The organism is Neoluteolibacter marinus (genome assembly GCF_014904755.1).
Taxonomy (GTDB): domain Bacteria; phylum Verrucomicrobiota; class Verrucomicrobiia; order Verrucomicrobiales; family Akkermansiaceae; genus Haloferula; species Haloferula marina.
Genome location: NZ_JACZFQ010000071.1, coordinates 1 through 44878, shown reverse-complemented (window position 1 = coordinate 44878; position 44878 = coordinate 1). Strand labels below are relative to the sequence as shown.

23 protein-coding genes are annotated in these 44878 nt (G+C 66.1%); 15 read left to right on the top strand and 8 right to left on the bottom strand.

Translation table 11 applies throughout. The features are described from left to right. Positions 1-240: transglutaminase family protein (locus IG178_RS13850; protein WP_193213156.1), on the top strand; the 240-nt coding region annotated here is incomplete at its 5' end. Between the two features lie 47 nt (positions 241-287). On the opposite strand, the gene IG178_RS13845 is transcribed toward IG178_RS13850, so the two are convergent. From IG178_RS13845 to IG178_RS13835, 3 genes are all read right to left on the bottom strand, one after another. Beyond that, the gene (locus IG178_RS13845; protein WP_193213155.1) at positions 288-656 is read right to left on the bottom strand and encodes a hypothetical protein; all 369 of its coding nucleotides are present in this window, start codon (positions 654-656) and stop codon (positions 288-290) included. Between the two features lie 115 nt (positions 657-771). Continuing rightward, the gene (locus IG178_RS13840; protein ID WP_193213154.1) at positions 772-1719 is read right to left on the bottom strand and encodes a hypothetical protein; all 948 of its coding nucleotides are present in this window, start codon (positions 1717-1719) and stop codon (positions 772-774) included. Positions 1720-1733: 14 nt separating this feature from the next. Continuing rightward, positions 1734-5168 (bottom strand): pilus assembly PilX family protein, encoded by a 3435-nt coding sequence (locus IG178_RS13835; protein WP_193213153.1) that lies wholly within the window; start codon positions 5166-5168, stop codon positions 1734-1736. A gap of 431 nt (positions 5169-5599) precedes the next feature. Between IG178_RS13835 and IG178_RS13830 the strand changes: the two genes are divergently transcribed. Beyond that, positions 5600-6982: an ATP-grasp domain-containing protein gene (locus IG178_RS13830; RefSeq protein WP_193213152.1), complete on the top strand. Its 1383-nt coding sequence runs from the start codon at positions 5600-5602 to the stop codon at positions 6980-6982. A 17-nt stretch (positions 6983-6999) separates the two neighbouring features. Further along, positions 7000-8112, top strand: a complete 1113-nt coding sequence (locus tag IG178_RS13825; protein WP_193213151.1) for a M20 family metallopeptidase — start codon at positions 7000-7002, stop codon at positions 8110-8112. Between the two features lie 11 nt (positions 8113-8123). On the opposite strand, the gene IG178_RS13820 is transcribed toward IG178_RS13825, so the two are convergent. After that, positions 8124-9371 carry a nucleoside/nucleotide kinase family protein gene (locus IG178_RS13820; protein WP_226895429.1) on the bottom strand — a complete coding sequence of 416 codons (1248 nt, stop codon included), beginning with the start codon at positions 9369-9371 and terminating at the stop codon, positions 8124-8126. Between the two features lie 99 nt (positions 9372-9470). On the opposite strand from IG178_RS13820, the gene IG178_RS13815 reads away from it, so the two are divergent. Continuing rightward, positions 9471-10502 (top strand): protein-tyrosine phosphatase family protein, encoded by a 1032-nt coding sequence (locus tag IG178_RS13815; protein WP_193213150.1) that lies wholly within the window; start codon positions 9471-9473, stop codon positions 10500-10502. Positions 10503-10550: 48 nt separating this feature from the next. Here IG178_RS13815 and IG178_RS13810 read toward each other — a convergent pair whose 3' ends face one another. After that, on the bottom strand, positions 10551-12530 hold the full coding sequence (locus IG178_RS13810) for a DNA gyrase/topoisomerase IV subunit A (RefSeq protein ID WP_193213149.1): 1980 nt from the start codon (positions 12528-12530) through the stop codon (positions 10551-10553). A 157-nt stretch (positions 12531-12687) separates the two neighbouring features. On the opposite strand from IG178_RS13810, the gene IG178_RS13805 reads away from it, so the two are divergent. Next, positions 12688-14565 carry a polysaccharide lyase family protein gene (locus IG178_RS13805; protein WP_193213148.1) on the top strand — a complete coding sequence of 626 codons (1878 nt, stop codon included), beginning with the start codon at positions 12688-12690 and terminating at the stop codon, positions 14563-14565. 66 nt (positions 14566-14631) lie between these two features. Beyond that, positions 14632-17253 (top strand): glycosyl hydrolase, encoded by a 2622-nt coding sequence (locus IG178_RS13800; RefSeq protein ID WP_193213147.1) that lies wholly within the window; start codon positions 14632-14634, stop codon positions 17251-17253. A 6-nt stretch (positions 17254-17259) separates the two neighbouring features. On the opposite strand, the gene IG178_RS13795 is transcribed toward IG178_RS13800, so the two are convergent. Further along, positions 17260-18744, bottom strand: coding sequence for a hypothetical protein (locus IG178_RS13795; protein ID WP_193213146.1), 1485 nt, complete (start codon positions 18742-18744; stop codon positions 17260-17262). A 124-nt stretch (positions 18745-18868) separates the two neighbouring features. Between IG178_RS13795 and IG178_RS13790 the strand changes: the two genes are divergently transcribed. Together IG178_RS13790 and IG178_RS13785 are read left to right on the top strand one after the other, a co-directional pair. Continuing rightward, a complete protein-coding gene (locus IG178_RS13790; RefSeq protein WP_193213145.1) occupies positions 18869-21070 on the top strand; it encodes a sialate O-acetylesterase in 2202 nt (733 codons plus the stop codon). Further along, positions 21067-25863, top strand: coding sequence for an autotransporter-associated beta strand repeat-containing protein (locus IG178_RS13785; RefSeq protein WP_193213144.1), 4797 nt, complete (start codon positions 21067-21069; stop codon positions 25861-25863). The genes IG178_RS13790 and IG178_RS13785 overlap by 4 nt, the downstream gene beginning before the upstream one ends. A gap of 349 nt (positions 25864-26212) precedes the next feature. Here IG178_RS13785 and IG178_RS13780 read toward each other — a convergent pair whose 3' ends face one another. Continuing rightward, the gene (locus tag IG178_RS13780; protein ID WP_193213143.1) at positions 26213-30007 is read right to left on the bottom strand and encodes a serine/threonine-protein kinase; all 3795 of its coding nucleotides are present in this window, start codon (positions 30005-30007) and stop codon (positions 26213-26215) included. Between the two features lie 45 nt (positions 30008-30052). Continuing rightward, positions 30053-30595, bottom strand: coding sequence for an ECF-type sigma factor (locus IG178_RS13775; protein WP_193213142.1), 543 nt, complete (start codon positions 30593-30595; stop codon positions 30053-30055). A gap of 169 nt (positions 30596-30764) precedes the next feature. Between IG178_RS13775 and IG178_RS13770 the strand changes: the two genes are divergently transcribed. The 7 genes from IG178_RS13770 to IG178_RS13740 form a co-directional block, all read left to right on the top strand. Next, a complete protein-coding gene (locus tag IG178_RS13770) occupies positions 30765-31334 on the top strand; it encodes a hypothetical protein (protein WP_193213141.1) in 570 nt (189 codons plus the stop codon). Continuing rightward, the gene (locus tag IG178_RS13765) at positions 31331-37327 is read left to right on the top strand and encodes a rhamnogalacturonan lyase family protein (RefSeq protein WP_193213140.1); all 5997 of its coding nucleotides are present in this window, start codon (positions 31331-31333) and stop codon (positions 37325-37327) included. The genes IG178_RS13770 and IG178_RS13765 overlap by 4 nt, the downstream gene beginning before the upstream one ends. A 10-nt stretch (positions 37328-37337) precedes the next feature. Next, positions 37338-38351, top strand: coding sequence for a pectate lyase (pelA, locus tag IG178_RS13760; RefSeq protein WP_193213139.1), 1014 nt, complete (start codon positions 37338-37340; stop codon positions 38349-38351). An 80-nt stretch (positions 38352-38431) separates the two neighbouring features. Continuing rightward, positions 38432-39355 (top strand): pectinesterase family protein, encoded by a 924-nt coding sequence (locus tag IG178_RS13755; RefSeq protein ID WP_193213138.1) that lies wholly within the window; start codon positions 38432-38434, stop codon positions 39353-39355. Positions 39356-39412: 57 nt separating this feature from the next. Continuing rightward, the gene (locus tag IG178_RS13750; RefSeq protein WP_193213137.1) at positions 39413-42187 is read left to right on the top strand and encodes a two-component regulator propeller domain-containing protein; all 2775 of its coding nucleotides are present in this window, start codon (positions 39413-39415) and stop codon (positions 42185-42187) included. Between the two features lie 9 nt (positions 42188-42196). Further along, positions 42197-42871: a response regulator gene (locus IG178_RS13745; protein ID WP_193213136.1), complete on the top strand. Its 675-nt coding sequence runs from the start codon at positions 42197-42199 to the stop codon at positions 42869-42871. A 131-nt stretch (positions 42872-43002) separates the two neighbouring features. Beyond that, a partial coding sequence (locus IG178_RS13740; protein ID WP_193213135.1) for an autotransporter-associated beta strand repeat-containing protein occupies positions 43003-44878 on the top strand: 1876 nt, incomplete at its 3' end.

Sequence of the window (44878 nt, the reverse complement as noted above, 5' to 3'; positions counted from 1 at the left end):
CTCACCTTCGATCTCGTCGACACCTGGAACCAGCGCTCGATCGGCGGCTGCCAGTACCATGTCGTCCACCCCGGAGGCCGCGCCTACGACGACTTCCCGCTGAATGCCTTCGTCGCCGAAAGCCGCCGCCGCTCGCGTTTCTTTACCATCAACAAGTCGCCCGGCCGCCTCGACGTCGCCGAGCCGGTGATCGACCGCGAGTATCCGATGACCCTCGACTTGCAGCGCTTCCGGGCGTAAAAAAGCTCCATGCCCGGGGTTGCGGCAGGTCCTGGAGACAAAGCCGCTCAGTTGCTCGCGTAGATCCTCACTTTGGAGGCGGAGATGAAGGCTCGCTTCGAGGCACCGTAGAGCGCCTTGCTGTGCTTGCCGACGAACGACAACTCCTCGTCCTCGATCACGCTTCCGGCGGTAGCAGCCTGAGGTCGGGTCGTCGCACCAATTTCACGGAGCTCCCAACCCAGTTCTCCGATACCCATGCCGACTTTCGACAGCCCGAGCAGCACCTTGTTGAAGGCCGTGCCGAGATGGACCGAGAGCGGACCGTGGTGACCGGTGACCATTTCCTTCGCCGTGAATGCGGCGGTGATTCCAAAGACGACGGCAAGCAGTCTGTAAGCAGGTCGCTTACCACGGGGGGAGTGGTTTTTGCTCATGGGGGGTGGGGGGGAACGCCACTTCGGGGATAAAATGGCTCCCGTTTGATATCCCGGTCGCCCCGAGAATCAAGAACTGTTTACCTACGCGATCGCGTAGGTGATCCGGATACACTCACGGCCGGGGCTGCTCGAACGGCTTGGCCTCGGCCAAGCGCTTGGTCACGGCGCTGAAGGCAACCCCCGCGGGCTGGGCCGGTCCAACGGGAGCCGGCCAGGCGACGACGAAGACCCGCTCGTCCTTCCGTGGTCCGATCACGGTTTTCGAAAGCTGGTGCCAATCCGCGCCGTCGGCCGAGGCCAGGACCATCGGCATCTGGCCCTTCTCATTCATGGCCAGTTCGACCTTGCCCATGAAGCCCGACTTGATGCGGTACGGCGAATCACCCCGATGGAGCGCGAGGTCCCGTCCGGAAACGTTCACAACGACCGCCTCGTTCTTTTTCACCGCGGTCGGCGAGACATTGATCACCTTGTAGTTCGGGTTGTTCCACTTCTTCGCGCCCGGGTCCTTCCAAAGCACGACCACCAGATGGGTGGCGGCCGGCGGGACCGCGAAGGTGCCGATCGACTTGAGGGGCAGCGACGCCTTGGCCTTGCCGGGAGCCGGTGCCACGTCGTTGTCCCCCATCGGAACCTCATAGGACAGGGAGATCTGGGCAACCCGGGGCACCCGGGTCGCAGGCCCGACCTGGTTCTGGCCGCCGAGGACGCGGATGGTCCCGGACTCGGTCTTCACGTGGTAAACCGCGGGCGGATACTCCAAAGGGTCGCGGTACTTCTCCTTGGGCATGCCGTTTTCGTCCAGATAGATGATGGGGGCCGGCACATAGCCGACCGGAACCACGGAGATCTGGATCGGCAGGCCCTTGCGCTCGGCGGCGCTCAGGGTCGGCTCGTTCGCCTTGCGATCGGCTTCCGGGACCGGCACGTCGCTGAGGTCTAGGTTGCCATCCATGCCTCCACTTCCCCCACCCTCCTCCGGTGGCGGCGGCGGTGGCGGGGTCTGGGCGAGTGCGCCTGTCACCAGGCAAGCGAACAGCAGAACACGGGAAATCATCATGACGAGACGGGCGGTTAGATTTCGGAAGGCGAGAGCCAGCGGAACGACACGGTGCTGAAGCGGCGGCCGAAGCGCAGGCTGGCGGACGACAGTGCCGGGTTCGCGGAACCGTCGCTGGCAAAGGGCGGTGTCTCGGGGGCATCCGCCGGATTCACATAATCGGGCAGGCGCTGGACGACCGCTTCGCACCACGCCTTCGCGGTGACCTGCTTGCCGTCTTTCGAGCGGGCTTCACCATAAGCCCGAACCGTGAAGGTGTCGCCCCGCGCGACCAGGGTCGATCCGAGCGGTTGCAGGAGATCCCCCTGCTGGAGATAGGTCGGCATCCCGGCGGCCTTGGACGTGCGGAGGTGCTCCGGCAGCCCCCATTCCGCGGCGCTCGAGCCCGGCTCGTAGCTCGCCTGGCCGTATCCCGACGAGGTGAGGGCAACGTCTCCTCCTTCGAGGGCATCGTTGATCCCGGAATCGAGAATCGCCTTCTGCAGGGGTCCCATCAAGCCGAGTTCACCGTTCCTGCGATCCCGGTCGGTCACCAGGCGGCGGTTGACGAAGTCGCTGACCGAGAGGAAGGGGCCGCGCAGCTTGACCTGTTCGACAATCGCCTCCGCGAGGGCCGCGATTTGATCGTCCTCGAGGGAACGGAATCCGCCCCACGAGCCCGACTCATAGGGTGAACCCGGATCATGGGCTCCGCCTTCGGGTGACTGGAAGCGCGAGAAAGACGAGCCCTCGGCGCCCAGACGCCCGTTCAGCGACGACAACAATGCGTGCCATGCCTCCGGATCGGTCGAGTTCACGTTGAACGCACCGGCGAGCAGCAATTCCGACGCTGCCTCGTAGAAACCGGCCAAGCGGTCGGGATCGGCATTGCGGCCGGCCACCGGCACCAGGCGGCTGTTGGCCAGCGGGGCACCCGCCGGATCCTCGGCAAAGCGCTTCTTCTCCGACTCCAGCGCGCCGCTGAGGAAGTAGCGGTCCCAGAGCTCGTGGTTGGCCTCGTAGGCCAGGTCGTAGATCACCACATCGTCGCCCCGGCTCTGCTTGAGCCAGGTGGGAAGATAGGGCAGAAATTCGCTCCAGGCGCTCTTCAGGGTGCGCGCGCGGTCGGCCGTGGCCTCGCGCTTCTTGAGGTTCGGCGGAACCCACGAGTTGCCGATCGGATAGCTGGCGTGCCAGATGAACGGCGTCAACTGGGCGTGCTCGAAGCGGCCGAGCGACACGATCCGCTCGTCGCTACGAGGAAGGTCGTAGACGGGATAAACGGTTCCGGGCTCGGTCGAGCTGCCGGCGTAGAAGACGTTGCCTCGGAACTTGTCGTCGAACGGGTGCGCCGCCTTTTCCGGCGAGAGGTAGGGCAGGCCCTGCTGCCGGTCGCAGGTGTACGGCCCCCACATGTACCAGTGGTGTTCCTCGCCGTTGTCGGTGACGCCGTCGTAGGGGCTGCGATGACAGAAAGCCGCGCGCACGTTGTAGTCGGCGGTCACCGCGGCACCCCAGTAGCGGTTCACCGCGCCGCCGGAGTAGTTGAAGGGATTCTTCTCGACCCACCACTTGTAGCGGAAGCCGTAGCAGCCGCGAGCCCACGGCTCGAAATCGGCGGTGGCCTCGAAGTCGTAGATCGGCTCGACCCCGCCGACACGCCACCTGCCGTTGTTGTAGCGGCCCTGGTAACCGCGGCGCCAGTTGTCGGAATCGAGCAACTGAAGCAAGGGCAGCCGCATCCTGGAATCGTAACGCGACGCACTGCCGAGCATCAGGCTCACCTTCAGCCCGTTGTCCGGGTTGCCTTCATACCAGTCCATCATGTCGACCCAGTAGTAGGCACCCTTGTTGTGGTTGGCGTAGAGCGGGAGGTCGCTTGCACTCACCCCCACCGACTTCAGGTTCGTCAGCGTGAGGTAGAAGTTGGTCAACGAGTTCGGGTTGACCGAAGCGCTCATCAGGTTGGTTCCGCCGCCGTCGCGGGTCGCCAGCGGGGTCGCCAGGCCGGAAATCGCATTGGTCTGCGGCTTCGGCGTGAAGACCAGCGCTTCACCCGGTTCGAACGAGGTGGCCTCGAGGGTCAGGCTCATCCGGTTCTCCTTCTTGTTGCGGGTGTCGTAGGCGGTCGACACCAGCTCCTCCGTGGTCGTGCCTCTTCGCTCGACGACCAGCGAATCGTTGATGCAGTGGTTGAAATCCACCGTGTAGTCCTGGGACGCCAGCTTGGCGTTGTAGGGATTCCAGAGGACGATCCGCGGGTAAAGGTGCACGGTCAGGTAGCCCCGGACGTAGCAGAAACGGGTGTAGACTTCGGCCGAGGCGATCACCGGGTGAATCGGCTGGCTGGTGAATTCCTCGAGGTCGGGCACCTTCGCAAACTTGTCCGCGCGGGCCGATTCGACGGCCGCGGTCACCTCCACTTCGTCGCTCCCCGAGCGCGAGGCCAGCATGGCATACGAGCGCAAGGCTCCCATCTTCGGTCCCTGGTTCTTGCGCAGGCTGCCTTCCAACAGCGGGGTGTTTTCCGTCAACGCCGGCAACAGGTCGCCGGCGGAATCCACCGAACCGTTCTCGAGGAACACCGAGAGGTCGCGCTTCAAGCCGCCGCGCAGGGTGTCGGCAAGCACCGACGAAGCCCGCGTCCCGATGCTGTGGTAGTGCTCCTTGAGCGCGTCGCGGTCGCCGATCTCGGCCAGCTCCGCCTGCGGATAGTCGATCACCTTTGCAAGGTCCTCGTCATCGACCCCGTCGTACCCTTCCAACCCGGGGAGACTGGCAACCCCGAAGCGGTCCGGCGGCGCCACGCCCGTCGCCTCATCGCCCGAGGCCGGTGCCGGCACGTTGAGGCTGGCCTTCATCGACTCGTCGGCGCACCAGAAGGCATAGCCCCCGGGCAAGCCGCTGCCATTGTCGACCTCGACCAGGGGAACCTTCACGTGATCGGCTCCGTCCGCGACCGTGCCCGGCCCGACCAGGCGAACCAGTTCCCCCGAGGTTTGTTCCGGGTCCTTGCCCGGATCACCGCTGACCAGCCAGTGCTCGAACTGGTTCGGCGAGTTCTGCCCCCCCGAGGTCCGGGTGTCGGTCAGGTACGAATCTCGCTTGTCCCAGGAAACCACCGGCAGGCCGCCGTCTTCGTCCTGGGTGCTGCGCCAGACCCCGACCCACCGCGGATGCGACTTGCTGCCGACGATCTCGGCGGTCGCGGTGACCCGCTGGTCCGGCCCGAGGTCGGATTGCAGGCGGGCGATCGCCAGCTGCAAGGCGAGGCGCGCATTGGCCTGCGCCCGGAAGCGGTCGTTCATCACGCTCGAGGTGCGGGTCTGGATCGACGCGAGCGAGAGCAAGCCCACGGCGAGGATCGAAAGCATCACCATCATCATCAGGGTGATGACCAGCGAGAAGCCGTTTTCGAAACCTTGCCGCAGCCGCTTCAGACGGGGGCTCGTTTGGATGGAAAGGAGCATGTTTTGAGTCAGTCGATTGGCGTGACCAAGGCCTTCCTCCCGGGGATCGGGAAGCGGCTGCAGTCCCAAAAAACGTCGCAAGCGGCAAGCCAGAGTGACCCGCACGACGATAATTTTCGCATTCCCTGACCATCGCTTCGCATTTCCGCAAAGCGGACGCGCCAGCCCGGCCCGAGCCGAGCAAAAGCCGTCACACAAATCTGTGCATCGCAATGATCCAGATTCATGAGAGGCGTTGAATTCAAGATGGACATCGATCGCCCGATCCGAAGGCACGTAATTCCACGCACTTCGCAAATCCACAATTATCGCACCCAAAACCATCATCAATTTGCTCCTGCACCGGTTCATTTTGGCCGTGTTTCGACCGGGTCTTCTGGGGCGCAAAACCGCCTCCTTGCCCTCGCTCCGGAGCCGGTCTAACATCAAGGATGGATCTCTTCCCGGAACCGGGTGCGCCCCTGGTGATCCCCACCCAGGGCTACACGCCGAACTGTTGGGAAAACCGCAGTGTGATCTTCGTCGCCAACCTGCTTTCCATGTTCTTCGGCAACCGGGAGGAGGCGGAGATCCTCGAGGATGAGATCTCCTGCGTCGACTCCTACGGGGGCCGCCTGCTGCCGGTGCTCGGCTTGATTTTCGGCGGTGGCGACAACGTCCTGGTGCTGGAAAGGAAGCCGGATCCCGCGCTCAGCGACTACTTTTCCGGCTTGGGACTCGACCTCCCGGAGATCGAAATCCTTCCCCGCCGCGACTTCCTGGCCCTGGGACAGCACCTGGCGAACGGAACCGCCGCGGGGCATCCGCTGCTCGACCGCTTGCTGGTCCAGCCGGCCGGCATTATCGACGGCTTCGTCACCGATGAGACCATCGACCGGCTCGCCACCACCCTTGGCAAGCGCACCTTGTCGAGCCCCACCGGCAGTCACCGGGGGAACAACAAGTTGCTCCTCCACCGTCACCTCGAATCCTCCGGCCTGCCGGTCTTCCCTACAATTTACGCCGGTTCCCGCCGTGAGATCCCCGGCGCTCTCGGGCGCTTCCGTGCGATGGGTTACCAGTCCGCCGTGATCAAGGCCCAGGTCGGCGCATCGGGGATCGGCCTGATCAAGCTCCCGACCGACAAACCGGTCGCGGCGATCCCTTCATCCTTCTGGTACGAGGGCCCGGTCATGGTGCAGGCCTGGTTGCAAGCCGGCGAACACGGGATCACTTCCGCCCTCAGCCCGAGCGTGCAGGTTTTCGTTCACGACGACGCCGTCTACCTCTACGACCTCACCGAGCAGATCCTCGACGACAGCATCCACCAGGGCAACGAGTCGCCCCCACCCTATCTCGACGACTTCCCGGGACTCCTGCGCGAACTGCTGCGCCAGGCCGGCGTGGCCGCAAGCTGGCTCCACCAACAGGGCTACCGCGGCGCCGCCAGCGTCGATTTCCTCCTCGCCTGCCATGCCGAACGGCCACCCGTCGTATATGTCTGCGAGATCAACGCTCGGGTCACCGGCGCGACCTACCCGTCGGTTCTCGCCCGTCATTTTCACCCCCGCGGTGCCTGGCGAATGCGCAACCTCGAGCTGGTCGAGTCTCTCCCCGGCGAAACCTTGTTAGAAAAACTCGGCCGCCATTCCGAACTCTTTTCGACCGGCCGTCGCGCGGGAATCCTGCCGGTGAACTTCAACCTCGATCCCGATGGCCGCGTCCGCAAAGGCCAGTTCCTCGCGATCGCCGACACCATCGCCGAGTGCCGACAGCTGATGGACACCGCCCGCCACGACCTGCCCGTCGAGTGGGATTACACCAAGGACCGTTGATCGAACCGCTCCACGCCATGTCTACAGAACTCACCGACCGGTTGGTTGCCCTGACCCGCGACTTGATCCTGATTCCGAGCACCGACAGCGCGCCGCAGGAACGGGCGCGGGCTTTCTCCTACTTCCGCAATCACCTCGAGTCGGTTCCGGGGATCCGCCTCGAGCGCCACGAGTCCGGAGGCTACGAGTCGCTGGTCGCCCTTCCTGCGGGAAAGGAAAACGCCGGAGTGCTCATGATCGGGCACCTTGACGTCATCGAACACCCGGACCTCGACCTCTACCGCTCCCACATCGACGGCGGCCGCCTCTACGGACCCGGCGCCGGCGACATGAAAGGCGCGCTCGCCATCATGCTGAAGCTGTTCTCCGACCTCCACCGTTCGGACCCCGGCTTGCCCCTCGGCATGGTGGTGACGTCGGACGAGGAACGCGGCGGTGAGCACGGGGTGGGATTTCTCGTCCGCGAAGCCGGACTTCGCGCGGCCCACGCCATCGTTCCCGACGGGGGCTCCATTCACGACGTCACGGTCGAGGAAAAGGGCATCGCGCACCTGCGCATCCATACCCGCGGCCGCGCCGCTCACGCCGCCCGTCCATGGCTGGCCCACAATGCGGCCACCACCCTCACCGACGCGCTGTCGCGGCTTGCCGGCCGCTTCCCGGTCCCGCCGGACGCAGCCGGCGAGCACTGGCAGCCAACCTGCGCGCTGACCACGCTGCACACGCCCAACCGCACGCTCAACTGCATCCCGGACGCGGCCGAGGCGACGCTCGATGTCCGGTTTCCCCCGCCCCACACCCTCGACGAAATCCTCGCCTGCCTGCACGAGACCCTCGGACCGGAGGTCTCCATCGAAACCCTGGTGGCCGCCGAACCGTCGGTGCTCAATCCCGACCCGTTGTGGTTCGAGATCACCGAGGACTTTACCGGGCAGGCGGTCAACCGCGTCCGAGCCTCGGGCGGCAGTGATGCGCGTTTCCTCTGCCAAGCCGGAATCCAGACCATCGTCGCCCGCCCGCGGGTCGGCAATCTCCATGCCGCCGACGAATGGATCGACATCGCCAGCATGGGCGAGTTCTACGAAATCACCCGCCGCTACCTGACCCGGCGCCTGGCAGGCGGCGGTTGACGCCCCGCCGCTCAGCCGCGGCGGATCTTCGAGCCTGCGAAGAGCACGGTGATGCGATACACCTTCTTCTCCCGGGTATGGATCTTTCCGGTGCTTAAATCGACCCGCTCCGGGATCTCCTGGCGGTGGATGTCCACGCTGGCGCGGAACCCGCGCTCCGAAAAGATGTCGATCAGCATCGCCAGCGCGACCGGCTGCTGGAACAGCTCCTCCTCGGTGTTGATCATCGCCCGTCCGCTGACCGCGTAGCGCTCGATGATCGGCATCGTGCGCTCCTGGATGAAATCCACCACCGCTTTGAGCAACTGCGGGTGCTCCACCTGGTAGCCGTCGAGCCGCCGCACCAGTTCCTGGCGGGCGTGTTGGACGATCTCGTCCGCCAGCGGGATGTGGCGCAGCGTGTCGTAGGTTTGCGGATCGAGTTCCAGCGAGCTTTGATACTCCAGCTCACGGATGATGTTCTGTTGCACCACCTCGATCGGCGCCTGGGCATTGATGAAGTGATAGTGGAAGATCTGCTTCAGCGAGACCAGCGCGTCGTAGGTCTTCTCCTTGAAGGTCCGATAGCGGTTGCGTGCGAGTTCGGGATCGAAGTCGGTGTTGCGTTCTTCCCATAACTCCCCGACCCCGGACTGCCGGACCTCCGCATTGTGTGCGAGCGTCTCACGCCCGCGCTTCAGCTGGCGCTCGATGCTTTCCGCCTCATCGACGAACAGCACCATGATATGGAACGTCGGCTGGCGGAAGCGGTGGGCGAGCCGGGTGCCCGCGAACTCCCGGCGCAGCAGGATCATCTGGTCGTAGAGCATCTTCAGGCACTCCACCTGCACCGTCGTCCGCGGGAATCCGTCGAGCACGGTGCTGTCGCGGAAGCGCGGTTCCAGCAATTCCCGGAGCAGCAACTTGAGGACCTCCTCGTCGCCCACCATGCCGCCGCTTGCCTTGATCTTGCGGGCTTCCGGCGAATCGAGCAGCTGGCTGATCACGATCGGCTGCGCCGTGATCCCGCGCAGCTCGCGGATGAAATCGGTGTTGGTGCCTTTTCCCGAACCCGGCGCACCGCCGAGCAGGATGAGCTCCTTCGGGAACTGCAAGCCCTCCCGGCCGACCTCGGCTTCCAGGCTCTTCCAGACCCGGTTGAAGATGAGCTGGGCGTCCTTGATCTCAAGATCGGGCGACGGGCTCGCGTCGGGAGTCGGGCTGGCATTCATCACCCGGCGAGCCCACACCATCATCCCCCCGGCGTCGAGCAAAGCCATCGCCGGTCGCAAAACCTCCGGCCGGCAGGAATCGGATTGCCCCTGCCATTCTCCGCCCCCAGTTTGGAGATCAACACCATACCGACCACCTGCTAGATCATGTTCTTTCGCATCGAAGACCTTCAACTCCGTCACAACCATGCGGGATTCAAGCGGTGCCACGTCACCCACGTGGACACGCGCAATCTCGCTCCTTTCGGCACCGCCTACCCGGCGGAAGCACACGGGGAAGCCGAAGTGATCGTCGTCTGCGGGCGATGGAAGGGGCCGAACGAAGAAGTGCTCGGGCCAAGCGGGGGCGACCTCGATATGCTGAACACCTGGGTCGGCTACGGATTCGGCGACTACCAGAGCAAGGTCCGTCCAGACACCTTCCTGACCCGCATTCCCCAAACCACCGCTGAATTCGAGAGGATTCCCGGATTCGAGGACTGGAGCAAGGAACGGGTCGAAATGGAACTGAAGGCGAAGGGATTCCTCGCTTTCCTGATGCCCAGACGACTGATCTTCAACCAAGCCAAGGGCCAGTGGGACTTCGACTTCATTTGCAGCCTGGACACACAGCTTCCGGACAAGCTTTTCAGCGTCAGCAGTGACAAGGACCTGGGAATCAAGTTCGCATCTCCCCGGCCACCGGGACCCGGGGTGCTCTCACCCGACGAGATCCCGATCAGCCGCCCTGCCCCAGTTTCGGCAACGTCCAGGCATTGGTGGGTGAAGGACGGCCGGCTCGCCGGCATGCCGGTTCCCGGGACTGGTGAGATCCCTGGCTTGAAGGCAGCCGGGCTGCAGGCCGTAGTCGGGATCGGGGTGGACATCGACGAGGCCGCGCTGGCAGCGGAAGGGATCGGTTATCTTTCCCTCGATCTGCCAGACGAATGGACGCCGGATGGCGACCAGATCCAGCGCTTTGCCGAATTCTACAAGAACACGCAGGGCGCCGTCGCCGTGTGTTCATTGAACATGATGGCCACTGGCACCATGCTCGGCGTGGCGTTGGTCTCCGAGGGCCTTCCCGTCGAAGAAGCGCTCGAATGCATCGAATCCGTTCAGCCCGCCGCCCTGGAATCCTCGGGGCAAGTCGAGTTCCTTTACGTGGCGGCAGCGATGCTGGGATTTGATCCGGTCTAGCCTGCTGGCCGTGATGTCCAGACACCACGACCAGCCGAACCTGCCCATCTACGCGCCGGCTTCCTGATCGAAGTCCTTCGGCGCGCGCACGATGCGGTCGATCGGCAGCTTGGTGACGATGTTGCCGCCGCTGCCGCGGCCCTTGATCGCGACCTCGCCGAAGTTGAACGGCCGGCTCACGTTGCGCAGGCGCAGGGCGGGCTTGATGTGGACGATCAGCAGCTGATCGGCGCTCTCGGCCTCGCTCTTGTGCACGGCGAAGTAAAAAATGCGGCTGCCCTTGGTGCCCTTGGTCAAGTCGTATTCCTTGTCGCGGGTGATCCCGCCGACCCGGAAACGCTTGGCCAGAACGGCGCCGTCCTTGCCGTCGCGGTAGATCAGCGAATAGATCAGATCCTCGTCCTTGCGGAAAACGGCCACCCGCAGCGGCCGCGGCCCGACGAAGAACTTGTCCGCCACCTTGACGATCCGCATCTTGCCGTCCTGGCCGAAGATGATCACGTCATCGAGGGTCGAGCACTTCTCGATCGGCGTCTCCTTCTTGAGCGAATAGCCGGCGAAGCCGTTCTTGTCGTCGAGGTAGAGCGTCTCGGTCGCGAGGATGACCTGGGTGCGGTCGACGCGCTCGAAGGAGGAGATTTCGGTCTTCCGCTCGCGGCCCTTGCTGTATTTTTTCTTCAGTTCCTCGAACCAGCGGACCGAGTAGCGGGTCAGGTTGCGGAGGTTCTTCTCGGTCTCGGCGATGTCGTCCTCAAGCTTCTTGATCTCCTCGTCGGCCTTGAAGGAGTCGAACTTCGAGATCCGCTTGATCTTGATCTCGGTCAAGCGGACCAGATCCTCCTCGGTGACCTCGCGCTTGAGCAGCTTCTTGAACGGCTTCAAGCCGTCGTCGATGGCCTTCAGCACGGCCTCCCAGGTGGTGCATTCCTCGATGTCTCGGTAGATCCGGTTCTCGATGAAGATCTTCTCCAGCGAGCTGAAATGCCACTTCTCCGCAAGTTCGCCGAGGCGGATCTCGAGCTCCATCCTGAGCAGCTCCTTGGTCTGCTCGGCGTTGCGCTTGAGGATCTCCGAGACCCCGAGGAACTGCGGCTTGTCATCGGCGATGACGCAGGCGTTCGGCGAAAGGCTGAGCTCGCAGTCGGTGAAGGCGTAGAGCGCGTCGCGCAAGTTCTCCGCGTCCACGCCGGACGGCAGGTGAACCAGAATGTCGACGTCGGCGGCAGTGTTGTCCTCGATCTTGGCGATCTTGATCTTTCCCTTGTCCGCCGCCGCGACGATCGAATCCATCAACCCGCCGGTGGTGGTCCCGAAGGGAATCTCGGTGATCCGCAGCAAGTTCTTCTTCTCCGCGGTGATGCGGGCACGGACGCGGACCCGGCCGCCGCGCAGGCCGTCCTTGTAGTCGCTGGCGTCCATGATCCCGCCGGTCGGGAAGTCAGGCACCAGCTCGAAGGGCTCCTTGCGGAGGGCGCAGATCGAGGCGTCGATCAGCTCGATGAAATTGTGCGGCAGCATCTTGCACGCGAGGCCGACGGCGATGCCCTCGACCCCCTGCGCCAGCAGCAGCGGGAATTTGACCGGCAGCGTGACCGGCTCCTTGTTGCGGCCGTCGTAGGACGGCGTCCACTCCGTCGTCTTCGGGTTGAAGGTGATATCCAGCGCGAACTTGGTCAGCCGGGCCTCGATGTAGCGCGGGGCGGCGGCGCCGTCGCCGGTCAGGGTGTTGCCCCAGTTTCCCTGGCAGTCGATGAGCAGGTCCTTTTGCCCCAGCTGCACCATCGCGTCGCCGATCGACTGGTCGCCGTGCGGGTGGTACTTCATCGTGTTGCCGACGACGTTGGCGACCTTGTTGTAGCGGCCGTCGTCGAGCTCCTTGAGGGAATGGAGGATCCGCCGCTGGACCGGCTTGAGGCCGTCATTCAGGTGCGGCACCGCGCGTTCGAGGATGACGTAGGAGGCGTAGTCGAGGAAGTAGTCGGAATACATCGCCCCGAGGGAGGCGTGTTGGTCCGGGTCGTGGGTCATGCGCGCGGATGCTTGGGCCTCAGGCCGGACCGTGCAAGTGCGGAGCTGCGGAGAACCGAAACTCGATGCCGCCGGCATTTAACCCCATCGGGGGGCTCGCCTAGCCTCCGAATCGCCGCCAGTTTGGCGTGTCGCCACCGTTTACACCCGGATTTCCATGCCGAACCCATTCCAAGCCCTTCTCGCCACCGCCCTTCTCGCGACGGCTTCCGCCGAAGTCCGGGTTCGCGACGAGGGCCGCACCTACCTGCTGGAGAACGACCGGATTTCGGCCCGGATCGACAAATCGAGGGCCACCGTGGTGTCTCTCAGTCGGGACGGGCAGGAGCTGATCCGCGGCGGAACCGGCTACTGGTCGCTATCCGGAGGTTCGGAAAACGGCCGGGCACAGGGCTTTCCCCGGCCTGCCACCACCGAAATCTCGATCGCCGGCGGCAAGCTCGGCGAGGTGGTCCTGAACTGTCCTTATCAAGGGGCTGCCGGGACCTTGCCGGTGAACGCGTCCTTTCACTACACGCTTCTGGACGGCGCAGAAGGGCTGCATATCCGCGGTCGCTTCGAACACGCCCCCGGGATGCCGGGCTTCTCGGTCGGCGAGGCGCGCTTCGTGGTGAAGCCGGATCCCCGGGTGTTCGATTGGTTGACCATCGACGCCGATCGCTCGCGGAAAATGCCCACCGGGGACGATTGGGACAACGCCAGCCCCCTGAATCTCAAGGAAGCGCGCCGGCTCACCACGGGCATCCACAAAGGCCAGCCCGAGCACAAGTACGGCTACTCCGCCCTGTTTTCGGAGTCGCCGGCCTATGGCTGGTCCTCATCGGAAAAGCAGATCGGCCTGTGGATGGTGAATCCTTCCCTCGAATACATCGCAGGAGGTCCCACCAAGCCCGAGCTAACCGGCCACCTCGACGTCAATCCCGGCGGCCGGCCGGTGCTGCTGAACATGTGGCATGGCAGCCACTACGGTGGTAGCTCGCTGGCGGTGAAGACCGACGAAGCCTGGGCGAAGGTCATCGGACCCTTCCTGCTTCACACCAACCAGGGCGGCGATGCCCTGGAACTGTGGAACAAGGCGATGAAGACCGCCGCCGCCGAGAACCTCAAATGGCCGTATGCCTGGGTCGAGGACCCGCTCTACGCGGCTGGATCCCGGCTTCCGGTCACCGGCCGGATCACCGTCAAAGACCTGCCTGGCAGCCCAAGCCCCGGCACGCTGTGGATCGGCCTCACATCGCCCGACTACGAAAGCCGCTCGCGGCGCGGCGGCGAGACGGTCGGATGGCAACGCGACGGGAAGCACTACCAGTACTGGGCGAAAGCCGGGGCCGACGGCCGCTTCCGCCTCGGCTCCGTCCGCCCGGGCACCTATGTCCTGAGGGCATTTGCCAAGGGGGTGCTCGGCGAATTCCAGCGCAGCGAAATCGTCGTCTCCCGAGGTCATCCGCTGGATCTCGGGAAAGTCGAGTGGCAACCCGCCCGCAGTGGCCCGACGGTCTGGGAAATCGGAGTGCCCGATCGCGACTCGCGGGAGTTCCGCAACGGCGGCTACTACTGGCAATGGGGCCAGTATTTCAAATACCAGAAGGAGTTCCCCGACGGGGTCGATTTCACCGTCGGCAGCAGCGATTGGCGGAAGGACTGGAACTTCTGCCAGCCCCTTCGCCTCGACGACAAGGGCCGGGTCCTCGGCGACTCGATCTGGAAACTTCGTTTCAACCTCGAAGAGCCCGCCGACCACGTCCTCAGGATCGCGCTCTGCGGCCACCGCGAGGGCGACCGGCTCCACGTGTCGATCAACGGCAACAACCTCGGCGATAGCGGCAGGCTCCGTGAGAACGGCGTGATGCACCGCGACGGCCATCGCGGCCTGCTCACCGAGCTCGGATTCCCGATCCCCGCCGGCGACCTGCAGGAGGGAGAGAACGTCCTCGAACTGCGCCTCAGCGGTCGGGTTTGGCATCAAGGGCTGCTTTACGACTACCTGCGGCTGGAGCGGGTGGACAACTCGCGGGCACAGGCCGACCGGTCGTGACTGCCGCCATCATAACCCGATTCGGGTGATTGAACCCGCCGGAGTTCCCGTCCTTGATGGGGTTCCATGAAACCCCTGCTGCTGCTCACCTTCCTCGCCCCGCTGGCACTTGCGGCCGACACCGACTGGCCCGAGGTCACCGCGGAAGCGAAGCCGTGGACCCGCTGGTGGTGGCTGGGTAGCGGCGTGGACGAGGCCAACCTGATCCGCCAGCTCGAGGGCTTTTCGAAGGCCGGGATCGGCGGGGTCGAGATCTGCCCGATCTACGGTGCCAAGGGCTACGAGGACCGCGACCTTGCCTTCTTGTCGAAACCGTGGACCGACGCCTACGCCCAAACCGCCCGGGAAGCAGCAAGGCTCGGCATGGGCCTCGATCTGACCACCGGCACCGGCTGGCCCTTTGGCGGTCCATGGGTCGAGAGCAAGGATGCCTCCGCGTCCCTCGAAAGCGTGATCGCCAAGGCGAGCGGCGGACGGGAACTGATTCTCAAGCTGCCGCAAGGCAAGCTGGAAGCCCTGTCCGCCTGGCCGGAACAAGGCGACGCCATCGATCTGACCAGCAAGGTCCAGGATGGCCGGCTGGCGTGGACACCACCCGCCGGCGAGTGGAGGGTACATGGACTGGTCTCGAAGCACGGCATCCAGAAGGTGAAGCGCGCCGCTCCGGGCGGCGCGGGCTGGGTGCTCGATCCCTTCTCGGCACAGGCGATCGGCGGCTACCTCGAGCACTTCGACGAGGCACTCGACCACCCCGGCGTGCCCGAACCCCGCGCCCACTTCCACGATTCCTTTGAATACTACGGTGCCGCCTGGACCGACGGTTTGTTCGAGCGCTTCGCCGAACTCCGCGGCTACGACCTGCGCGATCAGCTCCCCGCTTTCCACGGCGAAGGCGATGCGGAAACGGTGGCACGCGTCCGCGCCGACTACCGGGCGACCTTGAGCGACCTGCACCGCGGGTATCTCGCCAAGTGGCACGACTGGGCGAAGCAGCGCGGCAGCCTGACCCGCAACCAGGCCCACGGTTCGCCCGGCAATCTGTTGGACCACTACGCCGTCGCCGACATCCCGGAGACCGAGATTTTCCGCCACGTCGATGAGGCGCAGATCCCGATGCTGCAGTTCGCCTCGTCCGCCGCCCACGTGACCGGAAAGAAGCTGGTCTCGGCCGAAACCTTCACCTGGCTCGACGAACACTTCCAGGTCACGCCGAAGGAGCTGAAGGAGGCCGCGGATTTCGTCTGGCTCGGCGGCGTGAACCACCTTTTCTTCCACGGCATCCCCTACACTCCGGAGGACGCCGGCTGGCCGGGTTGGCTGTTCTACGCTTCCACCCACATGGGCGAGAACGGCGGACTGTGGAGAGACCTGCCGGCCTTCAATGCCTACATGACCCGGGTCCAGTCGGTGTTGCAGTCCGGGAAGCCCGATCCCGAAGTCCTGCTCTATTTCCCGGTTCAGGACATCTGGCACGACGGCGAAAAGGGTCTGCCGCTCTTCACCATGCACAACCAGGAGAAGTGGCTCCAACCCACCACCTTCTATCGCGCCGCCATGGAGTTGTGGGAAAGCGGCGTCCCCTGCGACTTCGTCTCCGACCGCTTGCTCGACGGCACGAGAGTCCGCGATGGCAAGGTTGAACTCGGTGGCCAGCAGCACAAGTTGCTGGTCGTCCCCGCCACCGAACACCTGCCCGTGGCGACGGCCCGCAAGCTGGTCGAGTTGGCCAAGCAAGGGGCCAAGATCGCTTTCCTCGGACCACTCCCCGATGATGTCCCCGGATTCGGTCGGCTGGAGGAGCGCCGGGCCGCCCTGTCAGAGGCTTTCGGAGCCATGCCCCGCGACAAGGGATCCCTCCTCGTCGACACGAAGCTACCCGCAGCCCTGGCAGCCGCGGGCATCGAGGGCGAAGCGATGGCCGAACACGGCCTGCGCTTCGTCCGTCGTCGCCAACCGGATGGATGGAGCTACTTCATCGTCAACCGCTCGGGCAAAGCCATCGACGTGCGGGTCAAGTTCGCCACCCCGATGAAGTCCGCAGTGCTTTTCGATCCGATGCACGACCGCCGCGGCGTCGTCGCCACGACTAATGGCATCCGCCTCGTCCTCGCGCCCGGCGAGTCCCGCATCATTCGCACTTTCCGTGACAAGCAGGCCGAGGGAGCCACTTGGAACGAACCCGAAGCCGCGGGCGCCCCCATCACCCTCACAGGCACCTGGAACGTCCGCTTCCTCGAGGGAGGTCCGGAGCGACCCGAAACCTTCGAGACGACGCAGCTCGGTTCGTGGACCGAGCGACCCGACGCCAGCTACCGCAATTTCTCCGGCACCGCGCTTTACCGGCTGGAATTCGACCTGCCCGCAGCCGCCCCCGCCCTGCTCGATCTCGGCGAAGTCGCACACACCGCGAGTGTGAAACTTAACGGCAAGGACGCCGGCACCTGCTGGGCTCCGCCTCACCGGCTTGAGGTCAGCCGCTTGCTTCAAGCCGGCAAGAACGTCCTCGAAATCGAGGTCACCAACCTCGCCGCCAACCGCATCGCCGAGCTCGACCGCCGCAAGGTCCCCTGGAAGTCCTTCCACGAGATCAACTTCGTCAACATCGACTACAAGCCCTTCGACGCCTCCGGCTGGAAACCCCTGCCCTCCGGCCTGCTCGGCCCGGTGGCGCTAATCCCGATCCGCTAGACACCTTCAGTTGCCCCAAGGTTCGCGGAAAGGATCGCTTCGCTCCGCCCGGAATCCGCGGAGAAGCTGTGGGTCGGGGTGCTCCGCGCAAAGCACCTGCCACGAGGCTTCGACCATCACATCGGGGAACTCCGACGCAATGCTCAATCGATGGACTTCCCCGCTTTCGCCATCGGCCACCTGCAGGGTGACCGTGGTCTTGCCACCGACGCTTTTCGGGAAGTCCTCATAGACCAGCAGCAAGCGGCCATCGCCGGAAAGCGCGCATTTCCGGCCCTCTTCCAATTTCAATGAACGATCGCCGGCGAAGCGGATCGTCCGCGTCTCCCCTTCCCATTGGAACCGTGAGGCCCGCTCCTTCGGTGGAACAGGCCCGGCTGGCTCGTAGCCCGGAGCCCACCACTCGCCGGGGATCTCCAACGGCGGGTTGTGGTTGTAGACCACGGGTGCTGACTCGGCGATCCGTTCACCACTGCGGCCGTCGATCAGCATCGTGACCGCCTCCGCCGCCCCGAAGACCTGCTCGTCCTCGGCGAAGTCGTCGGGAACCGGCACCTCATCACGGGTAGTCCTGGCCACCGCGAAGCGCCCGTTTCCAAGGTAGCGGACCGGCAATTGAGGCGCCACGCCGCCGAAGGTTTTGACGATGTGGACATCCTTGGCCACCCGATGCCACTCCCCGCCCTCCGGCAAAAACCACAGGCCGAATCCGCTGATCGCGTAAACACCGTCGGCGGTCTTGCCTCCCGCCGGATAAACTCCCGTGGCACCGTCATAACCGGCCTTTGACGGGGTGTCGAACCCCTCGGGCAAGCCCCCGATTACCTCGGCACGGGAGCGGCCCACATGGAGACGAACGATCTTCAATGAGCCATCGATCCGGGCGACGCCCATCACTTCTTCGTGATCGAGCCAGCGGGAATAGGCGAGTGGCATCTCGGTGGTGCGCATCGTCCCGTCAAGCGGATCGAGGCGCACGACGCGCGACGCGGAAAGCGCAGTGCCCTCCAGGCTACCATGGCGCTCGTAGGTGAGACCTTGCTCATCGAGCCGTGCCTGCGAAGGGTGGCCACCGACCTTCTCCCCCACCCTTCCATTGACGAGATCAAACCAAAACATCGAGTTACCGTCCGCCGGTTCCTTCCCTGAGTCCAGGCGGCCGCAGGCCAGGCCCCAGCCGCCGAAAAGCGGGGTGATGAAGCGCAGATACTGGTCATTCCCCGGCCCGCTGAATTTCTTCCGCAGGCCCTCGCCGGGACTGGCCGGATCGAAGGTCCAGTAGGAAGTGACCATCGGATCGTCGAAGGTCTCCCCGCGCTCCTCGACACGCACCATCAGCAGGGGCCGCGGCACAGGTTCCTCGAGCGCGCGGCCGGCAGGCCGGGCGATCTTGAGGGTCGTCACCGGCACCTCGATCGTCTCCCCGGCCACGCTCAGCCACGATAGGCAGAAGGCGAGAAAAGATCGAGCGGTGATGGGGTGGAGAGCCATTGCCAATGGTCCGCAGGATGCGCCTTGTCCCCCACAGGGCAAGCACGATGCAACATTCCAGCGCTCCGGAACCTACCCATAGAGGGGACGCGACAGGCTGCCGGATCCCGGCCATCGTTGCCCCATGCGAAACCCAATCCGCCTCCTCGCCGCGTGCCTGCTGATGGTGCCGGCATGGGCGAAGCCCACGCTTTTCATCATCGGCGACTCCACGGTGCGCAACCAGACTTCCGGCCAGCAGGGCTGGGGGGACCCGCTCGTGGCGCACTTCGATCCCGCGAAGATCGACGTCGTCAACCGCGCCATCGGCGGCCGCAGCAGCCGGACCTTCCTGACGGAGGGCCGATGGGACGCGGTGATGGCGAACCTGAAAGCCGGCGATTTCGTGGTGATGCAGTTCGGCCACAACGACGGCGGCAAGCTCAACGACGAGCGCTGCCGGGCTTCGATCAAGGGCACCGGCGACGAAAGCGAGGACATCACCCGCCAGACCGACGGCAAGCCGGAAACCGTGCACAGCTACGGCTGGTACCTGCGGAAATACATTTCTGACACCAAGTCGAAAGGCGCCACCCCGATCGTCGCCTCGTTGATCCCGCGCAACCTCTGGACCGATGGCAAGATCGGCCGCGCCGGCGACAGCTACGCGGGATGGGCCCGGGAGTCCGCCAAGCAAGGCGGTGCCGCCTTCATCCCGTTCAATGCCCTGCTCGCCGACCGCTACGAGGAACTCGGCCGGGAGAAAACCGGGCTGCTCTTCGCGGGAAGCGACCACACCCACACCGGCCCGCCGGGTGCCGAATTCAATGCCTCGGTCCTCGCCGGCGCCTTGCGTTCGACCGCCATCGGTCCCTACCTGCTGCCCGCCGACCTCTGGTTGCCCCGCATCTTCTCGGACCACATGGTGCTGCAGCGCGACCGCGGCAATCCGCTCTGGGGAACCACCGTTCCCGGCACCGGGGTGACCGCCAGCATCGCCGGCAAGACCGCCGTCACCCGGGCCGACGACAACGGTCACTTCCGCCTCGATCTCCCCGCTTTGCCCGCCGGCGGGCCGCATGAGCTGGTGGTCAAAGCCGCCACTAACAGGACCTTCAAGGACGTGCTCGTCGGGGAAGTCTGGCTCTGTTCCGGCCAATCGAACATGGATTTCACGGTTGCCAGGACGGAGAAGCGCTACTTCTCCGGCACCACGGATTGGGAACGGGAAGTCGCCGATGCGAATCATCCCCGGCTCCGCATGTTCACCGCCGCATGGACCCTGCGCGAAGACCCGCAGCGCGATGTCGAGGGCGAATGGCAGGTCTGCTCCCCGGCCACCGCCGGCGACTTCTCCGCGGTCGCCTACTTCTTCGGCCGCGACCTGAAGCAGCAGCTCGACGTCCCCGTGGGTCTCGTCACCTGTGCCTACGGCGCCAGCACCGCGGAGGCATGGATCAGCAAGGAGAAGCTGGCTTCGGTTCCCGAACTCAAGCCCTTGCGCGACGCCTTCTGGAAGAAATTCATCACCTACCGCGATCACCCGAAGTCCTTCGAGGACTATGGCAAGGCCCTCGCGAAATGGACCGCCCGCGGCAACAAGGGCCGCGCCCCGCGGCATCCCGATCCGATGCAGGACCAGCACAACCCGTCGGTCCTTTACAACGGCATGATCGCCCCGGTCGCTCCCTATGGCATCCGCGGGGCCATCTGGTATCAGGGGGAGTCGAACGGGGGCAGCCGCCAGCTTTACCCGGCCCTGCAGAAGGCCCTGATCGAAGACTGGCGGGAACGTTGGTCCGGTGAGGCATTCCCTTTCTACTTTGTCCAGCTCGCAGCGCACCACGACCCCAAGCCGGAGCCGGGCAACAGCAGCCTGGCGAGCATGCGCGAAGCCCAGGCGACTTCGCTCGAACTGCCGGCCACCGGCATGGCGGTGACGATCGACATCGGTGACGCCAAGGATGTCCACCCCCGCAACAAGCAGGATGTGGGAGCCCGCCTCGCCCGCCTCGCCTTGCACGGGACCTACCGCAGGGATCTCGTGCCCTGCGGCCCCATGATCAAGATGTCGGAGATCGAGGACGGCATGATCCTCCTCCACTTCGACCACGTGGGCGGAGGCCTCGTCGCCAAGGACGGTCCCCTCCAGCAATTCGCGATCGCCGGTGAAGACCGGAAGTTCGTGTGGGCCGACGCCACCATCGAAGGCGACACCATCGTCGTCTCCAGCCCCGCGGTCCAACGCCCCGCCTATGTCCGCTACGCCTGGGCCGACAACCCGGTGGGCGCCAACCTTTTCAATGCCGAAGGCCTTCCCGCCGCTCCGTTCCGCACCGATCCATGATTCGCCTTGTTCTCCCCTTCCTTGCCGCAGCCCTTCCCCTGACCGCCCAGATTCCCGCCTTCCCCGGAGCCCAGGGCTTCGGCGCCTACGCCACCGGCGGCCGCGGCGGTGACGTCTACTACGTCACCACCCTCAACAACAACGGCGCGGGTTCTTTGCGGGTGGGGCTCAGCACCGCTCCCCCGGAAGGCCGCACCATCGTGTTCGCGGTCAGCGGCTACATCCCGGTGGTTTCCGACACCAATTTCAACGTCCCGTCCAAGGTCACCATCGCCGGCCAGACCGCGCCGGGCGACGGCGTCGGCCTGCGCGGCGGCCGGATGCTCATCAGCGGCAGCGACACGGTCATGCGCCACTTCCGTATCCGCCACGGCAAGAACGGCACCGGCGGCGACTGCCTCAACATCGCGAGCACGGCGCAGCGGACGATGCTCGACCACATCTCGATGATGTTCAGCACCGACGAGAACTTCTCGTTCTTCAACAGCTCGGTGAACCACTTCACGATGCAATACTCCAACTCCACTTGGGGCATGGAGCGGCACAACGCCGGCGGCCTGTGGGACCTGCAAAACGGCTCCTGCCACCACACCCTCTGGGCCCATCACCGGACCCGCAATCCAAAGGCCCGGCCGTCGATGCTGGAGTGGATCAACAACGTCACCTTCCACTGGCGCAACGAGGGCTTCATCATGGGCGACTCGCAGACGCCCGCGAACTGGAAGGCCAACGTCCGCGGCTGCTACTACATCTCCATCGACGACGCGGACGACGGCAGCACGCTGAAAAGCACCGGCCTGACCAAGGCGACCGTCGCTTCGAATGGATTACCGAACTTCAGCCTCCATCTCGACGACACCCTCTACGACAACAACGACAACGGCGTCCTCGACGGGACCGACCGCGGTTACGGCATCGTCTCGGGCGCCGAGTTCACCCCGGGCGACGCGGTCGGCGCCAACCGCTACTACAAGTCCGCCGTTCCCTACACCGGCGCGACCGGGACCGCCACGGTTGCCGTCGATGATCCGCTGACGGCTTACAAGAAGGTCCTGTCCTCCGCCGCCCCGCTGCGCCTCGATGCGAACTACCCCGGCGATCTCCGCGACGAACTCGACGACCTGCTGGTCGACAGCGTGGTCAACCAGTACAGCATCCTGGTCCAGAAGGACGGCAAGGTCGCCGGCGAGGATCCGGCCCGCACCAACAACGGCGAACAGCTTCTCGCCGATCAATACGGTATCACCAACAACGGCTTCGGCACGCTCAACGGCACCACGCCGCCGACCGACTCGGACCTCGACGGCATGCCCGATTACTGGGAGCTCGCCCTCAACGGCCAGAACGGGATCGCCTACAACGTCGTCGGCGACGACCACAACAGCGCCTTCACCGCCGGCCAACTCCCGAACACCTTCTTCCCGGCCGGAACTCCGGTGGGATACACGCTTCTCGAGGAGTATCTCCACTTCAAGGCGATCCCCCATGCCACGGTGGCGAAGAACACGGCCGGTGCGCCGTCGGTGCAGGTGATCGACCTCGCGAAATACACCGACGCCTTCACCGCCGCGCCGGTCATCAACATTTCCGGTATCGCCAACGGCAGCGTCCAGCAGTTCCTCGCCAACGGCACCACGCCTGCCGCCGGCGGTCCGGTCGTCAAGTTCACCCCGACCCAGAACTTCACCGGCCGCGCCGGATTCAACTTCACCGTGACCGATGCCGACGGCAGCCAGTGGAGCCAGCAGTTCGCGCTGCTCGTCACCAGCAATGCCGCCCCCCGCGACCTGGTGTGGATCGGCGACGGCATCGGCAACCTCTGGGACCAGGCCAGCGTCAACTGGCAGACCGGCTCGGGCACAGGAACGGTCTTCTCCGCCGGCGACACCGCGCTCTTCGACGACCGCGGGTCGGCAGCCCCGGCGGTCAATGTCGACGGCTCCCAGTTCACCGGCTCGCTGCTGGTGACCGGCACCAAGGCCTACACTTTCGCCGGCACCGGCAACATCGCGTCGACCGGCGCGCTCACAAAGGCCAGCGACAGCAACCTGACCCTCGTCACTCCGGCGAGCTTCGCCTCCGGCACTTTCCTCAACGGCGGCAACACGATCCTGAACAACGGCGGCAACCTGGCCGGCGGTGCGATCCAGTTCACCGGCGGCAGCACGCTCACCGACAACACCGGCTCGAATTACCTGACCTTGACCCCCGACATCAAGGTCTCCGCCGGCGCGACCGGCAACCTCAACCTCTCCCCGCGCATCGAGCTCGACGGATCCCTCTCCGGCGGCGGGACCTTCAACATCCATTCTCCCTCGACCCTCGGCACCGAGGGCCGCGCCTACCTCGACGGTGCCTCCTCCGGCTGCACGGGCACCGTCAACCTCACCGGCGGCGCCACCGCCCCGGGCAACGGCGGCCGCATCGCGATGCGGGCGCTGAGCGGATCCTTCAACGGCTTCCTCAACGCCCGCATCCATCTGTCCGGCATCGACCTGTTCACGCAGAACTACTCGACCGGCAACACCTACGAGTTCGGGCAGCTTTCCGGCGACGCCAACTCGCGGATCCGCGGGGCCTACAACTCCAGCGGCGTCACCACCTTGTCCGTGGGTCAACTCGGCACCGACTCCGAGTTCGCCGGCGTCATCACCGACGGTGCGCCCAGCGCCACCGGCCTCTCCAAATACGGCGCGGGCAAGCTCACGCTCTCCGGAAACCACAGCTACACCGGCACCACCGCGATCTACGGTGGCACCCTTGAAGTGCTCGGATCCCTGGGCGCAACCAACGTCTTCGTCGGCGGCGGCTCGAAGCTCAGCGGCAGCGGTCCGGTCGGCAATGTCCTGACCGTCCAGACCGACGGCCGTGTTTCCCCGGGCAACAGCCCCGGCAACGCCGGCACCATGACCGCCGCCGGCGGACTCGTCCTCAATTCCGGCTCCCACCTCGACTTCGATCTCACCTCGAACGCCGGCGGGACCAACGACCGGATCCTCGTGTCTGCTGGAACCCTCGCCCAAACCGGCACCATCAACTTCCACTTCAACCTCCTCGACGGCTACCTGAATGCCGGCACCTACACCCTCGTCAGCGGAGCACCTAACAGCAGCGCGTCGTCGGTGAACCTCACCCACGACTTCCCCGCAAGTACCCGCCAGGGGTACGCGATGGGCCGGTCATCGACGGTGGCCGCCGGCCCGAAGAGCATCTGGCTGACGGTGTCCGGCACCGCGGCTGACTTGACCTGGACCGGAGCCGGCGGCGGCGCCTGGGATCTCAACGGCACCGCCAACTTCAGCAACGGCCCGGGCGGCGACAACAAGTTCTACAACCTCGACCGGGTCAGCTTCACCGGTCCGGCAGCGACCGGAACGGTGGCACTGAACGGCACCCTCCAACCGCGCGAGGTGCTGGTGGACAACACGACCGGTGCCAACCTCGGATTCGACGGCACGTCCGGAACCCTCGCCGGCACCGGCTCGCTGATGAAAGCCGGCGCGGGGACCCTGACCGTCACCCCGAACCCGTCGGGCAACACCTATTCCGGCGGCACCTACCTCTCCGGCGGCGTCCTGGCGGTGTCCGGCAATGCCCCGCTCGGCAGCGGGCCCATCCACCTCGGCGGCGGCACCTTGAACATCCTCTCCGGCAACCTCAACAACCCGATGGTTTTCAGCGGGACCAGCGCCATCGCCACCGGCGGCAACAGCGCCATCGTGGGTTCCAATGCCAACACCATGACCAGCACCGGCGACGCCAGGGTGAACCTTTCCGCGGTCGCCGGCATTCTCACCGTCAACGGCGACATGGCCGGATTCAGCGGCAGCCTGGACTTCGGCAGCGGATCCGGAACCCTGCGCCTCAACTGGAACGGCACACCGCTGGACGACCGCAACTTCGGCAGTGCCGCCACCCTCATCGACCTTGGAACCGCGGGCGCGCGACTGAACAACCGCAACGGCGACAAGACGATCCATCTGGGTGGTCTCGAGGGCGGCCCGGGAACCCGCCTCGAAGGCCGCCAAACCGGCAGCGGCCCGACCACTTCGACTTACGTGGTCGGAGCCCTGGGCACGAACCAGAGCTTCGCCGGGACCATCGACGACGGCGGCGATGAGGCCGGCCTGTTCCTCGTCAAGACCGGCGCCGGGACTTGGACCCTGGGCGGCACTTCGAACTTCATCGGCGGGGTCACCGTCAACCAGGGCACCCTCGCCCTCTCCGGCACCCTCGCTTGCAGCGGCGGCACGAGCGTCGAGCCGGGCGCGGTCTTCCATCTGCTCGGCGGCACCCTGGCCACAGCCAGCCTCGACATTGCCGCCGGCGCGACCCTCCGCGGCGCGGGCACCATCGACGGCGAGCTGCTGAACAACGGCAGCGTCGAGGTCGACAGCGGCGACCTGACCGTCACCGGTTCGGTGGTCAACAACGGCACCATGCGCATCAAGGGCGGCGCCAGTCTTTCCGCCAGCCAGACCGTCCAGAACTACGGGATCCTCGACCTGCTCACCGCCGGCGCGGGCCTGCCGCCGAATTTGGAAAACTACGGCGTCGTGATCGACTCGAGCGGCGTGACCACGACCGATCCGAGGATCGACGGCGACGACTTCAAACTGAGCGTCCAGACCTATGTCGGGCACAGCTACCAGTTTGAATGCTCCGACGACCCGGCGCTCGGTTCATGGGATCCGGTCGGTGCACCGATCGCCGGCGACGGGTCCGCGAAAACCTTCGTCCACCCCGATGGAGCCACCGGGACCAAGCGCTTCTACCGTGTCGCCGTCGATTGATGGGTCCGGACGCAAACAGGCCCCGCGTCGTCATGAGCTGATAACGCGGGGCCCTTTTCCATCGGGGAGGGAGGGAGATCCCGATTTCGTTTCGCCCCACTCAGGGGAAATCCGGCCTCCCGCCGGGGGGCTGTGGTTTCGAATCCCGGGGAAGGAAAGCGTTTGAAGCTCCTGCCCCCGATGCGGGACAGGAGAGCTGGAAGAGTCGAATCAGCAGGAGGCCGGAATGCATCGTGAGGATCTGCCAGGGGCGTCGGCCATCCCTCCACCCGAAGGTCCGGCCATTCACACACGCGCAAAGCGGCGACAAAAGCGGACACACCCGCGAAATTTTTTCGCGGAATCCGGATCACCGACCCAACGCCCCGGCGGCCTCACGCTGGGCCAGCCAACAAAGGAGGTGATCCTGGGTGACCACGCGAGGCAACGATTCCTCGCCCCCCGGAGGCACGGTTTCCATCGGCGAGCGGGCTTGCTCGAAGTAAATCCGCGCGCCCTCCGCATCTCCCTGGCGGGACAGGATCATCGCTTGGAAAAAGCCGGCCGGGACCTGGATCAGCGGCCGAAGTTCGGGATGCCAGCCATCGGCTTCCGCCACCCGCACCGATTCCGTGAAGGCGGCTTTTGCGGCGGCCAGGTTGCCGGCCCGGAACTCGGCCATGCCGAGCGTCTGCAGGGTCCACGGCCTCTGCTTGGGACTTTCTCCGCCACTCGCCGCTTCCCTTGCCAGGGCCAGCACGACCTCGAGCCTCCGGGGATCCGCCCCCGCCCGGAAGCACCACGCCTTTGCGGCACGCTCCTTGAAGTCCGGGTCTTGCGATTTCCCGGCCATCGCGAGCAAGCGACCGGCCGTTTCGTTGTGATCGGCATCCAGCCCGAACCACGCCTGGAGGGCGGCAACCCGCAGCGCGAACAAGCTGTCGTCCGGCCGCTGCGAGGACTCGCGGGCCAAGCCCGCGATGTCGGCAGCCTTGAGCCCCCCTTGATCGAACTCGTCCCAGAATTCCGCGACGGTCTGGCTTGGAAATCCGCCGTCGGCCTCGACATACGACAATCGCGTCAGCGCAGGCAACGCGCGCAAGGAGGCCAGGTCCCGCGAACCGAGTGAGAGGGTTAGATCAGATAGCGAGCCGGCTCCCGACAGCGCCCCGAGATCCGTGACCGGCGTGCGGCTGAAGCTCAAGCGCTCGAGAGGCATCCCGGCAAGGGGGGAAAGGTCGGACACCCGGGTGCCCGACAGCAGGAGCACGCGCATCCGCCGTTCCGCCAACACGGAGAGATCCGCCAGGGGCGTGTCGGCGGCATCGAGGAACTCGAGGTTCCGGCAAGCGGACAGCGGGCTGAAATCATTCACATCGATCCTCCAGATCCCCAGCTTCCGCAGCGCCGCGGACAGCACTGGCGACCGCAAGGCACTGAGATCGGTGACCCGGGTCCGGCTGACATCGAGCTCGGCAAGCGGCTGTCCCCCGAGCGGCCGGAGGTCTTCCACCGCCGTCCCCAGCAGCACCAGTTCTTCGACCGGTGTTCCCGCCACGATCGCCACGTCCTTGAAGTCCCGGCCGGTCACCACCAGCCGGCTGCTCCCCCTTGGCAGCGTCGTCAGGCTGAAGTCGAAGCCGCCCTTGCTCAGGGCCGCGGTCATCGATCGCTCGCGGTCCCATGCTTTCCAAAAGCCCTCCTTCGCCGGGCCGTCCCGGACATCCCGGGCGCCGGCCTTGCCACCGATCCGGATCTCCGTCAGGCCCGGAAGGTCGCGAAGTGCTCCCAAGGCCGCCAGTTCCGCCGCGGGAAGTTCCCGGAAACTCCCCGGCAACTCCAACTCCTGCAGCGATTCCATGGTCGCCAGCACCCGGTAGCCCCGCGCCTCGCGGCAACCTGCCAAGCCCAACACCCGCAACGGCGCACCTTCCAAAAAGGACAGGTCCCGCAAGGCCACGTTCTCCAGCTGGCAGATTTCCAGCGGTGCACCGGCCAGCCGCGAGAAATCGGTGGCGGGAATTCCCGACGCATCCAGCACGCGCAATGGCATCGCCGCAATTGGCACAAGGTCGGACACGCGGGTTCCCCGGATTGACAGCTGCTCCAGACGACAGTCCTTGAGCGGGGAAAGGTCGGCAACCGGCGTATCGCTCAGGTCGAGATCCTCAAGCGGCAGCGATTGCAATGCCGCCAGGTCACCCGGCTTGGTCCCTTGGAGATCGAGTGACTTCAGCAAGGGAAACCCTGCCAGGGCGGCAAAATTGGCAATCTCGCCGCACCCCGACAAATCCAGGGCCCCGAGCGGCATGCCCGCGAGCCGCGAGAGATCGACGACCTTGGTGTCGCTCAGGTCCAGCGCGAGCAGACCGTCGTCGCGCACCTCCAGCCGCTCCGCCAGCGGACGATCGGGAGCAAGTGCCACCTCCGTGAGGCGACCCGACCAATAGTCCACCAACAGCTTCCTTTCCTCACCTAACAGCCGCGCCACCGGCATGATCTCGGCCGCAGGCCGCTGACCTTGGAGCAACGCGACGTGGAGGCGCGAAAGGCTTTCCCGGCTGAGTCCCCCGTCGCTTGCCGGCGGAGCGGAGAGCAGTTCCTCGCACAGCGACGCCGACCGGCCCGCCGCCTCCAGGGACGGGTCCATCCGCTGCGCTTCGCGGTAGGCGGCCGCGGCTTCACCGAGCTTCAGCTGGCTCTGCAACAGGTCCGCCTTGGCCAGCTGATAGTCCGCCTGGTCCGGCTGGAGCTTGAGCGCGTAATCCAGCTTCTCGATCGCCTCGCCGAAGCGCTCCTGTGCGGCGAGCGTGCGGGCCTGTACCGCGAATGCCGGAGCCGTCGCACGCAACTCGGCCAAGGCCTCGCCCGAGGCATTCTCCGCCCGGGTCGCCCGGATCGCCCACCCGCTGCTCAAGATCGTGGCGACCGTCATCATGGCGGCGAGCAGGGCGCCCACCCGGAACGCGGTCTTGTGACGGCGCGCGAATTTGCGGAGCTGATAGCCGGTGCTCGGCGGCCGTGCGCTGACCGGCTCGTCCGCGAGGAATCGCTGGATGTCCCCGGCGAAGGCGTCCACCGATTCATAGCGGCGGCCCCGATCTTTCTCGATGGCCTTCATCACGATCCAGTCGAGGTCAGGCTCGATGTCGCGCCGTCGCGGCGTCTCCCCCACTTCTCCCGACCGGGCCCGCGGCCCCGCGATGGTCGCCGACCTTGCCGACGGCCGCACGGGATCGACCTCGCGGATCATCCGGCACACCTCGTCGTCCCCGGCGGATTCCAACAATCCCTTCTCGTATGGAGGCACCCCGGCGAGCAGCTCATAGAGCAAGATGCCGAGCGAATAGATGTCGCTGCGGGTGTCGATGTCCTGCCCGCCGCGATCCGCCTGCTCGGGACTCATGTAAACCGGGGTGCCAAGGAACTGCCCGGAGCGGGTGACCAGGCTGCGGTCCGCGAGCTTGCCCTGGATCGCCTTGGCGATGCCGAAGTCGATCACCTTCACCACCGGTCGACCGTGCCGGCCGGAAACGAGCACGTTCGACGGCTTGATATCACGGTGGATGATCCCCTTCTGATGGGCGTGCTGGATGGCGGCGCAGACTTCAAGGAAGAGCGCCAAGCAGCCCGGGATTTCCATGTCCGCCTGTTTACAAAAGCGGGTGATGGGAACTCCCTGCACCAGCTCCATCGCGAAGTAGGGTCGCCCGGCCCGTGTCGCCCCGGCATCGAGCACCATGGCGATGTTCGGGTGATCCATCATCGCCAGCACCTGCCGTTCGGCCTCGAATCGGGCCAACACCTCGCGGGTGTCCATCCCCGCCTTGATCACTTTCAGCGCCACGTTCCTCGTGATCGGCACCCGTTGTTCAGCCCGCCAGACCACGCCGAAGCCCCCTTCGCCGATGCGTTCGCACAGCAGGTAGGGGCCGATCGACTCGCCCTCGCCTTCTCCCTCGATACCCCGGAACTCCTCCGCGCCGAGCGTTGTCCCGTCGATGTCGCCGAAGAACTCGTCCGCCTTCAGCAAATCGGCCAGCATCGCCTCGACCTCGCGGCGCAGCCCGTCGTCGCCGCCGCAGGCTTGCTCCAGAAACCGCTCGCGCCGGGATGCCGGCAGCTCAAGGGCTTCGGCGAACAGTTCTCTGGCCTGCGGTTTCATGAGTCCGGGACACCCGGGGTTCGTCGGGGCAGTTCCACCGTGGGTTCAGGGGTTCAAGGCCCGGTAGAGCCACAATTTCGCCTCCGCCCAGTGGCGGCGGACCGTCCGTTCGTTCATCTCCAACAGCGAGGCGATCTCGTCGTGGTTCATCCCGCTGAAGAACCTGAGTTTGACGATCCGGGCGTTGAGCTCGTCGTGCTTCTCAAGTTCATCGAGCACCTCGTGCACCCCCACCAGCCGCTCGTCCGCCACGGGCGCGGGCAGGTCGAGTTCGTCGAGCGGCACATTGGCATGCCCCCCACCCCGCTTGGCGGCGATCCTCCGCCGGGCCGACTCGACCAGGATGCGCCGCATCGCCTCCGCCGCCGCGCCGTAGAACTGCTTCCGGTCGCGCCACTTCCCGGGCGCCGATTTCTGCAATCGCAGCCAGGCTTCATTGACCAGCGCCGTGGCGCCCAGCGACCGCTCGTCCCGTTCCGCCGCCACCTTCGCCGCGGCGATCTTCTTCAGCTCGGAATACAGGCCGCCGAAGAGTTCTTCACCGTTGGATCCGGGCAAATCGTTCAACCAGCGTGTGTAGTCGGGCACGTCGCGACGATATACCCGGATCCGCCGGCGGCAGAAGGCAAAGATCGGGCGTTCAGCCGCCTCGGGCTCCCCCCAAGCCGGCCTGTCATCGGGCGAATTGCCACCTTCGGGTTATAGGCATCACCGGGAACCAAGGCGTTCAATGCAATCGACGGCCCTGCTCCCTGCCATGTTCCACCCAAGCACACCCACGCCGCGCCGCCCCGTTTGGCCGCGCAAGCTCGTGGCGTGGCTGCTGGCCGTCCCGATGCTGCTGGCGACCGCCCGCGCCCACCACGGCTTCGACAGCAGCACCAGCGTCCGTTTGCTGGAGAACCAGACGGTGGTCATCGTCCGCATGTCTCCCGCCCTGCTCTCCGTCCTGCTCGGTCCCGAGGCGCCGGCGGACTGGACCGACGCGGCATTCCAGGATCTCCGACCGCGGCTCATCGAACGCTCGAAGACATTCTTTACCCTCCGCTCGGCGGACGCCCCCCTTGCCGCGACCTCCGCCAAGGCGAGCCTGGAGCTCCAGGGGGAAATCGCCTTCATCCTGAAATACCCCGCCGTCTCCTTCCCGGCGACGGTCACCGCCGACTTCTGCAAGGACTTCGGGCCCGCCTTCCAAGGCACCCTGACGGTGCGCGGCCGGCCGCTCCGGGCCATCGACCGCGAGGGACCGGTGCTCGCCACCCTCGACCTCTCCCCGACGCGTCACACCCTCGAGGTTCCGGCCCCGGGGAACTCCCCAGCCGAATGAAACGACTGCTCCTGTTCCTGCTCCTCCTCGCACTGCCTGCCGCCGGCCAGCGCCAGATGGAAAACCTCAACCGCGGCCTCGTCGCGGTGCGCAAGAGTTCGTCCCAAGTCTACCTCAGCTGGCGCTTGTTCGGCGACGATCCTTCCGGCATCGCCTTCAACCTCTACCGCTCAGCCAATGGCGGTGCGGCGATCAAGCTCAATGGCACACCGCTCACCGCGACCACCGACTTCACCGACACCCCGGGGTCGTCCAACCTCAACGCCAACGCCTACAGCTACTTCGTCCGCCCGGTCATCGACGGCGTCGAACAGCCGGCCTCGGAAACCCGGGCCCTGCCCGCCAACCCGGACCAAAAACAATTCCAGACCCTGCCCCTGCGCGGCGACACCGGCCCGGCCGGACCCTACACGGTGAAGTTCTGCTGGGTCGGCGACCTCGATGGCGACGGCGACTACGACTACGTCGTCGACCGCCTCTCGACCCTCGGCGAGAACGAGCAGTTCCTCGAAGCCTACCTCGACGACGGCACCTTCCTGTGGCGGATGGCCATGGGTCCCAACAGCCTGAACCAATACGCCCATGAACCGGGAGCATCCACCGTCAGCGTCGGCCAGACCGACAACGTCACCGTCTACGATCTCGACGGCGACGGCCGCGCCGAAGTGCTGGTGCGCACTGCCAACGGGGTCTCGGTCACCGATGCCGGCGGGAGCCTTGTCGCCTCTATCAGCGCGCCGGACAACAGCAGCCAGTTCCTGTCGGTGATCGACGGCCTCAGCGGTGGCGAACTTGCCCGCGCCCCCATGCCGAACGCCTGGGCAGCCCACGGCACCCTGACCAACAAGGCGATGATCGCCTACCTGGACGGCAAGCGCCCGAGCGTCGTCTTCCATGGCCACAACCGCGCCGACTCGCTGGAATTCTACTACCAGTTCAGCGCCTTCGATTATCGCAACGGGGTTCTCTCCCAGCGCTGGACCCTTCCCCAGGACCCGCGGATCCTGCCCGGAGCCGAAGGCCACCAGATCCGCGTCGCCGATGTCGACAACGACGGCAAGGACGAGATCTGCGACCTCGGTCATGTCGTCGACGACGACGGCACCCAGCTCTTCCACAACGAACTGACCCACGGCGACCGCTTCCACATCGCCGACATCGACCCCGGCCGCCCCGGACTCGAGACCTTCGCGATCCAGCAGTACAACCCGACCAGCCTCGCCACCTGTCTCTACGAGTCCGGCACCGGCGCGATGATCCGGAAATGGTACTCGCCCAGCTCCGTCGACGTCGGCCGCGGCATCGCCCTCGACATCTCGTCCGCCCACACCGGTTACGAAATGTATAGTACGCAGCCCGGCATCTTCAACGCCCGGGGCGAACAGATCTACGCCAACAATGTCTGGGCACCCGAGGGTCTGTGGTGGGACGGCGACCTCGGCCGCGAGTTCATCGACGGCGCCGGCTCCGGCGCCCTGAACCCGGTGATCAACAAGTTCAACGCCGCCACCGGCTACACCGACCGCGTCTGGTCGCTCTACAGCGATTGGGGTGCCTACAGCCTGCGGCAGGCCTACGGCGGGCGTCCCGCCTTCTGGGGCGACATCCTCGGCGACTGGCGCGAGGAACTGGTGCTGGTGCAGAGCGACAACACCGCGCTGCGGATCTACACCACCACCACCCCGGCGACCAACCGGCTCTACACCCTGATGCACAACCCGCAGTATCGTTGCCAGACGACCACCAAGGGCTATGTGCAAGCGAGCTACGTCGACTACTACCTCGGCTATGGCATGGACCAGGACGTCCCGCCGCCGCCCATGGTGCCGGCGGACCTGACCTGGAACACCGGGGTCTGGGACAACGGCAGCTCCGCGTCGTGGACCGACGGCGAGGGCAATCCCGCGGTCTTCGCCGCCGGCGCTGCCGTGCTCTTCGACCTGTCGGGAAACACCGCCTCCCCGGTGACGCTGGACGGATCCCTTTCTCCCTCGGCCGTGACCTTCTTCAATCCCGATAACGTCACGCTGGACGGCACCGCCGGCGCCCTCAACGGGTCGATGACCTTGTCAAAATCCGGAGCCGGCACTGTGACCCTGACCGGATCCCACGGCTACAGCGGCGGCACCACGGTCTGGGACGGAGCCTTGCGGATCGACGGCACGCTGACCCAGAGCCCGGTCACCCTGTGGGGCGGCACCTGGGGGGGCGCGCTTGCCGCGGGTGAAACCGGTGGCCGCCTCGCGGGATCCGGCACCGTCGGCCAGGCGGTGACGCTGAATCATCGCGCCGCTATCACACCCGGTGCCGGAATGGGCGCCCCCGGGACCCTGACCCTCGGTTCCCACCTCACCGCCGCGGACGGATCCGTGCTCGCCCTCGACCTCTCCGACGACCCGACGGGGATCGCCAAGGCCAACGACCGCATCGAAGTGGCCGGGGATCTCGTCCTCTCCGGAACCGCGGTCATCTCCATCCACGCGATGGACAGCCAGCTCGCGGCGGGCACCTACACCTTGCTCACCTATGGAGGCAGCCTGACCGGCTCGACCGCAAATTTCGCCGTCACGGTGCCAGAGGGCACGCCCTACCAGCTCTCCCTCGGAGCAGGGTCGCTCGACCTCGTCATCCCCGAAACCCGCGAACCGGGGGCGATCACCTGGAGCGGCGGGGCGGGCGGCGACGACTGGGATCTCGCCACCACCCCGAACTGGTCGTCGGCCGGCACGCCCGAGATTTTTGTAGCCGGGGACAGCGTGACCTTCGACGCGACGGGCGCCGGTCACCCGAATATCAACCTTGCGGCGATCCTGCCCACCGCCGGCGTGACGGTGACCGCGGACAGCGACTACCACTTCGCCGGCGACGGCGCCCTCTCCGGCCCCGGCGGACTCACCAAATCGGGCACAGGCACGCTGACCCTGGCCACCGAAAACACCTACACCGGCCCGACCACCGTCAGCGGCGGAACCCTCGCCGTGCAGAGCCTCGGCGACGCGGGCAATCCGGGCTCCATCGGCGCGGCGACGGCCGACCCGTCCAACCTCACCCTCGACGGCGCCACTCTGGCGCTGGTCGGTCTCCAGACCAGCACCAACCGGGGCATGACCCTCGGTCCCGCGGGCGGCACCATCTCGATTCCCGCCACCAGCCTGCAGGTGTCAGGCACCATCACCGGCAGCGGCACCCTGACCAAGACCGGCCCCGGAACCCTCATCCTCGCAGCACCTAACAGCCACGTCGGCGGCACCGTCATCCGCGAGGGCACCGTCTCGCTGGCTTCCGACGCGGTCAATGTCGCCGGTCTCGGCACCGGCGCGCTGATCCTCGACGGCGGAACCCTGACAATGACCAACAGCCTCTCGGGCAACTCCCCGGACAGCATCTGGCCCATCCATGTTCCGGAAGGCGCGGCGGGACGGATCAACGCCGACGGCCGCTGCACCCTGTCCGGAGCGCTGACCGGCAGCGGGGAGTTCACCTTCCTGACGCCCTATGTCCGCACCGACCTCAAGGGCGATTGGTCCGCCTTCTCCGGCAACATCCACGTCATCGCGGACGCGGATGGCGGGGACCTCCGCATCATGAATCCCGCCGGTTACCCGGCCGCCGGGCTCGACCTCGGCGACGACGTGTATGCCTACTACAACAGCAGTATGGGGAGCAGCTTCGCGATCGCCGTCGGCAGGCTCTCCGGCAGTCCCGCCGCCACCCTGCTCGGCGGTCCGACCAGCGGCCGGACCCTGACCTGGCAAGTGGGTGGCAGAAACGAGGACAGCACCTTCTCGGGGACCATCAAGAACAGCACCGGCGCGGTCGCCCTGACCAAGGTCGGCACCGGCACCCTGACCCTCGACGGCGATTGCACCTACACCGGCACCACCACGGTCAGCGGCGGCCGGCTCCGGATCGACGGCAGCACCACGGGCAGCAACTTCGTGGTCCAGAACGGCGCCACCCTCGGCGGCACCGGCAGCATCACCGGGAACGTGAGCATCGACAGCGGCGGCGCGATCGAACACCTGCAGGCGGGAGATCCCCCGCTGGCGATCGCCGGCGATCTCGCCTTCGGCGCCTCGGCGGTGATTCGTCCGGCTCCCGGCATCTCCCTGGCGGAAGGCACCTTCACGGTTCTCACCTACAGCGGTTCGCTCACTGGCACCCCGGCGATCAGCTGGGAAGCGCCGCCCGGATCGTCTCTCACCGCTTCCTTCGATACTACCACCCCCGGGGTGATCTCGATGGCCCTCACTCAACCCGCCCGCGAGCCGGGCCCGATCCTGTGGACCGGCGACCTCTCGAACGACTGGGACACCGTCACCGGCAACTGGACCGCGGGAGGCGATGCCGCCACCTATCAGACCGGCGACTCGCCATCGTTCACCGACACCGGCAGCGGCGAGGTCATCAATCTCCCCGCCGATGTCCAACCGCTTGCCGTGACGGTTGCGGCCGACAAGGACTACACCTTCACCGGCAACGGGGTCATCTCCGGCCAAGCCAGCATCGCCAAGTCGGGCAACGGCACCCTCTACCTCCCGGGCATCCACCCCTACGACGGCGGAACCACGGTATCGGGCGGCGTGCTCGCCATCACCCAGACCGGTGGCGGCAGCGGAGCCATCGGCGGCCAGGCAGGCACCGGCACCCTCAGCCTGAGCAACGGCGGAAGCTTCCGGATGGGTTCGAACAACGGCAAGAACTTCCCCGCCAACCCGATCGCGATCGCTCCCGGCTCTTCCGGCGGGTTATCATCGGTGAGCCTCACCAACGGCTACGGCGGCGCGATTTCGGGTGATTCAGGCAGCACGTTCACCCTTTCGGGTCCCATCAGCATGGGCGGTTCCGGCTTTGCCCAGTTCGGCGGCTTCACGGGGACCGCCATCCTGAGTGCGGGCAGCCAGCTGCGATTCTCCTCCACCGGCGGTGCCAACGGCAATGGCGGGGCATCGACGACGTTCCAGGTCGACGGCCTGATGAACACCCGCAACAACGCCGGTGCCGGCGGTGTCGTACTGGGGGCGTTGACCGGCAGCGGTCGGTTGGAAGGCCAGACCAACACCCCGGCCGGCAACGTCAACTACATCGTCGGCGGAAACGGCACCGATTCGATTTTCAACGGGGTGATCGCCAATGGAGGCAACGGCACCGCGTCCCTGACCAAGGTCGGCACCGGGGTCCTCACCCTCACCGGTGCCCACACCTACACCGGCCCCACCCTGGTTTCCGGCGGCACTCTGCGGATCAACGGATCGCTGGCAGCTACGACGCTTACCGTGGATAGCGCGCTCGCCGGCATCGGCACGATCGCCGGGGCGGTCACTTGCCCCGGCAACCTCGCCCCCGGCGACGACGGTGCGGGCAGGCTGACCCTCCAGTCCGGACTTTCCCTCGCCGCGAGCTCCACCCTCGCTTTCGAACTCGGCCCGGACTCCGACAAGATCATCGTCGAAGGTCCGCTGGTGCTCGACGGCACCCTCGACATCGCAGTGCTCCCCGGTTTCGGCCCCGGCAATTACACGCTCATCACCTACAGCGACTCGCTCACCGACAACGCCCTGCTTCCTGGTAGTCTTCCCACCGGCTACACCGCCTCCATCGAGGCCTCGGCCGGCACGGTCCGGCTCCTTGTTGCCGCCACGATCACGCCCTTTGAACAATGGCAGATCGACCACTTCGGCAACACCGGCAACCCCGACGCCGCAGCGGATGCGGACCCCGACCACGACGGCACCGACAACGCCACCGAGTTCCGGCTCGGGCTCGATCCCAAGGACGGCCGTTCCGCCTTCAGGGCCTCCGGCATCTCCGGTCCCGACGGCTTCACCCTCGGCTGGCCCTTCGCCCCGGGGCTCGATTTCGAAATCCGTCGTTCGACCGTGCTCGACGCCGCCGAATGGGAACTCATCGGCACGGTTTCCGGCGCAGGCACCTTCACCGATGCAAGCCCGCCGGCCGGCACGGCGTTCTACCGCATCCACCTGCTCGATTGATCCCGCCACCGTGAACGTCCTGCGACTGCTTGCCATCGCTCTCGCCACCCTCTCGTTGGCGACGGCTTCACCCGACGAACTCCTAAAGAAGCCCGACGCCTGGTTCCGTTCCGGCGAAGGCCGTGAGACCGCCGCCATCGTGCTTTCCTGGCAGTCTCCCGAGGGCAGCTGGCCGAAAAACAAGGACACCTGCCGGAAGCCCTACCCCGGCCCGCCGGAAGACCTGCACGGAACCTTCGACAACAAGGCCACCACCGGGGAACTCCGCCTGCTCGCCCGGGCCTGGAGAATCACCGGCGAAGACCGGTGCCGCGATGCCGTCTTGAAAGGCTTCGATCACATCCTCGAGGCCCAGTATCACAACGGCGGCTGGCCCCAGTACTTCCCTCCGGGCAAGAAATACCCCCGCCACATCACCTACAACGACGGCAGCATGGTCCGTCTGCTGGAGTTCCTGCGCGACTCACTCCGTTCCGATGACTTCGCCTTCCTCGACAGCAAGCGCCGCCGGGCAGCGGGGCAAGCCTACCAGCGGGGCATCGCCTGCATCGTCGACTGCCAGGTGAAGGTGAACGGCAAGGCCACGGTCTGGTGCGCGCAGCACGACGAGATCACCCTCGCCCCGGCCGACGCCCGCAGCTACGAACTCGCCTCCCTCAGCGGCTCCGAAAGTGCCGGCATCCTGCGCTTCCTGATGCGCGTCGAGAAGCCTTCGCGCGAGGTGATCCGCTGCATCGAGGCCGGGGTCGCCTGGTTCGAGGAAGCCGCGATCCACGGCATCCGGATCGACCGCTCCGGGGGCGACTGCCGGGTGGTGCCGGATCGCAAGGCCAAGCCGGTCTGGGCGCGCTTCTATGACCTTGGCACCGGCAAGCCCTACTTCTGCGATCGCGATGGCATCAAGAAAGACAAGCTGTCAGATATCGGCAAAGAGCGCCGGACCGGATACGCTTGGTACGGCAACTGGGGCGAAAGCGTCGCAAGCGACCACGCGAAATGGAAGAAACGCCACGAACTCCGCTGATACTCCCATCGGGTGAGTTGATCCCGGTGAAACGGCGACCGGATTCTCCCCGTTCACCCTGCTGAAATCCCCATCACCCCGTGATCCGACTGCTCGCCCTGCTCCTGATCCTTCCCGCCCATGCCGGCCGCATCATCGAGGTGAAGCCTGACCGGCAGGGACCGCTGCAGTCGGCGATCGACTCGATCCCCAAGGGCCGGAAGTCAACTTACACGATCCGTCTCGCCGCCGGCACCTACCGGGAGAAAATCGCGATCCCCGCGGGCATGCCCCCGATCGCGCTGGAAGGCAGCGGTGCCACGACCACGGTCATCTCCTGGGCGGATTCCGCCCGCACCACCGACGCCTCCGGCCAGGAACTCGGAACCTTCCGCAGTGCCACGATGACGGTGGAAGCCGACGACCTTTCCGCGACCGGCTTGACGATCGAGAACGCGTTCGGAACCGGATCACAGGCGGTGGCCCTGCGGGTTTCCGGCGACCGTTGCCGTTTCCGCGGCGTCACCCTACGAAGCTGGCAGGATACCCTTCTGGTCGAAAAGAAGCGCCAGTACTTCGAGGGTTGCACGATCCTCGGCCACGTTGACTTCATCTTCGGCGGTTCCGCTGCATGGTTCGAGCAATGCACCCTCGTCAGCCGCGGCAACGGATACCTGACCGCGGCATCCACCCCGGGAACCGCGGAGTTCGGCCTCGTCTTCCACCGCTGCGTCATCCAAGCGGAAGCGGCGGCCAAGCGCGTGTTTCTCGGCCGCCCGTGGCAGAACCACCCCTCGACCTGCTTCCTCGAGTGCCGGCTGCCGGAGGAGATCGACCCGGCGGGATGGGACAACTGGCGCGACGAGGAGAAGGAAAAGACCGCGCGATACGGGGAGTATCGTAGCTCCGGTCCGGGCGCCAATCCCGACGCCCGCGTCAGCTGGGCCACCCGGCTGACGGACCAGGACGCCGCAAAGGTCACCATCGATACCGTCTTGAGCGGTTGGAATCCGGTGAAGCGCTGACCCCGGTGCAGCGACCGCCCCTCGACAAGCCACGCCACATCCCTTCAGACTCGACCGGTGCGACTCCTGATAGCCCTTCTCCTGACCTGCCTGTTCCCGCTCCACGCGGCGGAGCGCCGGCCGATGATGGTGCGGGTCTGGCAATCGGAAGACGGCCTGCCGGGCAACGTGGTGCGCTCGATGGTCCAGTCCGCCGACGGCTACCTGTGGGTCGCCACCGCAGAGGGGGTCGCCCGGTTCGACGGCATCGACTTCGACCCCATCGAACCGGACGGCGAACTGCGGCGGGTTCGTTTCGCCTTCTGGCGCTTGTTTTCCCTCCCCGACGGCCGGGTCTGGGTCGCCACCTTCCAGGGCGGACTGTTCCGGATCCGCGACAACCGGCTGGAGCAGGTGGTCCGCCCCCCCCAGATGAGCCGCCCGCCGCGGGTGAGCCAACTCGTGGCGGACGCAACCGGCTCCGTTTTTGCAATGCGCGGCGACGAGATCCTGCTGATCGCCGCCGAGGGCCCGGTGCCGGTCACCGACCCGTCCGACGACATGCAGGCCTTGTTCGCGCGCGACTACGAGAAGCAGGTCGCCGGCGGCCGGGCCGTCGTGCCCGAGAACGAACCGTTCCTGCAGTCCCGCTCCGGCGAACGCTGGTCGGGAGACGCCAATGCCGGCCTCACGGTCACCGGGACCGACGGCGTGGTGACCCCGGTATCGATCCCCGGGATTTCCCATCCCTACACTTTCAACGAGCTGCTCGAGGACCGCGAGGGCAACGTCTGGGTGGCCACTCCGGTCAACGGATTGGTCCGCGTCCGACACGGTCGCGTCGACCTCCTTTCCACTTCGGATGGCTTGTTCGAGCGGGCGGTCTTCGCAGTTCTAGAGGACTCCGGCGGAAAGTGGTGGATCGCCAACCGGCGCAGCGGTCTCGACGTGTGGACCGACCAGGGCACCCGCCACATCGATCTGGTCACCACCGGTAACCGGCGGCCGGCCGCGGCGATCTTCGAGGACCGCGACAAGCGGCTGTGGGTCGGCTCGCGCGGCGGCTCGGTGTTCCTCCTCAAGGACGGATCCTTCGAGCCGCAGTTCTCCCGGAGCCAGACGCCCTCGAAAGTCCGCGCGATCCAACAAACCCGCGACGGGCTGATGTGGTTCGGCGGTGAAAACGGACTGGCATCCTTCGACGGCACCACCGTCAGGGATTTCGGGCCGGAGGACGGCTTCCCCGGAAGCGATGTCACGGTCCTGGTGACCGGTCCCGGCAAATCCATTTTCGCCGGGACCAGCGACGGCCGTGTCCTCCTCGGCGGCAGGGACGGCTTCCGGCAATTGGGCAACAACACCCCGATCGATCACTGGTGGATCTCGGGGCTGCACCCGGTCGGCGATAAGGAGCTCTGGGCGACCACCCTCGGCGGCGGATTGTTCCTCTGGAACGGCAGCACGTGGCACCGTTTCGCCACGGCCGACGGGATTCCCGACCTGCGCCTGACCAGCATCCTCGACGACGGCCAGGGTCATTTCTGGTTCGGCTCGCTCGGTGGCATCCTGCGCGCCAGCCGCCGCGAGCTCCTGATGCGGCTCCAAGGCGCCGAACAGCCGCTCCACTGGTTGCGGCTCGACCGCTCGGACGGCTTGCCAACCCGGGAGTGCATCGGCGGCTACCAGCCGGCCGGATGGCGGGGCGACGATGGCCGGCTGTGGTTTCCGACCGGGAGCGGCGTCGTCCGGGTCCGCCCGGATCTCGTCGAGGTCAACAAGGTCCCGCCGCCGGTCTACCTCCAGAGCACCCGCGTCAACGGCCGCCAGCAAGAGCATTCGGAGGGAGCTATCGAGGCCGGCCCCGGGCGCACGCGGCTCGAGTTCCGCTTCGTCGGTCTGAGCTACAGCGCACCGGAAAAGGTGACCTACCGCGCCCGTCTCGACGGCCTCGACGACACCTGGCGCGAGCTGGGCGACCAGCGGGTGGCGGCTTTCGAAGCTGTCCCGCCGGGGCGCTACACCTTCGAGGTCATGGCCGTGAACGGCGACGGCGTGTGGAGCACCCAACCGGCCCGGGTATCGATCCGGGTGACGCCGCACTTCTGGGAATCGGCGTGGTTCATCGTCGGCGTCACCGGACTCACCTTGCTGTGCGCGGCGATGGCCGGATGGGCGATTGCCCGCAGGCGCATGAAGCGCCGGATCCAGGCCTTGAAAATCCGCCACGCCCGGGAGGCGGAACGGGCACGCATCGCCCGCGACCTCCACGACGACCTCGGCGCCAGCCTCACCGAGATCTCGATCCTTTCCGCCCTCGCCGCCGAGGAAGAGGACGAAAGCTCGATGCGGCCATCGCTCAACCAGCTGTCCCGCAAGGCGAAGTCGGTGGTGGGCACGCTGGACGAGATCGTCTGGGCCGTGAATCCGCGCGAAGACACGCTGCGCTCGTTGGTCGACTACCTCGCTGCCTACGCCCGCGACTTCCTGTCGACCGCCGGCATCAGCTTGCGCACCGACATTTCCCGATCCATCCCCGACCAACCGCTCGACACCACCGTTCGCCACGGCGTCTTCATGGCGGCTCGCGAGGCGCTGAACAACCTCGTGAAGCATTCGCAGGCCAGCGAGGCGCGCCTTTCCGTCCATCTCACCCCGCGCGGCCTCGAGATCCAAATCGAGGACAACGGTCGCGGTTTCTCCCAGGAGTGGGAGGCGAAAGGCTATGGTGTCACCCACCTGAGCGAGCGGATGCAGGCCTGCGGCGGCGACTGCAGCCTCACCAGCATTCCCGGCACCGGGGTGACCGTCACCTTGACCTTGCCCCTGCTTGCCGATCCATCACCCGAAACCTAGACTCGTTCCATGCCTGCAAAACCCGCGACCACCGACGTTGCCATCGTCGAGGACAATGCCGCCCTCGGCAGCAGCCTGCGCAAGGTGGTCGAATCCGACGCCTTGCTGCGCTGCATCGGCGTCTGGACCACCGCCGAGGAAGCGTTGAAAAAAATCGACGCCTTCCGCCCGCAGATCGTGCTGATGGACATCAACCTCCCCGGGATGTCGGGCATCGAAGCCACCGCCCGCCTCAAGCAACATCTTCCCGACGTGAAGGTCGTCATGGTCACCGTCTACCGCGACCACGAGCAGATCTTCGCGGCCCTCAAGGCCGGTGCCTGCGGTTACCTGCTCAAGCGCTCCAACCCCTCCGAGTTGCGCGAGGCGATCCACGACGTCCGCACCGGCGGCGCCCCGATGAGCCCCGAGATCGCCCGGCGGGTGGTCGAGGCTTTCCACCAGCCGGTCAAATCCGAACCCTCGGTGCTCGATGAGGTGAAGCTTTCGAAGCGGGAAACCGAGATCCTCGAACTCCTGTGCGAGGGACTCGCCAACAAGGAGATCGCCGACCGCTTGGACATCAGCGTCGAAACGGTCCGCGTGCACCTCAAACACGTCTACGAAAAGCTCCACGTGCGCTCCCGCACCGAGGCCGCGATGAAGTTCCGCGACGCCAAGGAAGAGCCTCGTTTCCCGATCTGATCCCTGCTCCGGATCCGCTACCCCCGTTGGGGTAATCGACGAGTTGTCGGACATCATGGATAACGATTCCTGTAAATGCGGAAAACCCCCGCATCCTCCCCGTCCGGGAGAACCCAGGAATCGCCAAACCCATGAAAATGACATCCACCGGCGCCTTGACCCGCGCCTCGCTCCTCGCCTCGGCCGCCTTCTGCGCGGTTACCTCGGTCCAAGCCCAGAGCGGCACCTGGACCGGCACCACCAACTTCGACACCTGGGGCAACACTGCCAACTGGGATGCCGCAACGGTTGCCGACGGCGCCGGCAACACCGCCGACTTCAGCACCATCGACCTGCCGGAAGGCGGCCTCGTCCTTGGCCTCGAGGCCTCGCGCACGATCGGCAACCTGACCTTCGGCGACATCGACACCGCCACCGTCGGTTCCTGGGTGATCGACGACAATCTCGACCCGCTCAACATCCTCACCCTCGCTGGCACCCCGGAGATCACGGTGAACGCACTCGCCGCGGACGAAGAGACGGAAATCTCGCTGGCAGTCGCCGTGGCGGAGCTCGCGATGCAGGTCGCCGGCACCGACGGCCTCACCAAGTCCGGACCGGGAACGCTCATCCTCAGCGGCCCTAACAGCTACAGCGGCACCACCACGCTGAACGCCGGCACCCTCGCCATCAACAGCGCCACCGCCATCGGCAGCGGCCCGCTGACCATCGCCGGCGGCACCATTGACAGCGGCACCGGGACCATCCTCTCGACCAACAACCTCCAGAACTGGAACGACGACTTCACCTTCCTCGGCACCAGCAACCTCAACCTCGGGACCGGAGCCGTCACCGCCGGCGCCATCCGCGACGTCAACACGGTGGCAGGCGTGCTCACGGTCGGCGGAGCCATCACCGCGCCGGGCCTCACCAAGTCGGGCGCCGGCGAGCTCGCCCTCAACGGCGACAGCAGCGCGACCTTGATCGGACCCATCCTCCTGAAAGAAGGTACGGTACGTCTCGGAGGTGGAGCAGGCAACGGACAGAAGTCGATCGGCGCCACCACCAACACCCTCACCTTCGAAGGCGGCACGCTGGTGCTCAACGGCGCCACCGGCAGCGCCAACTACACGGACGGACTGGCTACCCCGATCTTCATCGACGCGGGCCAGACCGGCACCATCTATAACACGCAGCGGACCGGCACCGACTTCACCGCGCCCCTCAGCGGCTCGGGAACGCTCAACTTCGTCGTCCGCTACGTCCGCGGAGAGATGAACGCCAACTGGAGCGCCTTCACCGGCAACATCAACGTCACCTCCGCCACCGCGCCGGCCTTCTCCGACCTTCGGATCAAGACCACCAACCTCTTCACCAACGCGAAGCTGCACATCGGCCCCAGCGTCTACGCCTCGCAGATCTTCAACCCGCCGTCAGGATCCGGAACCCAGACCGTCCAGCCGATCGGTGAACTGTCCGGCGACGCGGGAGCCGTCCTCGCCGGCAACCCGGTCAGCGGCCGCTTCGTCAACTGGACGATCGGTTCCCTGAACACCGACTCGGAGTTCGCCGGGGACATCGTGAACTCCGCGGGCGCCGCCCGTGTCACCAAGAACGGCACCGGCACCCTCACCCTGTCGGGCAACAACACCTACACCGGCGAGACCGCGGTCAACGCCGGCACGCTGCAGATCGGCAACGGCGGTGCGACCGGCGTCCTCGGTGCCACCAACGTCACCGTCGCAGGCGGCGCCTCGCTGGTCTTCAACCGTGACAACAGCGGCGAAAGCACCTACCCCGGCATCCTCGCCGGTGCCGGATCCGTGATCAAACGCGGCAGCGGCCAGGTCAACTTCAACGGCGTCAACACCTACACCGCCGGCACCACGATCGAAGGCGGCACCATCGGCATCAACAACGCCGCCTCGCTCGGCGCCGCCGGCACCGTCTCGTTCACCACCGCCAACGGCGGCATCCGCAGCAACGCGGCCGGCGTCACCAGTGCCCAGAACTTCGACATCGCCGGCG

Bases quoted from the DNA above. Each gene is read 5' to 3' on its own strand.
- IG178_RS13770 (WP_193213141.1), top strand. From the start codon at position 30,765: ATGTTCCACCCAAGCACACCCACGCCGCGCCGCCCCGTTTGGCCGCGC.
- IG178_RS13825 (WP_193213151.1), top strand. From the start codon at position 7,000: ATGTCTACAGAACTCACCGACCGGTTGGTTGCCCTGACCCGCGACTTG.
- IG178_RS13765 (WP_193213140.1), top strand. From the start codon at position 31,331: ATGAAACGACTGCTCCTGTTCCTGCTCCTCCTCGCACTGCCTGCCGCC.
- IG178_RS13810 (WP_193213149.1), bottom strand. From the start codon at position 12,530: ATGACCCACGACCCGGACCAACACGCCTCCCTCGGGGCGATGTATTCC.
- IG178_RS13790 (WP_193213145.1), top strand. From the start codon at position 18,869: ATGCGAAACCCAATCCGCCTCCTCGCCGCGTGCCTGCTGATGGTGCCG.
- IG178_RS13820 (WP_226895429.1), bottom strand. From the start codon at position 9,371: ATGGCTTTGCTCGACGCCGGGGGGATGATGGTGTGGGCTCGCCGGGTG.
- IG178_RS13745 (WP_193213136.1), top strand. From the start codon at position 42,197: ATGCCTGCAAAACCCGCGACCACCGACGTTGCCATCGTCGAGGACAAT.
- IG178_RS13840 (WP_193213154.1), bottom strand. From the start codon at position 1,719: ATGATGATTTCCCGTGTTCTGCTGTTCGCTTGCCTGGTGACAGGCGCA.
- IG178_RS13845 (WP_193213155.1), bottom strand. From the start codon at position 656: ATGAGCAAAAACCACTCCCCCCGTGGTAAGCGACCTGCTTACAGACTG.
- IG178_RS13780 (WP_193213143.1), bottom strand. From the start codon at position 30,007: ATGAAACCGCAGGCCAGAGAACTGTTCGCCGAAGCCCTTGAGCTGCCG.
- IG178_RS13800 (WP_193213147.1), top strand. From the start codon at position 14,632: ATGAAACCCCTGCTGCTGCTCACCTTCCTCGCCCCGCTGGCACTTGCG.
- IG178_RS13830 (WP_193213152.1), top strand. From the start codon at position 5,600: ATGGATCTCTTCCCGGAACCGGGTGCGCCCCTGGTGATCCCCACCCAG.
- IG178_RS13815 (WP_193213150.1), top strand. From the start codon at position 9,471: ATGTTCTTTCGCATCGAAGACCTTCAACTCCGTCACAACCATGCGGGA.
- IG178_RS13805 (WP_193213148.1), top strand. From the start codon at position 12,688: ATGCCGAACCCATTCCAAGCCCTTCTCGCCACCGCCCTTCTCGCGACG.
- IG178_RS13795 (WP_193213146.1), bottom strand. From the start codon at position 18,744: ATGGCTCTCCACCCCATCACCGCTCGATCTTTTCTCGCCTTCTGCCTA.
- IG178_RS13785 (WP_193213144.1), top strand. From the start codon at position 21,067: ATGATTCGCCTTGTTCTCCCCTTCCTTGCCGCAGCCCTTCCCCTGACC.
- IG178_RS13835 (WP_193213153.1), bottom strand. From the start codon at position 5,168: ATGCTCCTTTCCATCCAAACGAGCCCCCGTCTGAAGCGGCTGCGGCAA.